Genomic DNA, 47,261 nt, shown 5'->3' with positions numbered 1-47,261 from the left:
CGGATTCAGGAAACCGTCCGAAGCCATCCTCGACCTGATCAACGAGGCATGATACGATCACACAACCAAATCAACCAGCAACACGGGTGTTGCAACCACCACTAGAATCCGCCCATCCGGCGCGTATGCCATGCCCCCCCCCGCTCTCTGTCTCTTTCGCAAACCTTGAGGCAGTTTTGCCGATTTCCCCGAGTCGATTCGTAAACCCTGAGGCAGTCGTCGAACGACAACACTACGGAAAAGAGACCATTAAGAGGTCTGAACAGGCCTGACGGATGCTCCGGCTGCCTCAGGGTTTGCCGATCGACCCGCGCAGCCGCCGATATCTGCCTCAACATTTGCGAAAAGCCGAATATGCGCCCGCTGTTATCAACCTCACAGCGGACCGCAGCCCTATTCGCCCCACCTGCACGTACACTGGAGACGATCATACCGGCGGCGAGGAGGCTTGCGAATGGACGACGACGAACTGCTCAAGCGACTGGAAGCGTTCGGCGGATTCGAGAACACAACCGACGATTCCGATACCGGCGTCGACGCTCCCACTGAAAGCGCCGACGACCAGACGGCCACCTTTGACGTGAACAGGTTCCTCGCCGGGTTGGACGCGATCTTCGATGCGCACGAAGCCGCCACCAAGGCCGGGCCGTATCTCGAACAGGCCGCCGTGGACGCGGAAAACGCCGGCGACGATGCCGGTCTGCTCACCGTGCTCAACGAGACGATGGGCTTCTACCGTTCGCAAGGCAAGCACAAGGAAAACCAGTGGATCATCCAGCGGGCGCTGGAACTCGCCGCGAAAATGGGGATCGAAGGCACCGACGCGTGGACGACCACGCTCATCAACGCGGCCACCGGCCAGCGCGCGGCCGGCAACTACGATCAGGCCGAGGACCTGTACCATATGGCGTTCGATTCCGCCACGCGCACCCTCTCTCCCACCGACCGTCGCTTCGCCGCGCTGCACAATAACCTGTCGATGGTCTACAGCGAAACGAACCGCAACGACAAGGCCGAAGCCGAGTTGCGCGAAGCGCTGCGCATCCTCGAAGAGTCCAGTCCGAACGCGGATGCCGATCTCGACATCGCGTCCACGAACACGAATCTCGCGCTTGTGCTGCTGGCAGAGAACAAGACTGACGAGGCCGACCGGCATGCGGCCCGCGCGCTGGAGATCTACCGCAACGGCCATCTCGAACACAGCGCGCATTACGCATCGGCACTGGCCGGATACGCGCAGGTACGGTTCGCGGCGGGCGATTTCGGACGTGCCGTGGACCTGTACCGGCAGGCGCTGGCCGTGATCGACGAATGTTACGGACGCAACACCGACTACTACCACGTCACCGAAGCGAACCTGCGCCAGGCCGAGGATGCGGCGCGTCAGGCCGGGGTCGAAGTTGACGAGGACTCTTCCGCTGTCATTTCGAGCGAGCGCAGCGAGTCGAGAAATCCATCCTCCCGGGACGCGCAGGATTCCGATACGGCAGGGTCATCGGATCGGAACGATTTCTCCACTCCGCTGCGTTCCGGTCGAAATGACAATGGAACGGCATCTCGCTCCGACCAGAACGTCTCCACCCGACCACGCATGTCCGGTCTTAAGCTGGCACGTGCGTACTGGCAGGAGGTCGGCAAGCCGATGATCGCCGCGAAATACCCGCAGTATCAGGGCCGCATCGCCGCCGGCCTGGTCGGGCACGGTTCGGAATGTTATGGCTTTGACGACGCGATCTCGCAGGATCACGATTTCGGCCCGCGCTTCTGCCTGTGGCTGACCGACGAGGATTACGCGGCGATCGGCGCGCAGCTGCAGGCCGATTACGACGCGTTGCCGCGCGAGTTCATGGGCTACACGCGGTCCGACGCCGCAACGACCACGCCGCGGGCCGCAAGCTCGGGCGCGGGCCGACGCGACGGCGTGTTCTCAATCGGCGATTTCTTCGAGTCGATCACCGGCTATCGCAAGGCTCCGGCCGAGGACCGTCCGCATGAATGGCTGATGCTGGACGAGTCCACGCTGGCCGCCGCGACGAACGGCGCGGTGTTCGCTGATCCGCTGGGTGCGTTTTCGGCCGTTCGGCAGGGATTCACGTTCATGCCGGATGATGTGCGATTGTCGCTGGTCTCGCGCCGATTGGGCATGATGGCGCAGGCCGGTCAGTATAACGTGCCACGCATGCTGGAGCGCGGCGACGGCGCGGCCGCATGGATGGCGATCAGCGAGTTCGTACAGGCGGCGGGTTCGCTCGTGTTCCTGTTGAACAACCCGGTAACGGTAGGATACGCACCGTATTACAAGTGGCGGTTCGCGGCGTTGCGCCGCCTGAGCGCACGCATGGCGACCAAGCTGCCCGATGTGTGCGGCCAGTTGGAGACGCTGCTGCGCCTGAGTTCCGCGGCCTGCTACGGCGGAGCGGGCTTCGGCGAAGGCGGCAAGGGCGCGGCCCCGGCTGTGGCGCAGGTCGAGCAGACCATCGAGCATATCTGCGCCGAGGTCGTGGCCGAGCTGAAGGCGGAGGGACTGACCCGCAGTGACAAAACGTTCCTCGAATGGCAGCGTCCCTACGTCGAGGAACATATTCAAAGCCCTGCAGCCTGTCTGCACAGCCTCTAACGCCTCTATTCCCGTCATTTCAACCGAGGCGTAGCTGCCTCCCCCTTGTCATTTCGAGCGAGGCGCAGCCGAGTCGAGAAATCTTCCAAAGCCACTGGCCCATCAGAAGATTTCTCCGCTCGCTGCGCTCGGTCGAAATGACAGCGTCATTGACCAACAGAGCTTTCCAGAACCAAACGGAGATCATCATGACCGATGCCACCTCGCCGCTGATCGAACGAATCGTCCGCCGCGAATGGGACCAGTTCCAGCGTACGAACAACGAGGGCGGGCGCGCCGCATGCCAAGGCAACTGGCCGGTGTTCAATCAGATGCGCACCAGCCAGTTCCTCACCTGGCCCGAGCCGCTGCTCGACAGCTACCTCAACGATCTGATCGAGGCCGATCGCACCGGCCGCAACCTCGTCACCGAGAAGTACGGTCGTATGATGGCCTCCACCGCACCGGCCGAATACCGTGCGAACATCGAACCGTACATTCCGCGGCTCTCCGTTGCGCGCATCGCCGAACAAGAGCGGATCATCGCCATTCAGGTCGAGTGGGCAAGGGATTTCCGCGAGCGCTGGCCGAAACTCGGCCGGGCGATGCGCGTGCTCACCACCGCGGAGGATACGCCGGAAGCCACCTCGTTCGAAACGTATCTGCGCGGCGAACTGGGCACGTATTCCGCGGCGACGCTTGGCCTGTATGGGCGGATGGTCGCCGATTATCGGGCCGCCGGCCGCAACCTCACCGAAGAGACGATTCTCGCCACCGTGCGGCTCGGCGGCTTCGACGATCTCGCTCAGGCCGAGGCCGTTCAATAACGTCAACGGTGTCATACGACCATGTGCATCACATTCTTCAGGCTCCGGCGTTGAGTGTTACTCGATCAGGCTGCTCATGTAACAGCAGTTTGACGATCGAGAGGCTGATTCTTGACTTCATCGAGGTCGGTTTGACGATCGAGAGGCTAACAACGCGTACAACACGCTGCCTGTTGATACATGATCGGCAGAAAACGGGGCTATCCGGCCATAATATGCAGCTGCACCAGCCTCTCGATCGTCAAACTGACCTCTGCACGGCCGAAAATCAGCCTCTCGATCGTCAAACCGCCGTCCGAATCCAAGTTTCAGCAAACGTTCACTGCTTGGTGCGCGACTTGTTGCCCTGTTTGCGGCTGTGCAGCATTTTGGCGAGAGACCAGATCACCGACACCGCCACCAGCACGCCACCGAAGCCGGCGAACATGATCGCGGCGGCGATGCGCGGGTCCAGCGCCCACGACTGCACGACCCATCCCAGCGGGAAATACGCTCCAAGCAGCACACTGACCACGCCCAGCGCCAGTACGCACACGCCCAGCGTGATCGTAGCCGAGCTTGGTCCGGTCTTGAGCACCACCGCAGAGGCGTCCGAGGCACCCGGAGCGGCCGGAGACACCGGACCGCCGAACACCGGCACGGACGGATGGCCGTCGGACGGCGATTGAGAAGGTCCTCCCACGCCCGAGCCGACGGTATCACCTGTCGCCCCGCCCATATCAGACGTTCCAGGCATCTCGCCCGATACCTTGGCCGCCTCGGCATCCCGCGATTCATGCTGCGCAGAGTCGCCGCCCGATCGGGCCGCAGTATACAGCGGAATCGATGACGCTCCGTTCACGGCTACACGACGATTCCACCCGTCAGCCCCGTCTTCCACTCCAATGGCTTCAGACTCGCTCGCAGAACTTGCACCATTCGCCGCGGAATCACCGGAGGCAGCAGTGGCAAATTCGCCGTCTCCGCGCGCATCATTCGCATTCGCCGCCGCACCTGATGCGACGCCGCCCACATAGGTCGCCCGAGTGGCCTCGATCGGTTCGATATCCGCGACATCGCTCAGATGCAGCGGATCATCCTCAGTCCGCGCCTTTTCACCCGGATCTGCCGTGCCGTCAGCGTCAATCGCGTCCATCACCGCAGTGCTCGACGTGTCGGCAACCGTGGTCAGCACCATCGTGGTCGCATTCGCCGTCTCGCCGGCACCGTCTCGCATGGCCGGCATCGCCGCGGTGGCCGCATCCCGGGAATCCCCGGAAACCCCGGAATCCCGGGAATCTCCCACCGGCAATACCGACGTGGCTGCATCATCCGTCGTCACCGGCAACGCGACCGTATCCGCTTGCCCCGCATCCACGGCAGCCGGCAGCACCGTCGTCTTCACGTCACCGGCGTCGCCCGCGTCAGCCGCACTGTTCGCAGCGTTCCCGTCCACGACCGGCAGCGGCGTGGTCAACGGCATCGTCTTGCCGTCCTGTTCGTCCGTCATCATTACTCCTTACGTAGCTGATCAGTCGTTCTCTCGGTTGTCGTCGGCGGCCGCGGACTTGCCGAACAGGTCGGCGTTGTCGCCCACGGTCTGCGCCGGGTAGCGCACGAACACGCGCCCGCTCAACAGGTATTGCACGTCGATGAACAGTTCCTCGCCGTCGTCCGGGTAGTAGTCGTAGTCGCGCAGCCAGGCCGGCGCGTCCGCTCCGTTCGCGTCGTTCAGCGCGGCGATCGCGGACCGGCCGTCGTTGCCGCGCGCGTCCCCGTCCATATACGACTGCTGCGAGAACGTGGAGTTGCCGAAGTTGATGCCATCACCCTGCGTGCCGATCAGCGCCGCATATCGCCCGCCGTACGAGTTGCCGCCGAACGTGGACATGTCGTCGTTGCCGAATGCGAACGGGCAACCGGTGGGCAGCGTGATGACGACCCTCGTCTGCGATGCGGCGAGATGGATGGTGCCGCTCGGGCAGTTCGTGCGCACGGTGGTGCCGTTGTGCAGTGTGACGAGCCGTTTCGGCCGGCGCGCGTAGTCGGTGAGATCGATGTGCGCGAGATCGTTGTCGTAGTTGGTGCCGGCGAAGACGACGCCGTCGCTCAGGTGCGTGAACTGTGCGCTGTCACGGTCGAGATTGTCGTTGCCGGAGTACTTGATCGTGCCGTCGTAGTCGGTATATCCGTGGACGTCGACGACCTCGTACGACCGGGAGATGTCGTTGTAGCGAGCGTCGATGTATGCATAGGCGAAGTTGACGGCGAGGATGCACGCGGCGGTGATGCCGGCGAGCCATGCGAGCGGCACGAGTCCGCCGGCGCGACGGCCGCGGATGCCGAGTACGAGGATGACCAGGCCGATGAGCACGCAGGTCGCGCCGATCCACAGGGTCGAGGACTTGATCAGCGAGGTGAGCGTGTAGCTGTTCGTCGTGTACAGCGCGATGGCCGCGAAGATGCAGGACAGTCCGAGGACCACCGTGACGATGACCGGGCCGGCCGGCTTGCGTCGTGCGATGACCGGGCGCGGCTTGGGTTGCGGCGCGCGGTATGGGGAGGTCATCGGCCGGGTCGGGCTGCCGGACGGCGGCATGGGTGCGGATGCGGCCGGCGAGGCGGACGATGCGGCATGAGCGGACGGAGACATGAACGGGTTGCCGAATGCGGATGACGAGCCGGATGCCGCAGTCGTGAACGGATTGGACTGCGGGATTGGCTGGCCTCCTGGCTGACTGCTTGGCTGCCCGTTCGGTTGACTGCCCGGCACCGCGGAGGTCGGCGACTGCGGATAGGCGTGGCCGTTCGGCGACGCCCATTGCGCCGGCTGCGATGGGGCGGACGACGATCCTGCAGGATATGCGCCGAATGGTGGTACGGCGCCGTTCGCGGATCGGTACGGGGGTACGTTCGACGCGCCTGGCTGGCCATACTGCTGCGGACCGTATGGCTGCGGACCGCCGAAACCGCCGCCGTACGGACGGCCGCCGCCGGGATTGCCGCCCGCATTGCCGCGCCCGCCGGCACCGTATCCGCGCTGGCGTCGCAGTTCGCGTTCGATGATCAGCCACAGCACCGCGGCGGCCGCGGCCGTCAGGAAGAGACCGGAACCGGGGAATCCCAAGCCGATCAGCGCGCACAGGATCACGCCGAGGCATGCCCAGTCCCAGTCGCCGGCGATCAGTCGCTCGCCCAAGATCTCGCCGGTGCGCCCGTCCGGCAGCAGGAACCATGCGAACGCGTAGAACGCCGCGCCGAATCCGCCGCACAGCACGGCCGCGATCATGATCGCACGCATCAGCACCGGGCTGATGTTGAAATACCGGGCCAGTCCGCCGCACACGCCGCCGACCCAGCGATCGTCGGATCGGGTGATGCCGCTGCGACGTATCCACGCAAAGAACTTCGCGGCGGTATTGCCCGTACGACCGGTGCCGGGACTGACGTACGGGTACGAGGCCGGATCGTACGGATTGGCGGGCGACGGGCCTGATTGCCACTGCTGACCGGCGTACGGGCCGGATTGCTGATTGTCATACGGCTGCTGGCCGGACCCGTTGCCGGAGTATGCGTGACCCGCGGCGCCGTACGTCGAGTTGCCGCCGGGCACGGCGCCCGGTGCGGCGTTTCCGCGTGCGCCAGGCTGCTGCTGATTGGCTCCGTCATTCTGCGGAGCATAGGGACCATACGAATTGCTCATGGTTCCATTACAGCAGTCCGCGCGCGCCGATGCTGTCCGGGAACACCCTGATTCTCCCCTGAACATTACGTGTACGACCCCGTACGTTCCCTGTCAGGCGGCACAATGGAAGCATGACCCAACCTGAGACTCCCCCGCGGATGCGGCCGCAGTCATCGTCGCGACCGGCCGCGGCGTCGGATCGTGCCGTGCATGATGGCGATCGGTACGCGCGAACCTATGCATCGCCAACGTATACGACGATGGCGCAACCTCAGTCTTCGCAGCAGCCGAACCACGACCGGCGCTTGCCGCTGATGCGGCCGAAGCGCGGGCGCATGCTGTGCGGCGTGTGCCGTGGCGTGGCGCTGCATCTGGGTGCGCCCGTATGGCTGGTGCGGCTCGTGTTTCTTGTCGCGACGTGTTTTTTCGGGGCCGGGGCCGCAGCGTATCTGTTTTTGTGGCTGTTCGTGCCGGTGGGTGATCCGGTGATCGCGGCGGCCGCCCGGGCGCAATCCGTTGCGCAGGCACCGCTGTCGCGCGGCAACGCCGTTCCCGGACCGACAGTTTTCACGGGTAGTTTCACAGACGGTTTCACGGGTAGTTTCACGGACGGCACCACAGGGAGTTTCACGGACGGCACCACGGCTGATTCGGATGATTCCACAGTCGGCCGCACACCGAACGAGCCATATAGCAGCTCCTCGCAAGCTGACGGAACCGCCGCCGAGTCCGGTGCCGCCGCGGCCTACGGCACCTCCGAAAGCCTCGCCGAAGCGCTGCGCCGCGCCCCCAAACCGGCCTTGGTCGCGCTCGTCGGCATGGCCAGCATCGCCGTCGCCGTGCTGCTCTCGCTCGGCGGCGTCGAATCGGGCCTGATTCTGCCGATCCTGCTCGCACTGGCCGGCATCGGCGTCGCATGGCTGCAATACAACGCGTCCAGCGGCCAGCTGTGGTCGATGTTGGGCAGTGTGGCGCTGCTGTTCGTCGCGTATGCGGTGTTCGTGATGAACGCTGCGATTCCCGGCTGGGGCGCGTCGCCGCGCCGGATCATTCTTGCCGGGTTCCTGCTGCTGGTTGCGGTCTGTTTCGCGATCGTGCCATGGATCAGTTCGCTGATCCGCGAGCTGGGCACCGAGCGTGCGTTGAAGGAGCGTGAGGAGGAGCGTGCCGATATGACCGCGCACCTGCATGACGGCGTGTTGCAAACGTTGGCGCTGATCCAGCTGCACAGCAAGGAACCTGCAACCGTATTCACATTGGCCCGCCAGCAGGAACGCGAACTGCGCGAATGGCTGTATCAGGAGCGCACCACCACCGACCGGTCGGTCAGCGCCGGCATCAAGGACATCGCCGCACGCGTCGAGGACGAGCATGGCAAGCCGATCGAAGTGGTCACCGTGGGCGACGCGCAGCCGAGCGCGCAGACCGACGCGCTGCTCGACGCGACCGCACAGGCGCTGGTCAACGCGGTCATGCACGGCGGCGAGCCGGTGTCCGTCTACTGCGAGGCCGGCGCGAGTCAGGTTGAGGTGTTCGTGCGCGATCACGGCGACGGATTCGACGTGAACGCGATTCCCGAGGGACGGCTTGGCATCCGCGAGTCGATCATCGGCCGCATCCGCCGGCGCGGTGGTACGGTGGAGATCGTGTCGAGGCCGGGCTGGGGCACCGAGGTACGCATGCACATGCCGATCGCGGCCGCGGAAAACGTCGCGTGACGCCGCATGATACGCACGACGGATGGTGGCCCGCAGTTCGGCGGGTTGACTGCGGAACCGCACGTGAACCGCACGATGCAGGACGACGTGAGATTAAGGAGAGTGTGATGGAGGACCTGAAGCAGGATGCCGCGCCGATTCGCGTGGCCGTGGTCGACGATCACGAGATGTTCCGTGCGGGCGTGATCGCGACGTTGCAGCCGTATTTCACGATCGTCGGTCAGGCGCCGGACGTGGAGGGTTCGGTGGCGATGATCGCGGCGACCAAGCCGGATGTGGTGCTGCTCGACGTGCATGTGCCGGGCGGCGAGGGCGGCGGCGGTGCGGAGATTCTCGCCAAGTCGCTCGCCTATTCGCCCCATTCGGCGTTTCTGGCGCTGTCGGTGTCCGATTCGCCGCAGGATGTCGGCTCGGTGATCCGCGCGGGAGCACGCGGGTATGTGACCAAGACGATCACCGGCGAGGATCTCATCAATTCGATTCGGCAGGTGCACGAGGGGTATGCCGTGTTCTCCCCGAAACTGGCGGGATTCGTGCTGTCCGCGTTCCAGGGTGTGCCGGTCGGCGGTTCTTCCGGCGCTGCCGGTGTTGCGAACGGCGGGCACGACGAGGAACTCGACCGGCTGTCGGCCCGCGAGCAGGAGGTGATGCGGCTCATCGCCCGCGGCTACACGTACAAGGAGGTCGCGGCCGAGCTGTTCATCTCGATCAAAACCGTCGAAACGCACGTCAGTTCGGTGCTGCGCAAGCTCCAGCTGTCCAACCGCACCGAACTCACCCGCTGGGCCGCCGACCGTCGCATCGTGTGATCCATGCCGCGACCGTTGTCGCCCTCCCTACACGACCACAACTGAGTCCACATCCGTCCATCCCGACTCAGCCCCGCTCTTTTGCGTGATATTCGTGATAGCAGCCGGCGAGTGCTAGCACAAACACCACGCTAAGAACCTGTCTGCGTGATATTTCCCTCACTAGCGGAGGGATGCTATCACGAATGTCACGCAAAACGACTGGTTTGCGTGACATTCGTGATAGCAACAGGCCGATGCCAGCGGAAATATCACGCTATGGAGGCCGATGCGTGACATTTTGGCTAGTATGGCCATCATCCGGAGGGACAACTACGGACTCATGTCCGGCCACACTAGCCGATCAATCACAACTCAGCCGCTTGCCACAGGCGCTTTCGTGCCTGGGCGGCGCTGAGGAACTGGATGCCGGTGAGACCGACGGCGGTGGCGGCGTCGGCGTTGCGGGCCTTGTCGTCCACGAACGCGGCGGTCGCCGGGTCCACGCCGAACCGCGCGATCGCACGGCGGTAGATCTCCGGGTCGGGCTTGTGGATGCGCTCCTCGGACGAGATGACCGTGTCGTGCAGCAGGGCGAGCCACGGGAATTTGCGGTGCGCGGCGTGCACGAACTTCGCGGTGAAGTTCGTCAGTCCCCACAGCCGCACGCCGGCCGCGTTCAGATCGTGCAGCAGCGTGGGCATACCGTCGACCATGTCGTACAGCGCGAGCTGCTGACGGCTGAAATAGTCGCGGAAGATCGTTGCGGACGACGGTCCAAGCATCGACGAATCATTCCGATGATGGGCCGCATAGTCGTCAATGATCCGGTCCTCGCTCCAGCCGAGATCGGACAGCACGTCGTAATGCCAGAACCCGTACTCGGTCGCGCGATCGAAGAACATGTCCAATACGCCGGACGGATACAGTGCGTCCAGCGCGAGCCGAGGACGCCAGTCCAGCAGCACGTCGCAGTAGTCGAAGATCACGTCGGTATAGGACGGACGCTCCCTCACTGCCGCGGTGCCCGATCTGCCCGGCGCAGTTGTCATCCCAGTCAATTCGCTCATACGACCAGCGTATGCAAAAAGGGTTCCGGCATTGCCGGAACCCTTCGTAAGGCGGACAGGGCGAGATTCGAACTCGCGGTGGGTTGCCCCACAACGGTTTTCAAGACCGTCTCTTTAGGCCGCTCAGACACCTGTCCTTGCGTGCGCTATGCGGCAAGGCCGCGAATACGCACGATGTTCAATTATACAGCGGGGGTGGTCAGTGGGATTGTGTGCTGACATATCATCGACTTATCGGCCACTTGGTTCTTTCAGCCGTTGGAAGATGAGCGCGCTTTAGCTTTGACGCTCCCTCAGTCAGCTTCGCTGACAGCCGTCCGCAATTACGGACAGCCTTACGGCTGACTTCTTGCTGGCTCGCCTGTCGGCTCGCACATTGCCTACAAACAGTTCCACTGTTTGCTTAACGGCAATGTCCTAGCCGAGGGGGCCGAGAACAGCGAAATCAGGCTTCCCACGGGACGAACAGTCCAGTGGACTGTTCGTAGCCGCGCACAGCGACAGCGGCCGTGCGCGACGCAGGATACAGCAAGCCTGATGAAATCAGGCTTCCCACTTGGTCGGCTCGATGACCTCCTTGCCGCCCATGTACGGACGCATGGCCTGCGGGATCTCGATGGAGCCGTCCTTCTGCTGGTGGTTCTCGAGGATCGCGACGAGCCAGCGGGTGGTGGCCAGCGTGCCGTTCAGCGTCGATACCGGGCGGGTCGAGCCGTCCTCGGTGCGTTCGCGGATGTTGAGGCGGCGGGCCTGGTACTCGGTGCAGTTCGAGGTGGAGGTCAGCTCACGGTAGCGGCCCTGGGTCGGAATCCACGCCTCGGTGTCGAACTTGCGGGCGGCGGAGGAGCCGAGATCGCCGGCGGCGGTGTCGATGATGCGGTACGGCACCTCGACCTTGGCCAGCATCTCCTCTTCCATGCTCAGCAGGTGCTGGTGCTCGGCGTAGGAGTCCTCCTGCTTGGTGTAGACGAACATCTCCACCTTGTCGAACTGGTGCACGCGGATGATGCCGGAGGTGTCCTTGCCGGCGGCACCGGCCTCGCGGCGGTAGCAGGACGACCAGCCGCAGTAGCGCAGCGGGCCGTTGGACAGGTCGAGGATCTCGTTCTCGTGCATGCCGGCGAGCGCCACTTCGGATGTGCCGACGAGGTACTGGTCGTCGGGCTCGCGCAGACGGTAGATCTCGTCGGCGTGCGCGTTGAGGAAGCCGGTGCCGGCCATGACCTCAGGACGCACGAGCGTCGGGGTGATGGCGAGCACGAAACCGTGCTTCTCGGCCTGATCGACGGCCATGGTGAGCATGGCGATCTGCATGCGGGCGACCGCGCCGCGCAGGAAGTAGAAGCGGGAGCCGCCGACCTTGACGCCGCGGCGCATGTCGATGCCGGCCACGCCGGTGCCGAGGGTCAGGTGGTCTTTCGGCTCGAAGCCTTCGGCCGCGAAGTCGCGGATCTGGCCGACCTTCTTGACGACCACGTAGTCGTCCTCGCCGCCTTCCGGAGCCTCCGGTTCGACGATGTTCGAGAGCTTCCACATGGCGGTGGTGTATTCCTCGGCTGCGGCGTCCGCGGTGGCCTTGTATTCGGCGACCTTGGCGGCGAGATCCTTGGTCTGCGCGATGAGCGCGGCCTTCTCGTCGGCCGGGGCGGCGGCGACCTTCTTGCCGATCTCCTTCTGCTGGGCGCGGGCTTCCTCGAACTCCTTGAGCGCGGTGCGACGCGTCTCGTCGGACTTGAGCACTTCGTCGACGAGTTCGACGGATTCGCCGCGCTTGCGCTGCGATTCCTTGACCACGTCGGCATGTTCACGAATGAATTGAATATCAAGCATAGGCTCAGCCTACCGCCGTAAGCCGACACGCGGGGCGGCTTGCATGCTTCACGTGGCCGTTGATACGGCCGACGGGACACCGCCGGTCGCCGATCCGTATCCGCCGTCGCGACCGCGCTATGCGGCGAACGTGCAGGAATCGTTGAGTTTCGCCGTGTCGCGGCCGAATTGTTCGCGGGTTGTGGAGAGAATGTAAGGTATGCCTACAGTCGTCATCGTTCTCGCAGTCATCATCGGCATCGCCGCCATCGCCGCGGCCGCACTGCTCGCGGTCCGGGCCTACCGCAGACGCCGGCTTGCCGAACGCATCGACCAGCGCAATGACGATCAGGTGCATTACGCGTTCATCGTCAACCCGTCCAAGCCGCAGGCGAAGGAACGCAAGCGGCACATCAAGCAGTTCTGCAAGGAGAAGGGGCTGAGGGAAGTCGAGTTCATCGAAACGCAGCTCGACAAGGACGGTCGCGCGTGCGCGAAGGAGGCGCTGGCGAACGGCGCGGACGTGGTCGTCGCGGTCGGCGGCGACGGCACGGTGCGCACGGTGGCGAGCGCGATGGCCGGCACCGGGCATGCGATGGGCATCATCCCGATCGGCACGGGCAACCTGTTCGCCCGCAATATGGGCATTCCGGTGGACGATATCGACGCGGCGCTGTCGGTGGCGACCTCGCACGGCTCGCGGCACGTCGACGTGGGCCGACTAACGCTGCTCGACGATCCGGACACCGATCACGGCCATGCGTTCCTGATCATCGCGGGCATCGGATTCGATGCGGTGATGATCGACGACACCGATCCCGAACTCAAGAAGAACATCAGCTGGCTCGCGTACTTCGTGTCCGGCGTGAAGAACCTGTTCATTCCGAAGTTCCGCGGCACGGTGACGATCCGCAGCGCGGACGGCAGTTCGCATACGATCCAGGGATTGCAGTTCCGCACGTTCATGGCCGGCAACTGCGGCCAGATTCCGATGTTCTCGCTGATGCCGGAGGCGCTGTACGACGACGGCATCCTCGATTTCGAGATCATCGACACGTCGGGCGGTATCTTGGGATGGGCGAATCTGTTCGGTGACGTGGTGCACCAGACGATCACCGGCAAGTCCGGTTCGAGTCCGCTGTCGGTCAGTTCCACGATCGATAACATCCAGGGCGTGAGCGCCGAGATCACGCTGGAGAAGCCGGTTCCGGCGCAGGTGGACGGCGACATGCTGCCCGAGACGCAGCACATCCGCTTCGATGTGGAGCGCAAGGCGCTGTGCGTGCGCGTGCCGGAGGTCGACCCGGACTTCTCCGCCACCGGCATCATCCCGCCGATTCGGGACTAGTTGACAGCTGGTAACAGCTGAGGGTGGTATCGCGCTTTCGCGCGATGCTGCGTTATTGGCGGCACTGACGTGCCGCGGTACCCCACCCGTCAGCTTCGCTGACACCCTCCCCTGAGAGGGGAGGGAAAGGGGCAAACCCCTCAGAGGAGTCTATACGGCCGATCGCCGCGTGACGGCGACACGTTTCCCTCCCCTTTTAGGGGAGGGTGCCCGGCGCAGGCCGGGCGGGTTGGGGTACGCGGCACGTAAGTGTCGCAAATAAACACAGCATCGCGCAAAGCGCGATCCCTTCTTTTCACCCCGCCAATATCCCAAATATGCGTGTGCCCCCGCTTTCCGAATCCGGAAAACGGGGGCACACGCATAAAGAAGGACGATCCGGCAGGCACAAGATAGGCGAACAGCCTGCCGGATCAGACGAAACTCACTCGATCGATCAGAGCAGATCGAGCAGCATCGGGTCGGCCAGTGCGATCACCGCGGCGCGAGCGTCGGCGGCGGTACGCGCGTTGACCGCGTAAGCGGCCATCTGCTGGCAGGTCGACATGTCGTGCAGACGCAGGGCGGCACGCACGGCGTTGACCTTCTTCGGGGCCATCGACAGCGACTGCACGCCAAGGCCGGCGAGCACGAGCGCCAGCAGCGGATCGCCGCCAGCCTCGCCGCACACGCCCACGTACTTGCCGGTGGCCTTGCCACCGTCGCACGCGGCCTTGATCATGTTGAGCACGGCCGGCTGCCACGGGGTGAGCAGGTTGGCCAGTTCGCCCTTGAGTCGGTCGGCGGCCATCGTGTACTGCGCGAGGTCGTTCGTGCCGAGCGAGGCGAAGTCCACGACGGACAGCACCTGCGCGGAGCGGATAGCGGCGGCGGGCACCTCGATCATCACGCCGACCTTCGGCAGGCCGAGCGCGCGCACCTTGTTGGCGAACCATTCGGCTTCCTCCACGGTGGCGACCATCGGGGCCATGACCCACAGGTCACCGTGGGTGGCCTCGTACGCGTTGGCGAGCGCCTGCAGCTGCGTGTCGAGCAGGTCCTCGCGACGCTGGCTCAGACGCAGACCGCGCACGCCGAGGGCCGGGTTCTCCTCCTCGCCGAGGTTGGCGAAGGCGAGCGGCTTGTCGGCACCCGCGTCGAGCGTACGCACGACGACACGACGGTCGCCGAACGCCTGCAGCACCTTGGTGTAGGTGTCGGTCTGCTCTTCGAGGGTCGGAGCGGTTTCGCGGCCGAGGAACAGGAACTCGGTGCGGAACAGGCCGGAGCCTTCGAGGTCGAACTTGGCGGCGGCCTCGGCGTCGGCCACCGTGCCGATGTTGGCGAGCAGCTTGACCTTGAAGCCGTCTCGGGTGCTGCCTTCGCCGCTGGAACCGGCGAGTGCGGCGGCGCGACGACGGGAGCGTTCGGCCAGCTGGTCGGCCTCCTCCTCGGTCGGGGAGACGATGACCTCGCCGACGCCGCCGTCGAGGGCGATCGTGTCGCCTTCGGCCACGGCGGCGGTCACGCCGGAGACCTTGACGGCCGCCGGAATGCCGAGCTGGGCCGCGAGGATGGCGGTGTGGCTGGTCGGGCCGCCTTCTTCGGTGATGACGCCGAGCACGGTCTCCGGGCTGAGCGTGGCGGTTTCGGCCGGGGCAAGGTCACGGGCGACGAGCACGACCGGGGTGGTGATGTCCGGCACGCCCGGCGCGGGCAGACCACGCAGCTCGCAGATCGTGCGGTTGCGCACGTCGTGCAGGTCGGTGACGCGTTCGGCCATGTAGCCGCCGAGCTTCTTGAGCATTTCGGCGTAGCCTTCGACCGCGTTGTACACGGCGTGGGTCACGCCGTCTCCGGCCTTGAGGCGCTTGGTGATGGCCTTGGCGAGGCCGCGGTCGCCGGCGAGCTGCGCGGTGGCTTCGAGCACGGCGCGGGACTTGTCGGACGTGGCCTTCTCGGCGCGGGCCTTGAGGCTGGCCACGACCGCTTCCATCGCGGCCTTGACGCGCTCGGCGTCGGCGGCCGGATCGGTGCAGGCGGGTTCGTGCTCGTCCACGCCCGGCGCCTCGCGCACGAGCGCCAGCGGGCCGGATGCGGTACCGGCGCACACGCCGATGCCGTGCAGAATCTTGTGTTCACTTGCCATATTGTGATGCTCCTAGATAAGAAGAAACGTCAGCCTATCGAATCGAATCGGACGGCTCACTCGGCGTCGAGATCGCGGGTCAGCATCTCGGCGAGCTCGTCCATCGCGGCTTCGGCTTCCGGGCCGTCCTCCTCGCAGGTCAGGGTGACGGTGTCACCGCCCTTGACACCGAGGGTCATGATTTCGAGGGCGCTGGCGGCATCCGCCTCTTCGCCGTCGAAGGACAGGGTGACGTCGATGCCCTTGTCGTCGACGGCCTGCGCGAACAGGGCGGCGGGACGGGCATGAAGACCGACGGAGGCTCCGATGACTGCGGTACGGGTGATCATGATGGTTTCCTTTCAGTTGTTTGGTTATATGGACAGTTTGATGCTCAGTGTTTGAGCTGGTTCGTGACTCGCGCCACGTGCAGCGTGAGGTACGCGATCTCGTCGTCGCTGATGTCGGCACCGAGTCGCAGTTCGAGCACGGAGGCGATCGTCATCGCGCAGTGCAACGCTTCCGGATAGGATTCGCGGATCGCGTTGACGATCGGCTCGGGTTCGCGCTCCAGCTGCTTGTGCTGGTGGATGCGGACGAACAGGTAGCGCAGGTGGGTGATGAACCGCCCCACGCTGACCGATCCCTGATCGAGCGTGATGCCGTAGCTCTGCTCGATGATGTCGAGCATCTGCTGGATCACGCCGGTCATCGTGTACGTGTACGACAGGTCGCCGGTCAGGAAGCCTGAGTTGACGAGGTGCAGCGCGAGCGCCGTCTCCTCGCCGTCGGGCAGCTGTATCGAGCCGAGCCGCTTGTTGATCGCGGCCAGCAGCGCACAGCCTTGCGCATATTCCTGCGGATACAGGTTGCGTACCTCGCCGAGCAACGGATAGACGACTTTGATGCCTTGCGTGACGCGCGAAATGGCACCGGCCACGTGATCGGCCAGTGCCATGACCAGCGTCGTGCTGGCGATGTCCTGTTCGCTCATTCCCGCGTCGCGCATGGCGTCGATCACGATACGGATGATCTCGGGCGGAATGTCCGACAGCATCTGCGCAAGGTGGTCGGGGTCACGGCCGTCGGCCGGAACGAACTTGCGGACGATCTTGGAGGAATCGACGGGGCGCCCCGGCCGGGCTTGGAATCCCAAGCCGCGGCCGGTGAGGATCACTTCGCTGCCATCGTCATCCTTGGCGAGGACGACGTTGTTGTTGAATACTCGAAGTATCTCCATGGCACCCCATCACTTGCAACCGGCAGGTCAGTGTTCGACCTCGATCACCGGATCGCCAGTCGTGACATCCTTGCCCGCGAGCGGGGTGACCGAAGCCATCTTCTTGGTATTGGTCACGGCGATGATGGTGGCGGTGGAGTAACCGGCGGCCTTGACCTTGTCGAAATCGACGGTGGCCAACAGGTCGCCAGCGTTCACGCGCTGACCCTTGGTGACGACCACGTCAAAGCCGTCGCCGTTCATCTGCACGGTGTCAATACCGATGTGAACCAGGACCTCGACGCCGTCATCGGTCTTGATGCCGTACGCATGGCCGGTCTTGGCCACAGTCTTCAGTGTACCCGACACCGGGGCCTTGATCTGGGATTCGCTCGGCACGACCGCGACGCCTTCGCCGAGGGCCTTGGACGCGAACACCGCGTCGCCGGTCTCCTCGAGGGTGATGACGTGGCCGGAGCACGGAGCGACGACTTCCTTGGTCGGCTCGGCCGGAACGGCCGGGGCCTCGGCAGCGGCGGTCGCGGCCGGAGCCGGGGCGGCAGCCTGAGCCTCGAGCTTACGGTCGGCCTCTTCCTGAGCGGCCTCAGCGAGAACTTCGGCCTTCTGCTCCGGGGTACGGTAGTCGAGGGTGATGATCAGGAACATGGAGACGCAGAACGCGACGGCGATGGACACAGCGTAGACCCACATCTGGTTGAAGACCGGGATGGTCAGCAGCGAGGTGAACGCGAACGCGGTGGTGGTCACGCCGTGCACGGTCTGGCCGGAGGCGACGACGGACGGGAACAGCCAGCCCATGACGGCGATCACGACACCGCCGACGCCACAGCCGATGAGCATGCGCTTGTAGACCAGCTTGTAACGCAGGTGGATGCCGTAGAGGGACGGCTCGGAAACGCCACCGAGGAGGCCTGCGGCAAGGGCGCCGATAGCGGTCTGGCGCATTTCGCGATCCTTGTCACGGATGGAGAGGAAGAGCACGCCGGCGGTGGCACCGAAGCAAGCGAAGTTCCACACGCCCATCGGGCCCTGGATGAAGTCGTAGCCCATCGAATTGATGTTCATGATCATCAGAGCGTTGAGCGGCCAGTGCAGGCCGAGCGGGACGAGGAACGGGTAGAGCAGCGGGATCGCGATGGCGAAGATGAACGGAGCGTGGCCGTTCATCCAAGCGAGGAGCACGCCGAGACCGTTGCCGGCCCACACACCGATCGGGCCGATGAGGAACGCGGTAAGAGCGCCGACGATGATCATGCAGAAGAACGGCAGGAAGACCAGCTGGATGCTGTCCGGGATGACCTTCTTGAGCCCGTGGTAGACGAGGGCGAGCACGGCAGCCATCAGCAGCGGGACAAACACGTTGCCGGAGTAGTCGGACAGCTGCATCGGCAGACCGAAGACGGTGGCGGTGCAGGACGAGGTGCCCAGCGTGGTGTTCTCGACGCACTTGACGGCGTCACCCCACGTCTTGGTGTCGGACAGGGACGCGAACTGCGGGGTCATGAGCATGCCCATGATCGCGCCGCCGAGCCACGGGTCGACCTTGAGCTTCTTGGCGGCGTTGTAGGCGACCATGATCGGCAGGAAGTAGAACACGCCCTTCCAGATGGCCTGAATGAACACGAGGCCGGTGGTAGCGGTGTCGTTCGGAATGACCTTCAGCGAAATGAACAGGTTGACGAGCGCGATGATGATGGACGCGCCGAGCAGGACGCCCAAGATCGGGCGGAACGAGTCGGCCAGGTACTCGAAGAACGAGTCAAGCCAAGCGACCTTGCCGCGAATGCCCTTCTTACGTTCCGCTGCCTTGAGTTCGGCATTGGACATCTGGCCGTTGCCGGAGCTGACCTTCGCTCCGATGTTCGCCATTTCCGGCAGGTGCATGATATCGTCGTACACCGAGGCGACCTGACCTCCGATGACGACCTGCAGACGATCACCGCTCTGCGGCACCACACCGAGCACGCCCTTGAGCCCGTCCAGACCTTTCTGATCGGCCTTGCTCGCGTCGACGAGTTCAAAACGCAGACGGGTCGCGCAGTGGGTCAGGCTCTTGATGTTGCCTGGACCACCAACGAGCTTGATGATCTGCGATTCAGTGGAATCGGCCATCTTCTTTCCTTCCTTGGATTTTTTTCTGGTATGCTCTCCGCCCTCGCAGAGCCGCCAGCAACAAAAAAGACCCGAGACACGCACCGCACGCATGGATATGCGTATGGCACATGCCTCAGGTCTTGCGTCTTGTGTGACTTGCAACCCTGCAAAAGTAGAAGTTCATGAGTCAATATATAACCGACGTTAACTCAAACGCAAACTTCGGTGTGTCTTATTGACCGAGTTGTCAATAATACCCGCACCGTCAACGAGCGCGCGCAACTGAGCACAAAATATGACAGAAATTAACACTCCGGTTGCCTGCACGATGGATGCAAAGGTTTGCATGGACGTGAGGCCGTGGCACAATAGGGCTTATGGTAGCAACAAATGCGGGTCTTCCCGCCACCCCAGCTGATCTGATCAACGTCGACGAAGTCATCGGCAAGTACTACGACCTCGTCCCCGATCCGTCCGTCCCCGAGCAGCGCGTCGTCTTCGGCACCTCCGGCCACCGCGGATCGTCCCTGAAGACCTCGTTCAACGAGGCCCACATCGTCGCCATCTCCCAGGCCATCGCCGAATACCGCAAGAAGGCCGGCGTCACCGGCCCGCTGTACCTCGGAGCCGACACGCACGCGCTGTCCGAGCCGGCCAAGAAGACCGCCATCGAGGTGCTCGTCGCCAACGGCGTGCACGTGCGCATCGACTCGCGCGGCGACTTCGTGCCGACCCCGGTCGTCTCCCAGGCGATCCTGACGCACAACCGCGCGGCCGACGGCACCCAGCGCTTCACCGGCGACGGCCTCGCCGACGGCATCGTCGTCACCCCGAGCCACAACCCGCCCACCGACGGCGGCTTCAAGTACGACCCGGTCACCGGCGGCCCGGCCCCGGCCGACGTGACGAACGCGATCGCCGCGCGCGCCAACGAGCTGCTCGGCGACTACAAGAACGTCAAGCGCGTGCCGTACGAGGAGGCCATCAAGTCCGAGTACGTCGAGGGCTTCGACTTCCGCGACCACTACGTCTCCGACCTCGGCAACGTGATCGACTTCGACGCGATCCGCAACTCCGGCGTGCGCCTGGGCATCGACCCGCTCGGCGGCGCGTCCGTGAACTACTGGCCGCTCATCAACGAGAAGTACGGCCTGAACATCGGCGTCGTGCGCCCCGAGGTCGACCCGACGTGGCGCTTCATGACCATCGACCACGACGGCAAGATCCGCATGGACCCGAGCTCGCCGTACGCTATGAAGGGCCTCGTGGATGAGCTCAACGCCGGCGCGTGGAGCAAGTACGACCTCGTCGGCGGCACCGACCCGGACGCCGACCGTCACGGCATCGTCTGCCCTGACTGGGGCGTGATGAACCCGAACCACTACATCGCCGTGTGCGTCGAATACCTGTTCGGCGGCAACCGTCCGGGCTGGCCGGAAGGCGCGGCCGTCGGCAAGACGCTCGTCTCCTCGTCCCTGATCGACCGCGTGGCCGCGTCGATCGGCGCGAAGGTGCTCGAGGTGCCGGTCGGCTTCAAGTGGTTCGTCGACCCGCTGTTCACCGGCGAGGTCGCGTTCGGCGGCGAGGAGAGCTCCGGCATGAGCTTCCTGCGCAAGGACGGCCGCATCTGGACCACCGACAAGGACGGCCTGATCCCCGACCTGCTGGCCGCCGAGATCACCGCCAAGACCGGCAAGAACCCGGCCCAGCTGCACCAGGATCAGGTCGCTCGCTTCGGCGAGTCTTGGTACAAGCGCGTCGACACGCCGACCACGTTCGAGCAGAAGCAGAAGTTCGCCAAGCTCACCGGCGACGACGTGACCGCCACGCAGCTCGCGGGCGAGGACATCACCGCCAAGCTGACCGAGGCGCCGGGCAACCACGCCAAGATCGGCGGCCTGAAGGTCACCACCAAGGACAACTGGTTCGCGGCTCGTCCGTCCGGCACCGAGAACATCTACAAGGTGTACGCCGAGTCGTTCGAGTCGCCGGAGGCGCTCGACAAGGTGCTCAAGGAAGCCGAAGAGGTCGTCGACAAGGCGCTGGCCTGAGCGTTCGACTGAGCTGAGATTTCCAGAGCATATCTGATTCGGAAGGCTGGTTGTGCGGCACGAATGATTTCGTGCTGCACAACCAGCCTTTTTGTTCGGTGCGATGCATGATCGTCGCCGTGATGCGGCATCACGCTTTGCGTGATGCCGTGTTGCTGGCGGCTTCGCCGCGGGTGCCCCAACCCGCCCGGCCTTCGCCGGATGCTCGTCCTGCGGTTACGGACGGACTTCATCCGCGCTGTCGTTGGCGGCTTCGCCGCGGTACCCCACCCCGGCGCTGCGCGCCACCCTCCCCTAAGAGGGGAGGGAAATGTGTCGACCTCTCCCTCCCCTTTTCAGGGGAGGGTTGCAGCGAAGCTGACGGGTGGGATACCGCGCAGACGCCAGTCTGTGCACCAGCACCGCATCGTGCGCAGCACGATTCCTTTTTTGTTGGCGGCGCTTTCGCGCCGCAGTACCCCAACCCGTCCAGCCCTCGCCGGGCACCCTCCCCTAAGAGGGGGAAAGGCTAACTTCTCAGGAGGGGAGGAGATCTTCATGTCGACGAAGACTCTGATCGGCCGTTCTTTCCCTCCCCTGTTAGGGGAGGGTGGCGCGCAGCGCCGGGTTGGGGTACTGCGGCGAAGCCGCCAATAATGCGGCATCGTGCTCAGCACGATACCTTTTGTTAGCGGCGCTTCGCGCCGCGAGTAACGCGGCATCGCGCGCAGCACGATGCCGCTCCTCTTCCACAGTCCGGACGACTTATAGTCACAATGACTATATCTAGGTATAGCGTAGCGGTCAGCAATCGTTCAGAGCGACCGATGGCACCAAGCCAGCCGGTCCATGTCAAGAAGAGGAAGAATCATGAACGATCTTATGAACGGCATCAAGAACGCCGTCGATCCGCAGCGCGTCGTGCGCGAACTACTCGACTTCAAACCGGGCGAATTCACCCTGATCGGCGCGATGCTGCTCGCGCAGATCATCTCGTTCGTCTTCACCGGCTCCTACACCGCCGCCGACTGGATCGGACTGATCTCCGGCATCTGCATCGTCTTCAACCTCATCCTCGTCGACCGCGGCCGCCTGACCAACTATCTGTGGGGCTTCCTCGGCTGCGCGACGTGGCTGTGGGTCGCCGTCATGAACCACCTCGTCGGCGACATCTTCTCCCAGATCTTCTACGTCGTCATGCAGTTCGTCGGCGTGTACGTCTGGCAGCGTCAGCTCGACCGCCAGCGCAATGCCGACGCCCCCACGAGCGGCAAAAGCGAATCCGTCGGTTCGGCCGAGGTCAAGGCCCGCAACATCACGTGGTGGCAGGGTCTGCTTGCGATCGTATTCACCGTCGCCGTGTATCTGATCGTCGTGTTCACGTCGCACGCGACCGGCGGCGTGCAGATCTGGCTTGACGGTACGCTGCTGCCGCTCGGCATCATCGGCCAGGTGCTGATGACGTACGGCTATCGTTCGCAGTGGATCGCGTGGCTGCTGCTCGACGTCATCAAGGTCGTCATCTGGTGGAACCAGCTCGCCGCCGGCGGCCCGGGCGCGATGTCGATGTTCGTGCTGCAGGTCGTCATGCTCGTCAACGGCTTCTACGGCACGTGGGTGTGGTTCCACAAGGACAGCGTTGCCGCCACGGCTTCCGCACAGTCCGTCCAGCCGGTCGTCGCGAAGGCCTGACCCGCGATGCCCAGCTGCAATCTCACCACCGCGCCGCTCGCCGGCTCGCGTTTCGCGGTCGTCGTCAGCCGGTTCAGCCCGCTGCACGCCGGCCTCGAACAGCGCATCTACTCGCTCGCATCGAACTACGACGGCGTGATCCTCGTGCTCGCATCGCGCCCCGACCCGGCCGACGGCATCGGTCTCGACTCGCTGACCGGCATGAGCGCGCGCAACCGCTTGCGCTACCTGCGCGAGGCGTTCAACGACGATCCGGCCATCAGCCCGAAGAAACTCATCTGGGACAACGACCAATCCAACGACCAATCCAACAGTCAGACCGCCGGGCTATCCGCGGACATCGCCGCGGACGCGCCGGCATGGATCAAGCAGCTCAAGGACGTCGCACGATCGGCCGTCGCGCCGGCGTCGCTCGCCGCCCGCCCCACGTTCACGATCGTCACCGACATCACCGCCGTCGACCGCACCTTGCGCAACGCATGGCCGGCCGCAGACCGACAGTCCGGCGCGGACGCCACGCAGCAGCCGGCGGCCACGCCGATCAGTAGCGACGGCAGCGATCAGTCCGACATCATCGAGCGAACCGCAGCCGATCCTGCCGACTCCACACCCAACCCAACCGCCGCGGAACACGACCGTTGGCTGATCGGCGACTTCATCCCCGGCTCCGACGAACTGCAGCGCGCGATCTGCGCCGCGCCGCACGATCGCAAGTACTGGTCGGCCATCAACCACACGTTCCGCCGTGAGTTCACGACCGTCGTGCTCGTCGTCGGCAGCGCGTCGGTCGGCAAGACCACGATGGTCACGCGACTGTCGAAGCTGTTCGACGCACCGATCGCCGTCGAATACGCGCGCGAGTTCGAGGAGGCGCGCAACGTGGACGACGACGAGCTGACCGCGTTCGACTACCAGCGGCTCGTCCTGAGCAAATTCGCGCAGAACGAGCAGGCGCTTGCCTCGGACGCGAACCATGGCATCGTCTTCCTCGACACCGACGCGATGGTGACCAAAACCTACGTGGAGCGGTACCTGCCGCCCGAGGAGGCCGCGCGGCTCGACTCGACGTTCGACATGGTGATTCGGCAGGAGCGGCCCGATCTGGTGCTCGTGATCCCGCCCGTCACCGAGTACGTGGACGACGGGTTCCGCGCGATGCAGTGGGCGTCGGACCGGTACAAGTTCCATGAGACGCTGATGAAGGTGCTGGGCGAGTCGCCGTACGCGGACCGGGTCGTCATGCTGGACGACCGCACGTTCGCCGAGCGCGACGCGCATGCGATCCGCGTGATCGGCGAGCGCACCGGCTTCGCGCCGCGGGCGATGCTCGGGTAATCGTCACCTGACTTGCGTGGTATTCGGGCTATTAGCGGCCCATGCTGGCTCAAACATCACGGCGGCGACGATGCTGGCGTGATGTTTTTGCCAGTATCCCTCCCTTGCTATCTCGAACATCACGCGAGTGGCCCCGTTTGCGTGATGTTCGGGATAGCGCTCACCTCTTGCTAGCAGAATTGTCACGCAATGAGGACTCGGCCGCGCTGCAGTGAGATGACTTCCGTGATATTTCCGCTAATATCCATCCCCTGCTATCCCAAATGTCACGGAAATCAAGCCCCTTGCGTGATGTTTCGGATAGCAGCAGACCATTCCTATCCGAAATATCACGGAAGAGAGGGCGCCGGCGTGATGTTTCGGATAGCGCCTATCCCGTACTAGCAGAATTGTCACGCAAACGGGTCGGCTCGCGTGACAATTCCGCTAGTAGTCGGGCGGTACTATCCCAAATGTCACGCAAGGGCTTGATTTGCGTGATGTTCCGGATAGTACCGATCCGTTGCTATCCGGAACATCACGGGAACAAAGGCGCCGGCGTGATGTTTCGGATAGCAACGGCACTGCGGTAGCCAACAGATCACGGAAACGACCCCTTGCGTTAGGGTGATCGTATGACTATCACTGTTTCCACTGACGGGTCAGCGCTGGGCAACCCGAATGCTGAGCCGTTAAGCGAACAGTCCGGTGGACTGTTCGTAGGCGAAGTGAGCGGGCGCGCTACAGGCGCCCGCGAAGGGGCCGTTCGGGTTGGCCAGAAAGCGAGCGCAGTATGACTATCACTGTTTCCACTGACGGGTCAGCGCTGGGCAACCCGAACGGCCCTATGGGTTGGGCGTGGGCCGATCATGAGGCGCACGCGGGCGGACGGCACGGCCACGAGCACGGCGGCGACTGCGATGCGGGCGGCGCGACGAACGGCACGAACCAGATCGGCGAGTTGTGCGCGGTGCTCGAGGCGCTACGCGCGCACCCCGGCTCCGAACCGCTGGTGATTGAGACGGATTCGCAGTATGCGATCAACTGTTCGACCAAGTGGGTGCACGGCTGGAAGAAGAACGGCTGGAAGAATGCGCAGAAGAAGCCGGTGAAGAACGCGGCGCTGATCAAGGCGATCGACGCGGAACTGTCTCGGCGGGCCGGATCGGTGAAGTTCGTGTGGGTCAAGGGTCACGCGGGCAACGCCGGCAACGAGAAGGTCGACGAGCTTGCGCGAACGTATGCAGGAGACTGCCGCTCGGGGGTGCGTGACGGCTACCTGCCGAAGGAAGGATGGGAGTCGCTGCTGGCGTCCGAGTACGCGAAAGGCACGAATGTGCCGGCCGACGCGCGAATGCTGATGGACGGGCTGATTTCCGCGAAGGACTACCATTTGGGCCGCGGCGAGGATTCGGGAGACGGCGGCGATGCGGCCGGACTCGGCGGACAGTTCGGGTCGGAAGATTTCTCCGCTCCGCTTCGCTCCGGTCGGAATGACAATGAACGAAGCGCTGACGACTTCGGGCGAGATAACAGTGAACGGGCCGGATTCAGTCGAGATAACGGCGCTGAATCCGCCATCGGAGCCTTCTCCACCATCCCAGACGAGATCGGCTCCCCCACTGTCATTTCGAGCGAGCGCAGCTCCTCCTCTACTGTCATTTCGAGCGAGCGCAGCGAGTCGAGAAATCTTCCCGACTCATCGACGCCATCGTTGTCATCCGCACCGTCGGCTGAGCCATCTTCGCAACAGCCGTCCGCGGCACAGACCGCATCGTCCCAGTCGTCGGAATGTCAGTCAGTACAATCATTGATATCGCTGATGACGCAACCCACGCAGCCATCCTCGCAACCGCAGTCATCCGCAGCACCGTCGTCACAGCCCGTCGCGCAGTCGTCACTGCCGCAGCAGTCACGCCCGTCGGGGCTTGCGGTGTCCGGCACGCTAAGGTTCACTCCCCCGCCGTCGTCCAGCCCGACGTACGACGGCCAGCCGCGCATGATCAGCGGCTACGTCATGATCGACGGCTACGTGAACGGCGACGGCACGATCACGATCGACAGCGCGCCGTTTTTGGTGCGGCAGTAGGCCGCGCCGGACATGATCTACCGGACGAACCGCCTGTCAACCAAACGGCGACCGATCGTCGACCAACAGTCAGCCAACGGCCGGCCAACGGTCAGTCATCCGCCCGACGCACGTGGCCGGCACCCGCGGATGTAACAAGCATCACACCAAAAACGGGACACAAGGTCACAACAAGGAACACATCGGATACACTAGAGAATTGGGCCGAACGCCGCGCACGAAAGCGGCGCGAGGCGAATTTCCCGTCGAAGGAGAGTAGATATGGATAAGGCACAACAGGATGCGCTGAAGAAGGCGGCCGGCATCGAAGCCGCCAAGCTGATCACCGACGGCATGATCGCGGGCCTCGGCACCGGCTCGACCGTGCGGTTCCTCGTGGACGAGCTCGGCCGCCGCGTCAAGGAGGAGGGCCTCAAGTTCACGGGCGTCACCACCTCCCGCCGCACGCAGGAGCAGGCCGAGGGCTACGGCATCAAGATCGTCGACATCGACGACGTTGACCACATCGACATCACCATCGACGGCGCGGACGAGGTCGACAAGAACTTCAACGGCATCAAGGGCGGCGGCGCGGCCCTGCTGTGGGAGAAGATCGTGGCGACCAACTCCGACAAGATCGTGTGGATCGTGGACGAGTCCAAGGTTGTGGACACCATCGGCAAGTTCCCGCTGCCGGTTGAGGTGATCCCGTTCGGCGCCGGCCACGTCATCAAGAAGTTCGAGGCCAAGGGCTACAAGCCGACGCTGCGTCTCGACGCCGAGGGCAAGCCGGTGCGCACCGACGAGAACAACTACGTGGTCGACCTGCACCTCGAGCGCATCGATCACCCGCAGGATCTGGCCGAGGACCTCATCACCACGGTCGGCGTGGTGGAGCACGGCCTGTTCCTCAACATGGTCGACAAGGTCATCGTGGGCGACCCGAACGGCCCGCGCGTGATGACCAACTCCAACAAGTGAGCTGATGATCGGTTGGTTCTTGCCGTTCCAGCCTTGAGCGCAAGCCGATCGGCCCGCAGACGGCCGTAACTGAGTCCCTGCTTCATCAGCGGGATTCGGTTACGGCCGTTTTTATATCATGCCGCCGGATTCCAGCGCGACCAATCTCGGGAATATGCCCTATCATCTGGAAATAGTTGCGCTAAGACGATGCCAGTGTAACGATTCTCGGAAAACGACCCACTCGTCCGGAAATAGTTGCGCTAGCAATGACTCAGTGCAACCATTCCCGGACGAAGCCGCTTATATCCGGAAATAGTTGCGATGAGACGATGCCAGCGCGACGATTCTCGGAACGGTGGGATGATTTCCGGAAATAGTTGCGCGGAACAAAGCAACCACAGGCCGCATTGTCCCATAGCTGATTCAGAGCTACAGCCCGAACCGCCGCGACGAACGGGACCGGACGGAGGCGGCGCAGGTATGAGAAAGCCCCTTGCGGAACAATCCGTAAGGGGCTTTTCTGTTGCTCACCGAGTGAGCGAGAAGACTACTTGCGCTGGTGGCGAGTCTTACGCAGCAGTTTGCGGTGCTTCTTCTTGCTCATCCGCTTGCGGCGCTTCTTGATGACCGAACCCATCTCAGCCTCCGTTCCTAAAAGGTCGTAAAGTTTGCAACTTGCCCAATAGTACACGCATTCTGGGACGAATGGTACCGGCGTTCCGCGACGGGCGTTTCCGCACGGCATCGGACCGCGGCACGCAGGCCAAGGAATCTTCCCCTCAGCCGCGGCTACCCGCTGTCCCGAAATGCGACTGCCTGGACTTACAGCGGGAAGTTCTGGTAGAACCGCTCCACCGCGGCCTTCGCGCCGGTCACCTGGAAGACGACCGTGTCGTTCTGCCACACGGCGATCGCCTTGTTCTCGTCGTTCGCGTCGGTCTTGGCGGTGTAGCTGCCCTTCTCCTCGCCGGACACCTTCACCTTGCCCGAACCGAGTTCCGTGCCCTTGAGCGCGCCGGCCAGCGCCGTGTACTGGGTCTTCGCCGCGTCGGACGCCGCCCACTGCGCGACGATCAGCGTCACGTCCTTGGCGGTGTCGCCGGTCGAATACGTAAGCGTGTACTCCTCCAGCGGCGACGTGCTGTTCCACGTCGTGCTCGCGTCGGCCTTGGTGCGCGCGTAGTTGAGCACCGTGTCGGGCATCGCCTTGAGCAGTTCGCTGGCACCGTCCGGCAGCGCGGTCGCCTCGATGCTCGGCGTGGTCGGCTCCGACTCCTCCTTCTTGCCGTCGGTCGACGACGTATCGGAGCCGCCGGTTGTAGTCGAGGAGTTACCGCCGGCCTGCTGCGACGCGTTGTTCTTGCTCAGCGCCCAGCCCGGCCAGATGAACGCGGACAGCAGCGCCAGCACGATCACGAGCGCTGCGGCCACCACGACGGCGATCAGTTTGCCATGAGACGGCGATACGGAAGACGATGGTTGAGTGTTCGACATGGCTTAGATTCTCTCACAGCCGCATGACTCGGGGCAGACGGCCACGACCGCAACAAAGCTCTTTGACTGTTGTTGAGTTACGGTCGTTCCCCGTGGCCGAAACGGCCGCAACTCAACAACAATCGACGGGTCGGTCAGCACGCCGCACTCCCCGATGTCGCAAAAACCCGATACCGTCAAAGCATGGCGAAAACTGCGGTGCAATATCTGTGTTCCGAATGTGGCTGGAGCGGGTCGAAATGGTACGGCCGCTGCCCCGAGTGCGGCCAGTGGGGCACCATCGAGGAGTTTCACGAGGCGCGGGTACGGGGCGCAGCGGGCAGCGGCGCGGGCGGCGCTCGCAGTGCCGGGGCCGGCAATCGCACCGCCGCGCCGGGCCGCACCGCACGAACCACGCCCGGCGCGGTGCCGGCGCAGTCCGCCGCGCGACCGATCACGCAGATCGATACCGACGCAGTCACCCGTATTCCCACCGGATTCAGCGAGTTCGACCGCGTGCTCGGCGGCGGCATCGTGCCCGGATCGGTCGTGCTGATCGCGGGCGAGCCGGGCATCGGCAAGTCGACGCTGCTGTTGGAGACGGCCGGCAACATCGCACGGGGCGTGCGAAGTGCGCAGGATTCACTTACGCTGGCATCATCGGCACAGTCAGCCAGACAATCAGCCAGCAAGACCGCCGGCCAGTCAGCCGAACAGCCAGCCACCAAATCCGTCCTCTATATCTCCGGCGAGGAATCCCTCGCGCAGGTGCGGTTGCGGGCCACGCGCATCAACGCGGTCGAACCGAACCTGCTGCTCGCCTCGACCACCGATCTGGCGACCGCGCTGGGCCTGATCGAGCAGGAACGGCCGGCGCTGGCGATCGTCGATTCGGCGCAGACCATCGTCTCGCAGGACGTCGATGGCATCTCGGGCGGCTCCACGCAGGTGCGCGAGGTCGCGAGCGCGCTGATCGACACCGCGAAAAGCCTTGACGTGCCGGTGTTTCTGGTCGGCCACGTGACCAAGGACGGCTCGATCGCCGGCCCGCGTACGCTCGAACATCTCGTGGACGTGGTGTGCCAGTTCGAGGGCGATTCGCAGACCGCGCTGCGCATGTTGCGCGCGGTGAAAAACCGCTTCGGACCGACCGACGAGGTGGGCTGTTTCGACATGAGCGGCGAGGGCATCGAGGAGGTGACCGACCCGTCCGGCCTGTTTCTGTCGACGTCCGGCGCGGGTGTGGGCGCGGATGGCAAGCCCGAGCCGCCGGTGGAGGGCACGTGCGTGACATTCACGTTGGATGGCCATCGCAGTCTGCCGATCGAGGTGCAGTCGCTGGTGACGAGTTCGGTGCTGCCGACGCCGCGCCGCGCGGTCAACGGCGTGGATTCCAACCGGATCGCGATGCTCACGGCCGTGCTGTACCGGCACGGGAAAGTGAATCTGCTGGCGAACGACCTGTATGTATCAACGATCGCGGGCGGACTGGCGAAGGAACCGGCGTGCGATCTGGCGATCGTGGCCGCGCTGGCGAGCGCCGCGAAGTCGCGCCCGATTCCTCGCACGACGTGCGCGATCGGCGAGATTTCACTGACCGGACAGGTACGTCCGGTGCCGCGACTTGAATACCGTCTGCGCGAAGCCGCCCGGCTTGGATTCACGACGGCAGTATGTCCGACGCCGCGCAAGCCGGTGAACGTGCCTGGCTTACGGATCGTGGAGACATCCACGCTGGCTGACGCGCTCGCCGCGCTCGGATTGAGCCGCTGACGTGATATGAGATACGACATGAACATGCTTTCTCGCACCCTTCACGCCCTATCTTGCAGTTGTAGGGCATTCATTGCGTCATTGGCGATGAGCCGTACTGATACAGCACTGCAAAATGGCCATTTTCCAATGGTCGAACAGGATCGTTTCGCGAACAATCCTGCATAGAGACCCTACAACTGCAAGATACGCCTCAACGAGCAGACCCCCGCACGCCACGCACGTTGAAACGGCACTGGACCGGCTACAACCGCACAACCTTTGATGGAGGAACAAGCAATATGACCGAATTGGATTTCGCTCGATGGGCGGTCATGTATTCGCAACACACGAACCGTTCGTTGGCGGGCGCTCGGATTGCATTACCCGCCGAGGATGACGACGATATGCGCACATTTGCCGAAGCGGCCACACAGTGGGGCATGATCGTTGATGCCGTATCACGTCATTGCGAGCGCAGCGAAACAAACCGCACTTGTCATTCCGAGCAAAACAAAACGGCCCCCACTCTTCACTCCAGGCGAAGCGAGACAGTCCCTACCCGTCATTTCGAGCGTAGCGAAGCGGAGTCGAGCAATCTTGCCGAAGGCACTGAAAGATCTCTCGACTCCGGCTTCGCCTCCGCTCGAGATGACAAGACGAAAGCCGATTCCGTTCAAGAGGGCAATCGTGTTATCTCATTAGCTGACGAGGTGACGGATGCACGGAAGTTGTCGGGCAAGGATGCGATCGATTATGCCGAGCGGCATATGACGGTGTTGCGCACGCTGATGACGCAGTTGCGCGAAACCGTTGATTTTACAGGCGTTCGCATCGCGGTGTGCCTCGTGTTGGAGCCGAAGACCGCAGTGCTGTTGCGTCAGCTCAAGGCGGCCGGCGCGACGGTGGGCGTGTTCGCGGACCCGTCCGAAACCGACCAGCGCGTCGCCGATCAGCTCGCACGCGAGGGCATCGCCGTCGAAGCAAACGTATGCTGGACGCCCGAGGAAACACAGGCCGGCGCACTGCGTCTGTTGGATACGATCCGACCGCAGATCATCATCGACGACGGCGCGAGCTTCGCCCGTCTCGCCGCCGCCGAACGCCCGGAACTGCTGCGCGACCTGATCGGCGTGGCCGAGGAGACGACCAGCGGCGTGCGCGCGTTCCAGGCCATGCAGGACGCGGGCGCGCTCACGTTCCCGGTGATCGCGGTCAATGACAGCGTACTCAAAACCGGTTTCGACAACGAGCACGGCACGGGCGAAACCTGCGTGACGACCATGCAGGAGCTGCTCGGCGCGCACTGCTTCAGCGGCGCGCATGTCGCCGTGATTGGCTACGGGCCGGTCGGGCGCGGGTTCGCGCGACGCGTGCGCGCACTGGGTGCGCACGTCGTCATCTGCGATACCGATCCGGTCGCCGCGCTCAAGGCCGTGTTCGATGGCTTCGCCGCGCAGGATATCGATGATGCGGTCGCCAATGCCGGCATTGTCGTGTCCGCGACCGGCGTACGGCATACGATCGCAGTCGAACACATGCGGCTCATGCACAGCGGCACGGTACTGTCGGTGATCGGCGGCATCGCCAACGAGATCGCGCTGGACGACATCCCGGGCTTCCGGCATGACAACGCTCGCACGATCAGCAAGATCACCGTGCCGGACGGTCCGACGCTCACGCTGCTCGCCGAGGGCGACGGCGTCAACTACACGGCCGGCGGCGGCAATCCGATCGAGATCATGGATCTGAGTTTCGCCGTGCAGGCGAGCGCCGTCGCGCGACTGCTTGCATCACGCGCGAGCGTCGGCGATCAGCTCGCTCCCGGTCTGCATCGTCTCGACGCGGCATCCGACCGCCGCATCGCGCAGGTCGCCCTGAGCACGCGCGGTTTTGCCGCGAGCCACGCGGTTGCGGATAACGGCTACGACTGGCAGCTCACGCGATTTGCGGATGCGCAGTAAACGGCATCGCACCATCGTCGTGTGATGCCATGTGTTATGACGACCTAACGCCGTAAACGCTCCCTCAGTCAGCTTCGCTGACAGCTCCCTCAACCGAGGGAGCCGAGGCTCCGCCTGTCTCCTGATGTCATGCACTTACAGACGGCAGACCGATTGCTCTCTGGCTTACCTGCCGGTCCGCACCTTGCCTACAAACAGCCCTGCTGTTTGCGTAACGGCAATGTCCTAACCGAGGGAGCCGAGGCTCCGCTTGCTTCTTGGGAGCGGCGGACGGTTTCCATCTCGACGGCGTTGCGTCGCAGGGTGGCCGGTATAACTGAACCATGACCACAACCGACGATTTCGACCCGCTGTATGCGGCCGCGCACCCGGCCCCACTCAACGAGGTCACGCTGTACAGTGCGCCGCTGATCATCCCCGTCACCGGACCGGTGATCATGGACGGCGCGATCGCCGTGGCCGGCAGCCGCGTGGTGCATGTCGGCACGCGCCGCTGGGTGCTTGACACGCTCAAGCAGGACATGGCTGCGAACGCTCGCATCGACGAGCATCATTGGCACGGCATCATCACGCCGGGCCTGATCAACGCGCACACGCACCTGCAGTACACGAACATGGCCGAGGTCGGCCGCGGCACGTACACGAGTTTCCGCGACTGGGAGCTTGGCTTCAATCCAGTGTACGAGCGGCTGTGCGAGGAGGGCGATTGGAAGGCGTCGGCCGAGCAGGGCGCGCGCATGATGGTCGAGGCGGGCACCACCGCCGCGGCCGACATCGTGACCGACCCGGAGGCGGCGGGCGCGCTCGCCTCGCAGGGCATGCACGGCGTGGCGTACTGGGAGGTGATGGACTGGCGCAACGACGACTGGCGCAAGGTCGGCGTGCGCGAGCTCGTACGGCACTTGGGACGCATGCGCGCCGAGGACCTGCCGAGCGTGGGTATCAGCCCGCACGCGCCGTACACGCTGGAAACCGCGCCGTTCGTGGATTTGCCGGACATCGCACGTCAGCTTGACATGCGTCTGCACATCCACTTGGCGGAGACGCCGATGGAGGCCGGCACCAACTCCGGTTCCAGCTCGCACAGCTGCGAAACCACGCTGTCGACGTATTCGGCGGCCGCGTGGCGCGACGAGGACTGGTCGAGCTACCAGCAGCTCAAGGACGCCGGCATGGGCGCATCCGCGATCCAGTTCCTCGATCAGCTCGGCTCGCTCGGCCCGGACGTGCACATCGCGCACGGCGTGTGGGCGAACACGGAGGACCGCCGTATCCTGCGCCAGCGCGGCGTGGGCGTCGCATTGTGCCCGCGCTCGAACCGGATCACCGTGACCGGCCGCGACGCGCCGATCCGCGAGTATCTGGAGGAAGGCAACCTGCTGGCGGTCGGTACGGATTCGCTGTCGAGTTCGCCGAGTCTGGATGTGCTCGACGATGTGGCAATGCTGTACGATCTGGCCCGCGAGCAGGGCTACGCCGGCGCCGACCTGACGCATCGGCTGATTCGGATGATGACGCTCGGCGGCGCGCAGGAACTCGGCATGCACGTCGGCGCGGGACGCATCGGGCAGATCAACGCGGGCGCGATGGCCGATCTCGCGTTCTTCGACGTGCCGGTCTACGTGGCCACACCGCGCGGCATCGAAGACACGCTCGAGGAGCTGGTGCGCCACGGTGCGGGCACGAACCGCGCGACCGTCATCTCCGGCCGCGTCGTCTACAACAACGGCGCGTTTTGATTCGACTTGCGCCCGTGGAATCGACCGTGGGCCGATACCGTATTGTGGCGGTCTTCGACCGCGGTACCCCAACCCGTCAGCTTCGCTGCCGCCCTCCCCTCACAGGGGAGGGAAAAGAGAGAAGGAATCATCATCATGAGTGTTGCATTGGAGAATATGAGCGCATACGCACGTTCCGTCGTGGAGCGGCTCGGGCTTGAGGCGCATCCCGAAGGCGGCTGGTACACGCGCGACTGGCAGGCCCCGGCGACCGACCCCGCGTCCGGCCGACCGCTCGCGTCGCTGATCTATTTCCTGTTGCCGGAGGGCGACGCGAGCGCCTGGCACAAGGTCGACGCCGACGAGATCTGGCTGTGGCACGGTCCGGCGACCGTCACGCTGGAACTCGGCGGCAGCGGCGATCAGCCGGCCGACGATCCGGCCGAAATCCAGCCGATCGTGCTCGGACAGGGCATTACGGATGGTACGATCGCAGATCATGCGGCGACCGATCCGGATGCATCGCCGATTGCCGCAACGGCCACCGCCGCGACCGCCGACGATACGACGGCATCGCAAACCGCGTCACCGGTCATCGCCGCCGATCAGCCGGTTGGCCACGCGATCGTTCCCGCCGGCGTGTGGCAGCGAACCGTCCCGGGTCGCGGCGACGCGCTCGTCTCCTGCGTCGTATCCCCCGGCTTCACCTTCGACGGTTTCACGCTGCAGTAGGCAGCACCAACGCATCGCAACGGCTCCGCCACGTGGCCGGCCGGAACGCACCGCCCGTCGCCACCGCTCGCCACCACCTCATGCCCGCAATGACGGGATTCTCTCGACGATCCGCATCATCGAGAGAATCCCGTCACGCCAATCAGCCCGCCATAACCGGCTATAGATAACGGCGATAGGCACGCGAGCGCGGCGGTAGCGGGAATACTTTAGAATTGGCGCTGATGCGCCAAAACCGCCGTGCGCATATTCGCATATCCGCAAGAAACCGGCCGGCAGCCGGTCAGCAACGGCAGGCAGTCACGGCGCACATCTGTTACTAAGGAGAGGAAACCATGTTCAACAAGAACGGCATCATTCGCGCGGCCGTCGCGACCGTCAGCGTCATCGCGCTCGCGTTCTCCGCGGCCTGCGGCACGTCCAGCAGCAACGACAACGCGAACACCAATTCCAACGCCGGTAGCTCCGACATCACGCAGCAGACCATCACCCCCGGCACGCTCACCATCGCGACCGGCGACCCGGCGTACGAGCCGTGGGTCATGAACGACAAGCCGGAGTCCGGCGAGGGCTTCGAGGCCGCACTGGCCTACGCCGTGGCAGACAAGCTCGGCTTCAAGAAGGACAACGTGAAGTGGATTCGCACCACGTTCGACTCGGCCATCGCCCCGGGCGCCAAGGACTGGGATCTCAACATCCAGCAGTTCGGCATCACCGACGAGCGCAAGCAGGCCGTCGACTTCTCGTCCGGCTACTACAAGGACACGCAGTCGGTCGTCGTGAAGAAGGACGGCAAGTTCGCGTCCGCCAAGTCGCTCGCCGATCTCAAGGACGCCGTGATCGGCGTGATGGTCGGCACGCAGGCGTACACGATCGTCAAAGACAAGATCAAGGACGACATCCAGACCTTCAACGACGACGCCTCGCTCGCGCAGGCGCTTGAGGCCGGTCAGATCGACGCGCTCGTGACCAACACGGTCGAGAGCGTGTACATGGTCCAGTCGGAGCAGGTCAAGGATGCCAAGGTGCTCGGCCGCATCGCCGGTTCCGAAGACAAGGACGGCCTGGGCATCGTGCTGCCGAAGGATTCCAAGCTCACATCGGCCGTCACCAAGGCCGTGGACGATCTGAACGCTGACGGCACGCTCAAGCAGCTGCAGGACAAGTGGCTGGCCGAGTACACCACCGACCTGACCGAACTGAAGTAGGACGAACCGGTTCGCCCACTGCAATAGAATCGCTGTTATGGTCGATTCGCAAACTTCGCAAGACCTCGCCACCGACGCGGCCGCAACGCCGCCGGTGAGCGAGGTCGAACTTTCTCGCCGTGCCTACCGACGCCAGCAGCAGCTCAAGTCGGTCGTCACGAGCCTCGTCAGCACGATCGTGCTGGCCGCCATCGTTGTCATCGGACTGCAATTGTCGCCCGGCTGGCCGCGCGTCAAGCAGACGTTCTTCTCCGCCGAATACTTCGCGAAATCGTTTCCCGAGGTGCTCGACGGCCTGTGGCTCAACATCAAGGTGCTTGTCGTCGCGGTGATCGGCGTCGCGATCTTCGCCACGCTGATCGCGCTCGTGCGTACAAGCAAAAGCCCGGTCATGTTCCCGCTGCGAGCGTTGGCAGCGATCTACACGACCGTCATGCGCGGCATCCCGATGATCGTCATCCTGTATCTGATCGGCTTCGGCATCCCTGGTCTGCAGCTGACCAAGCAGCGCATCGACCCGTCGCTGCTCGGCACGATCGCCGTGATCATGGGCTACAGCGCGTACGTCGCCGAGGTGCTGCGCGCCGGCTTCAACGACGTGCACCCCTCGCAGCGTGCGTCCGCGCGGTCGCTGGGCCTGACGGCCGGGCAGACGACGTGGCTGGTGGTCGTGCCGCAGGCGTTGCGCAAGGTCGCGCCCGCGCTGATGAACGACTTCATCTCGATGCAGAAGGACGTCGGCCTGATCTCCGTGCTGGGCGCGGTGGACGCGGTGCGTGCGGCGCAGATCGAGGTGGCAAGCTCGTACAACTTCACGCCGTACGTGGTGGCGAGCCTGCTGTTCATCCTGATGAGCGTGCCGTTCATCCTGCTCAACGACTGGTATTCGGAGCGGTTGCGCAAACGTGAGCAGAGCGGAGGCACGGTATGAGCGGTATGAATGGCATGAACAGCAACAGCGAACGTATGCAGACGGCTGGCAGCACGACTGCTCCCGGCGGCACGGGCACCACTGCCGCCCCGGCCATCGCCGAGCCGAGTGGACTGGTCACATCCACCCCCCTGCCGGTGCTGCGGCTTGACAACATTCGCAAATCGTACGGTTCCACGCAGGTGCTGCGCGGTATCTCGTTCGACATCCAACCGCACGAGGTCGTCGCGTTGCTCGGCCCGTCCGGTTCCGGCAAGTCCACGCTCATGAAGTGCGTGAACCTGCTCGAACAGGTCGACGACGGCCAGATCTGGCTGGGCGACACCGACATCACCGACCCGCGGGCGAATCAGGACAAGATCCGCGCGCGCATCGGCGTGGTGTTTCAGCAGTTCAACCTGTTCCCGCACATGTCGGTGCTCAAGAACGTCACGCTGGCGGCGATCAAGGTGCATCACTGGGATCGCGGGCGTGCCGAGGCGCGAGCGCTCGAGCTGCTCGACCGCATCGGCATGCGGGCGAAGGCGAATTCGTATCCTGATCAGTTGTCGGGCGGTCAGCAGCAGCGCGTGGCGATCGCGCGTGCGTTGATGACCGATCCGGAACTGCTGCTGCTCGACGAGATCACGTCGGCACTGGACCCGATGCTCGTGGGCGAGGTGCTGAGCATGGTCGCCGAGCTGAAATCGCAGGGCACGACGATTCTGATGGCCACGCACGAGATGAGTTTCGCGCATGACGCGGCCGATCGCGTGGTGCTGCTGCGGCGCGGCGTGATCGCGGAGAACGGTACGCCTCGCGAGGTGATGGACGAATCCGAGGACCCGGAGACGCGCGAGTTCTTCGCTCACTTCCGGCACTGAGTGACCGCGGGGGCCGTTGCGCGGGTTCGCGCGGGGTTATTTCCCGATCTCATATGCGTTGTGCCCCGCTGGGAACCATCCCAGCGGGGCACATTCATGACGGCTTCATGGTTGAACCCCGATTACGGCCATGTGCGGGGCTGACCATAGAAATCATGTGCAGTCCGCCCCCGCATAAGCGGTTCCCAGCGAGGCACATCCATGACGGCTTCTGGGCATCGCCCCGCGCAGAACCCTGCCAGCGGGGCAACTCCCGGACATTTCAACGATGCGCCCCGCCAGCATCTGTTTGCGGGGGCGATTCCATGACGGCATATACGATTGTCCCCGCTGGAATGACACCCAGCGAGGCCAATCAGGATTCCGTCATGGTTATGCCCCGCTGGGAGGCTGCCTAGCGGGGCATAACCATGACAGCTTAGGGGATTTGCCCCGCACAGGACCACGCCAACGGGGCGATTCCCGGACATTTCAGCGATGCGCCCCGCCAGCATCCGTTTTGCGGGGCAACTCCCGGACGGCTTCGGCTCAATGCCGCGCCGCCGGTCACGCGGTCAGGCGCTTGGTCTCCTCGACGTTGCGGCCAAGCTCGGCCACGAGCGCGTCGGCGGAATCGAACTTGACCTGCGGACGCAGGAATCCGGCGAACTCGACGCGCACGCGGTGACCGTACAGTTCCAGCCAGTCACCGGTGATGGCATACGCCTCGACCACGCGCTCGTGCAGTCCGGTCGTCTCGCTGAACGTCGGCTTCGTGCCGATCGAGATCGCGGCCGGCCAGCGCCACGGCGATCCATCCGCGATACGGGCCTTGTCGTCGGAGGCGACGCGGTCGACATCATCGGCGGCCGTATCGGCCGGCCCCATATCGACCAGCCAGCCCGCGTACACGCCGTCGACCGGCAGGTAGCCGCGCACCGTCGCCTCATCCAGATTCGCGGTCGGGAAGCCGATCGTGCGGCCGCGCTCCTCGCCATGCACCACGGTGCCTTCGATCGAATGACGGTGCCCGAGAATTTCGTTCGCCGCGACGATGCGGCCCTGGCTGAGCAGGTAGCGCACGTTCGTGGAGCTCCATGTGCGATGCAGCTTGGCCTGATGCTTCTTGCTCCACGCGCGCAGCTCGGCCTTGCTCATCGCCGCGAACGGGTCAGCCGGCTCACCCCATTCGGTCGGCATCTGCGGTTCGGCATCGGCCGGAATACGCACGTGCCCCGGGCCGCGATCATCCACCACGTCCAGTTCGAAGACTCCAGTGGCGGCGGACAGTGTGGAAATCGCTTTCACATCGCCGGCACGATCCTTGCCCATCGCCGCATCCTGGCCGAGCACGAGCGTGCGCATGCCGAGCTTGCCGACCATCTGCCCAAGGAAGAAACGATATGATTTCGCGGCGAACGCGAGCGTATAGCGCACGATCAGCACATGATCGACGCCGAGTTCGCGCATGAAACGCAGCCGCTCATCCACGATGGTAAGCGCTTGCGTATCGCGCACGTCGTCGCCCGGTTCGGTGCCGTTGTGCGCGGCCGCGTAGCCGTGCACCAGGCCGGGGCGCGGGTCGAACAGCACCACGACCGAGAACGCGTCAAACCGCTTCGCCAGCTCGACCGTGCGGCCGATCACCGCCTGATGGCCGCGGTGCATGCCGTCGAACACGCCGACCGTCACGACGGATTTCCTGTCGTTGCTTAAGGTCGGCCAGTCGACCAGTCCGGTCGGGTCGGGGGTGAGTCGGGTGATGTTCATATGATCCTCGTTCCAGTGTGTCTTGCGCGGTTTCCATCGCAGCGGCACGCGCGTTGCCCGCGACATGCGGTGCGCGTGCGGACGTTCCTATGACAGTGTACTCGACCGCATTCTGGTGCGCCCAGACATGCACGGAGGGATTTCATCCTGCGCGCAAACCGACGGTTTTATGTCCATCAGCATCATCTTGCGTGATATTCGAGATAGCAACGCCCCCTACTAGCAGAAACATCACGCAAGAGACACCTTTTGCGTGACATCGAGGATAGCAACGGGCCAGTAGTAGCCAGAATGTCACGCTAATGATGGTGGAACGGAGCAGGAGCAAGCATGTCACACGATCAGTCATCGACTCGGGTAGAAGATGGCAATGCTGGGTCCAGGATCGATCAGTCGGCGTGGAAGACGACGAGGGGCTTGGCCTCGCCGCGTTTGGCACGATCGATGATGGCGGCCACGTCGCCGGCGCGCTGGTCGCCGGAAGCGTCGGGCACGAAGGCCGCGGTCGGTTCGTGGATGTCGTAGGGGACGCGGCGGCCGAAGCGCAGGTTGACCGCATCCTCGGCGGTGATTGCGAGCGTTGGCATCGCGGTACGTACCGATTCGACCATCGTCATCGCGTACGAGGCCAGCAGCTTGTCCCCGGTCACGTCGAGCACCGCGCGATTGCGAGTCACCGTTTCGCCGGCACGGTTCGTGAACGTGCGCGATTCGGTGTGTGCGGTGACTACGTTTGCTGCGGTCACGTCAAACCGGCCGACGCGCGTGCGCCGCAGCCGGGTCAGGTAGCCGCCGCAGCCGAGCAGCTCGCCCAGATCTCGGCCGAGCGCGCGGATGTACGTGCCGGCCGAGCAGCTCACCCGCACGTCGAGGTCGATCGCCGGCACCAGCTCATGGCCGATGGCGGAATCGGAGCGTACGGCCGATGCCGAACCGGTGGATCGTTCATCAAAGAACGCAGACCGGGTCTCCCCCGCACGTTCGATCGGCGATCCGGACAAGGCTTCGCCCACAACATCCGCACCAGCCGCCGACGCCACGTCGCGATCGTCGATCAGCGGGCCGTTGGTGCGCTCGGCATCGGTGAAGCCGACGCGCATGTCGATCACGTCGAACGCGTGGATCGTGACCGGGCGCGCCTTCAGCTCGACGTCCTTGCCGTCACGGGCGAGATCGTAGGCGCGCTGGCCGTTGATCTTGATTGCGGAGAACGTGTTCGGCACCTGTTCGATCGGACCGGTGAGATGCGAGGCGATGGCGCGCTCGATCAGGTCGCGCGTGATGGTTGCGGGGAAGGAAAGATCTCTCGACTCCGCTGCGCTCCGCTCGAGATGACAAGGGGTGTCCGTGCTTCGCTCGAGATGACGGGAAGCATCCGCGTTACGCTCGAGGTGGCAAGAGGTATCCGCACTACGCTCGAGATGACGGGAATCACCTGCATCGATCAGCTCGCCGTCGGCGTCGTCGGTGGTGGTGCGGCGGCCGAGCCGGATCGTCGCCTCGTAGGTCTTGTCGTGGTCGACGATGTAGTTGAGCAGCCGCGTCGCGTTGCCGAATCCGATGACGAGCACGCCGGTGGCCATCGGGTCGAGCGTGCCAGCATGACCGACTTTTTTCGTGTGCAGCGCGGCGCGGACGGCCGCGACCAGATCATGACTGGTCACGCCCTGCGGCTTGTCGATGACAAGCAGTCCGGACGGCTGTGACTGGTGCTGCGGTTGCGCGGGCATAGGTTACCTCGATCGATGATGAATAGTGCGGATGATGTTCGATGCCGAGACGTGTACTCCAGATGTCATTCGAGCGAGGCATAAACACATATCCCATTTTGTCATTTCGAGCGAGGCGAAGCCGAGTCGAGAAATCTTTCTGGGCGGCATGACGACAAAAAGATTTCTCCATTCGCTTCGCTCGGTCGAAACGACAAGGAAAGACCCTAGCGCTCAGTCGAAATGACAGAAGAGACCCGATGCCCAGCGAAATAACAGGATACAGAATTTGGCGCTTTGTCGGGATTTACGGTGATGGGATTTGACGCTCCCTCAGTCAGCTTCGCTGACAGCGTCCTGCAATTGAGGACGGCGAGCGGCCGCGCTCTGCTGGCTCGCTGTCGCTCGCACCTCGCCTACAAACGCCGCCGGCGTTTGCTATACGGCTCGGCCTAGCCGAGGGAGCCGAGTCCCTCGGCGTCAGGATGCGTTCCGGTACTTCTTGTTCCTAGCCCCTGTCAGGGAAACCAGGGAGATCAGGCGTTCGTATCGGCGTCGCCGTCTTCTACGGTCACCTCGTCGTTGTCGTACTCGTCATCCTCGAAATCGTCGTCATCAACATCATCCGACTCGTCGCGCTCCTCGGGATGCTTGTACGGATCGGCGTCGCCGGCGTACTGCGCGCTCTCGCGGGCGCGGGCCAGCTCCTCGTCACGCTTGCGGGCGATCGCGAGGATGTCCTCGATCTCGGTGGCCTCGCCGGGCACCTCGTCGAAGATGAACTGCAGCTGCGGGGTCAAGCGCAGACCGGCCTTCGCGCCGACGAGCGAGCGCAGACGGCCCTTGGCCTGTTCGAGCGCCTGCTTGGCGCGCTTGCGTTCGCCGTCCTCGTGGCCTTCGTGGCCGAGCTGGGTCCAGTAGATCTTGGCGATCTGCAGATCGTTGGTGACGCGCACTTCGGTGATGGTCACGTTCGCGAGGCGCTTGTCGTGCAGCTGAGCCTCCATGTTGGACGCGATGACGCGCTGGATGAGCGCGGCGATGCGGGCCGCGCGGGGGTTCGTTCCGGGCATGGGAAGTCCTTTCATACTGTTTTGGCCCCCTCTGCGCAAGGGGGCTGTCGGGAAACGTAGTGCGGCCGGGGGAACGCACCGTACGAATATCCGCACGAATCCAAATCCGTATGAGATGCGGACCTCGTACGAATCGGGTGTACGCTCCCCCAGTCAGTCTGCGACTGACAGCCCCCTCAGCCGAGGGGGCCAAGTTGAATTAAGCGAAGACAGGCAAGACTACTTGCGTTCGATCTCGCGCATCTCGAAGGTCTCGATGATGTCGCCGATCTCGATGTCGTTGAAGGTGCCGAGGTTGATACCGGCCTCGTAGCCTTCCGCGACCGACTGCACGTCGTCCTTGAAACGACGCAGCGAGGAGATCTCCAGATCGTTGACCGTGGCGACGCCGTTGCGCAGGATACGGCACTTCGTACCGCGCTTGACCTCGCCGTCCTGCACCATGACGCCGGCGATGTTGCCGAACTTGGAGGAGCGGAAGATCTCGCGGATCTCGGAGTGGGAGGTGACGACCTCCTCGTATTCCGGCTTGAGCATGCCCTTGAGCGCGGCCTCGATGTCTTCGATCGCCTTGTAGATGACCGAGTAGTACTTGATCTCCACGCCCTCGCGCTCGGCAAGGTCCGCGACCTGACGGTTCGGGCGGACGTTGAAGCCGATGATGACGGCCTTGTCGACCGTGGCGAGGTTGACGTCGTTCTGCGTGATCGCGCCGACGCCGCGGTGGATGACCTGGATGCCGACCTCGTCGGACACCTCGATCTTCATCAGGGAATCTTCCAGCGCCTCGACGGAACCGGACGAGTCGCCCTTGATGACGATGTTGAGCATGTCGACCTCGGACTTGGCGAACTGCTCCTTGAGGGATTCGAGCGAGACGACCTTGCGGCGCTTGGCGAGCTGCGCGGCGCGTTCGGTGGCCTGGCGCTTCTCGGCGATCTGGCGCGCGGTGCGGTCGTCCGGGGCGACGAGGAACAGGTCGCCTGCGGTCGGCACGGAGGTCAGACCCAGCACCTGCACCGGCGTGGACGGGCCGGCTTCCTTCATGTGGTTGCCGTTCTCATCGAGCATCGCGCGGACGCGGCCGTACGAGGTGCCGGCCACGATCGCATCGCCGATGTGCAGGGTGCCCTGCTGGACGAGCACGGTCGCCACGGCACCGCGGCCCTTGTCGAGTCGCGCTTCGATGGTGGCACCGCGGGCGTCCATATCCGGGTTCGCACGCAGGTCGAGATCGGCGTCGGCGGTGAGCAGGACGGCTTCGAGGAGCTTGTCCACGTTGATGTTCTGCTTCGCGGAGATATCGACGAACATGGTGTCGCCGCCGTACTCCTCAGCCACGAGACCGAACTCGGTGAGCTGGCCGCGCACCTTCTCCGGGTTCGCGCCCGGCTTATCGATCTTGTTGACGGCCACGACGATCGGCACGTGGGCCGCCTGCGCGTGGTTGATGGCCTCGACGGTCTGCGGCATGACGCCGTCATCCGCGGCCACGACGATGATCGCGACGTCGGTGATTTCGGCACCGCGGGCACGCATGGCGGTGAACGCCTCGTGGCCCGGGGTATCGAGGAACGTGATCTTGCGCTTCTCGCCGTCAAGGTCGACGGTCACCTGGTACGCACCGATACGCTGCGTGATGCCGCCGGCCTCGCGTGCGACGACGTTGGTCTGGCGGATCGTGTCGAGCAGCTTGGTCTTACCGTGATCGACATGGCCCATGACGGTGACGACCGGCGGACGGGGCTTGAGGTTCTCGTCCTCCTGCAGCTCCTCTTCGTCCAGATCGATGTCGAACTGCTGGAGCAGCTCCTTGTCTTCCTCTTCGGCGGAGACGATCTTGATGTTCCAGCCGATCTCCTCGCCGAGGATCTGGAAGGTGGACTCGTCGAGCGACTGCGTGGCCGTGGCCATTTCGCCGAGGTGGAAGAGCACGGTGACGAGGGCCGCCGGATTGACGTTGATCTTCTCCGCTAGATCGGCGAGGGACGCGCCCTGACGCAGACGGACGGTCTGGCCGTTGCCGGTCGGGATGCGAACGCCGCCGATGACCGGGGCCTTCATCTCCTGGAATTCCTGACGCTTCGCAAGACGGTTCTTACGCGCCTTCGAGGACTTGCCGCCCTGACGGCCGAACGCGCCGGCAGCGCCGCCACGACCGCCACGGCCGCCGCGTGCGGGACCGTTGCTCGGAGCGCTGTTCTGACCGGCACCTGCACCGGCACCGAAACGGTTGCCGCCGCCCTGACCCGGACGAGCGCCCTGCGCGCCGCCCTGACCCGGACGGTTGTGACCCCACTGGCCCGGACGCGGTGCGCCCTGACCGCCCTGACCCGGACGACCATTGCGGAAGCCACCGCGGCCGCCGCCCTGACCCGGACGGCCACCACGGCCACGGCCGCCGCCCTCGCCGTTGTTCACGGTCGGGCGAGCCATCGGGTGCGGACGCGGGATGTCGCCCGGCGTCGGGGTGCGCATGCCCTGCTTGCGGCTGAACGGATTGTTGCCCGGACGCGGGCCCGGAGTCGGCGCTGCGGACGCGGACTGGCCGCCGTTCTGGCCCGGCTGGCCGGCCGGACGCGGCGCGTGCGGCAGCGGAGCACCCGGACGGGCGCCATTGCGCTCGCCACGCGGCTGATGGTTGCGCTCGTTGCGCGGCTGGCCGTTGCGGTTGTCGCGGCGATCATCACGGCGACCGTCACGACGACGATCGTCACGACGACCATCGCGGTCGTCGCGCTGCGGACGCGGCATGTGCTGGGCCGGCTTCGGGATGCCCGGGACCGGAGCGAACGGCTTCGGCGCGGCCGGGGTCGGCGCAGCGGACTCGGCCGGAGCGTGCGGAGCCGGCGTGTGCGCGGACGGCTGACCCGGGGTGTGCGGATGCGGGGTCGGCGCGGCCGGACGCGGTGCCGCCGGAGCCTTGTGTTCGGATGCGTTAGTAGATGCTGCGGGCTTGCGGGCAGGCTCCCCAGCCTTGCCACCGCCCTTGGTGTTCCCCTGGAATGCCGCCTTCAGACGGCGAACGACCGGCGCTTCGACGGTCGACGATGCGGATTTGACGAACTCGCCCATATCCTTCAGTTTTGCAAGGACGTCCTTGCTTTCCACGCCAAGTTCCTTGGCCAGATCATACACGCGTGCTTTCGCCACTAAATTTTCTCCTATCCAAACCGCGCGTATGATGACGCGGTCACTGTTGGTTTATCGAGAGCCTACATTGAGTGTCCGTGCGACGTTTCATCATTCGACGTCTCATCGTGCGACCATGATCGTGCTACCTCGTGTTTCGTCATCAAGGCATGACCGCGCGGCGCGACCATGCTCGGATTCCGAGACAAGCATACTCGTGCCATTGGATGTGTGCGCCTTGCGCAACACGCCCGAAGTTTGCGCACATCGATCCTGTCATTTCGAGCGAGCGCAGCGAGTCGAGAAATCTTATGCCATCAATGACTGGGAAAGATTTCTCCGCTCGCTGCGCTCGGTCGAAATGACATCATCAGCGCTGAAAGCCGAAGGAAGATATCACTCCCCCGCTTCGGCCTGCTTCTTCGCGTGGGCCTCGGCGGACTCGATGCCGATCTTCCAGCCGGTCAGCTTCGCCGCGAGTCGCGCGTTCTGGCCTTCCTTGCCGATCGCCAGCGACAGCTGATCGTCGTGGATGAACGCGATCGCTGTCTTGTTCTTCTCGCTGATCACCTGCACGCCGGTGCACACGGCCGGCGACAGCGCGGACGCGACGAACTTCGCCGGGTCGGCCGACCAGTCGACGATATCGATCTTCTCCGGCCCAAGGTTCTCCATCACCGCACGCACACGCGCGCCGCCGGGGCCGATCAGCGCACCCTTCGGGTTGACGCCCTCGGTGTTGGCGCGCACCGCGATCTTGGTGCGGGCACCGGCCTCACGCGCGATCGCCATGATCGACACCGCGCCGGACACCAGTTCCGGCACCTCGCGCTCGAACAGCTGGCGCACCAGCTCCGGATGCGAGCGGGACACCACGATCTCCGGGCCCTTGAGACCGCGGGCCACGTTCACCACGTACACGCGCAGACGCTCGCCGTGGCGGTAACGCTCGCCCGGCACCTGCTCGCGGCGGGGCAGGATCGCCTCGACGTCGCCGATCGCGATGTGCACGTTGGTCGGGTCCTTGACATCCTGCTGCACGATGCCGGTGACGAGCTTGCCCTTCTGGCCGGAGAACGCACCGAAGATGCGGTCGTCCTCGGCCTTGCGGAACAGCTGCGTGATGACCTGACGCGCGGTCGCGGCGGCCAGACGGCCGAAGTTGCGCGGGGTGTCGTCGTACTCCTCGCCCAGCGTCGGGGCCGGATGCGGGTTGTCTTCGGTGGGTTCGCCGGGGATTTCGTCCTGCGCCCACACGGTGAAGGTGCCGGCGCGGGCGTCAAGTTCCACACGGGCGTGCTTTGCGGCGTGCGGCGTCTTCAGGTACGCGAGACGAAGGGCTTCGGCCAGTGCCTCGTCCAGCGCCTCGGTGTCAATGCCTTGTCCAGCGGCAAGCTGATGGATTCCTGCCAGGTCCAGTTCCATGTCAAGACCTCCTATGAAGTTATATTCCGAGCGCTAGGGCCCTTACGGTCACAGTCAACTATTAGTGTAGGTTCTTATGCAGACACGTCGGAATCGTTTTTTGCCGGGCCTTGCCGGCCGTTACGGCCGTATCAACGCCGGTCCGAAGCGTATGGCCACGGCGTGTCTCTCCGTACTCGCATCGGCCGGAATGCTGATCTCGCT

33 protein-coding genes and 1 tRNA gene (1 of these 34 only partly in view) are annotated in these 47,261 nt (G+C 64.3%); 18 read left to right on the top strand and 16 right to left on the bottom strand.

The features are described 5' to 3' along the window. Positions 1–454 precede the first annotated feature (454 nt). Both AC1A0G_RS06525 and AC1A0G_RS06520 read left to right on the top strand, forming a co-directional pair. Entirely contained in the window at positions 455–2,617 is a 2,163-nt protein-coding gene (locus AC1A0G_RS06525) for a DUF4037 domain-containing protein (RefSeq protein WP_476528394.1), read from the top strand. Between the two features lie 188 nt (positions 2,618–2,805). After that, the gene (locus AC1A0G_RS06520; RefSeq protein WP_476528393.1) at positions 2,806–3,423 is read left to right on the top strand and encodes a DUF4125 family protein; all 618 of its coding nucleotides are present in this window, start codon (positions 2,806–2,808) and stop codon (positions 3,421–3,423) included. A gap of 319 nt (positions 3,424–3,742) precedes the next feature. On the opposite strand, the gene AC1A0G_RS06515 is transcribed toward AC1A0G_RS06520, so the two are convergent. Then, on the bottom strand, positions 3,743–4,912 hold the full coding sequence (locus AC1A0G_RS06515) for a hypothetical protein (protein ID WP_476528392.1): 1,170 nt from the start codon (positions 4,910–4,912) through the stop codon (positions 3,743–3,745). A gap of 21 nt (positions 4,913–4,933) precedes the next feature. Next, entirely contained in the window at positions 4,934–7,105 is a 2,172-nt protein-coding gene (locus AC1A0G_RS06510) for a PspC domain-containing protein (RefSeq protein WP_476528391.1), read from the bottom strand. A 242-nt stretch (positions 7,106–7,347) separates the two neighbouring features. Between AC1A0G_RS06510 and AC1A0G_RS06505 the strand changes: the two genes are divergently transcribed. Continuing rightward, on the top strand, positions 7,348–8,805 hold the full coding sequence (locus tag AC1A0G_RS06505) for an ATP-binding protein (RefSeq protein ID WP_476528390.1): 1,458 nt from the start codon (positions 7,348–7,350) through the stop codon (positions 8,803–8,805). Positions 8,806–8,912: 107 nt separating this feature from the next. After that, positions 8,913–9,614, top strand: coding sequence for a LuxR C-terminal-related transcriptional regulator (locus AC1A0G_RS06500; protein WP_476528389.1), 702 nt, complete (start codon positions 8,913–8,915; stop codon positions 9,612–9,614). A 347-nt stretch (positions 9,615–9,961) separates the two neighbouring features. On the opposite strand, the gene AC1A0G_RS06495 is transcribed toward AC1A0G_RS06500, so the two are convergent. The 3 genes from AC1A0G_RS06495 to serS form a co-directional block, all read right to left on the bottom strand. Beyond that, positions 9,962–10,663 carry an HAD family hydrolase gene (locus AC1A0G_RS06495; protein ID WP_476528388.1) on the bottom strand — a complete coding sequence of 234 codons (702 nt, stop codon included), beginning with the start codon at positions 10,661–10,663 and terminating at the stop codon, positions 9,962–9,964. Between the two features lie 52 nt (positions 10,664–10,715). Continuing rightward, a tRNA-Ser gene (locus tag AC1A0G_RS06490) sits at positions 10,716–10,800 on the bottom strand. Between the two features lie 406 nt (positions 10,801–11,206). Further along, positions 11,207–12,493: a serine--tRNA ligase gene (gene serS, locus AC1A0G_RS06485; protein ID WP_476528387.1), complete on the bottom strand. Its 1,287-nt coding sequence runs from the start codon at positions 12,491–12,493 to the stop codon at positions 11,207–11,209. Positions 12,494–12,692: 199 nt separating this feature from the next. Here serS and AC1A0G_RS06480 point away from each other — a divergent pair, with 199 nt between their 5' ends. Next, the gene (locus AC1A0G_RS06480; protein ID WP_476528386.1) at positions 12,693–13,820 is read left to right on the top strand and encodes a diacylglycerol/lipid kinase family protein; all 1,128 of its coding nucleotides are present in this window, start codon (positions 12,693–12,695) and stop codon (positions 13,818–13,820) included. Between the two features lie 436 nt (positions 13,821–14,256). Here the strand turns inward: AC1A0G_RS06480 and ptsP are convergent, their stop codons facing one another. Genes ptsP through AC1A0G_RS06460 form a run of 4 tightly spaced genes read right to left on the bottom strand, consistent with a single transcriptional unit; the run spans position 14,257 to position 19,279 of the window. Next, positions 14,257–15,948 carry a phosphoenolpyruvate--protein phosphotransferase gene (ptsP, locus tag AC1A0G_RS06475; RefSeq protein ID WP_476528385.1) on the bottom strand — a complete coding sequence of 564 codons (1,692 nt, stop codon included), beginning with the start codon at positions 15,946–15,948 and terminating at the stop codon, positions 14,257–14,259. Between the two features lie 56 nt (positions 15,949–16,004). Further along, on the bottom strand, positions 16,005–16,277 hold the full coding sequence (locus tag AC1A0G_RS06470; protein WP_163231186.1) for an HPr family phosphocarrier protein: 273 nt from the start codon (positions 16,275–16,277) through the stop codon (positions 16,005–16,007). Positions 16,278–16,321: 44 nt separating this feature from the next. Beyond that, positions 16,322–17,167 carry a PRD domain-containing protein gene (locus AC1A0G_RS06465; protein ID WP_476528384.1) on the bottom strand — a complete coding sequence of 282 codons (846 nt, stop codon included), beginning with the start codon at positions 17,165–17,167 and terminating at the stop codon, positions 16,322–16,324. A gap of 27 nt (positions 17,168–17,194) precedes the next feature. Continuing rightward, positions 17,195–19,279, bottom strand: a complete 2,085-nt coding sequence (locus tag AC1A0G_RS06460; RefSeq protein WP_476528383.1) for a glucose PTS transporter subunit IIA — start codon at positions 19,277–19,279, stop codon at positions 17,195–17,197. Between the two features lie 359 nt (positions 19,280–19,638). Here AC1A0G_RS06460 and pgm point away from each other — a divergent pair, with 359 nt between their 5' ends. The 5 genes from pgm to rpiA all read left to right on the top strand — a co-directional run bounded on the left by pgm (position 19,639) and on the right by rpiA (position 27,346). After that, positions 19,639–21,312, top strand: coding sequence for a phosphoglucomutase (alpha-D-glucose-1,6-bisphosphate-dependent) (gene pgm / locus AC1A0G_RS06455; protein ID WP_476528382.1), 1,674 nt, complete (start codon positions 19,639–19,641; stop codon positions 21,310–21,312). 849 nt (positions 21,313–22,161) lie between these two features. Continuing rightward, entirely contained in the window at positions 22,162–22,983 is an 822-nt protein-coding gene (pnuC, locus tag AC1A0G_RS06450; RefSeq protein ID WP_476528381.1) for a nicotinamide riboside transporter PnuC, read from the top strand. Between the two features lie 6 nt (positions 22,984–22,989). Beyond that, positions 22,990–24,318, top strand: a complete 1,329-nt coding sequence (locus AC1A0G_RS06445; RefSeq protein ID WP_476528380.1) for an AAA family ATPase — start codon at positions 22,990–22,992, stop codon at positions 24,316–24,318. A 772-nt stretch (positions 24,319–25,090) separates the two neighbouring features. Next, a complete protein-coding gene (locus AC1A0G_RS06440; RefSeq protein ID WP_476528379.1) occupies positions 25,091–26,386 on the top strand; it encodes a ribonuclease H family protein in 1,296 nt (431 codons plus the stop codon). Positions 26,387–26,647: 261 nt separating this feature from the next. Further along, a complete protein-coding gene (gene rpiA / locus AC1A0G_RS06435; protein ID WP_476528378.1) occupies positions 26,648–27,346 on the top strand; it encodes a ribose-5-phosphate isomerase RpiA in 699 nt (232 codons plus the stop codon). 529 nt (positions 27,347–27,875) lie between these two features. On the opposite strand, the gene AC1A0G_RS06430 is transcribed toward rpiA, so the two are convergent. Together AC1A0G_RS06430 and AC1A0G_RS06425 are read right to left on the bottom strand one after the other, a co-directional pair. Beyond that, entirely contained in the window at positions 27,876–27,965 is a 90-nt protein-coding gene (locus tag AC1A0G_RS06430) for a 30S ribosomal protein bS22 (protein WP_004268639.1), read from the bottom strand. Between the two features lie 185 nt (positions 27,966–28,150). Beyond that, on the bottom strand, positions 28,151–28,822 hold the full coding sequence (locus AC1A0G_RS06425; protein WP_476528377.1) for a hypothetical protein: 672 nt from the start codon (positions 28,820–28,822) through the stop codon (positions 28,151–28,153). Between the two features lie 183 nt (positions 28,823–29,005). Between AC1A0G_RS06425 and AC1A0G_RS06420 the strand changes: the two genes are divergently transcribed. The 7 genes from AC1A0G_RS06420 (at position 29,006) to AC1A0G_RS06390 (ending at position 37,969) form a co-directional block, all read left to right on the top strand. Then, positions 29,006–30,574: a DNA repair protein RadA gene (locus AC1A0G_RS06420; protein ID WP_476528376.1), complete on the top strand. Its 1,569-nt coding sequence runs from the start codon at positions 29,006–29,008 to the stop codon at positions 30,572–30,574. Between the two features lie 281 nt (positions 30,575–30,855). Next, entirely contained in the window at positions 30,856–32,517 is a 1,662-nt protein-coding gene (locus AC1A0G_RS06415) for an adenosylhomocysteinase (RefSeq protein ID WP_476528375.1), read from the top strand. Between the two features lie 323 nt (positions 32,518–32,840). After that, positions 32,841–34,256, top strand: coding sequence for an amidohydrolase family protein (locus tag AC1A0G_RS06410; protein ID WP_476528374.1), 1,416 nt, complete (start codon positions 32,841–32,843; stop codon positions 34,254–34,256). A gap of 135 nt (positions 34,257–34,391) precedes the next feature. Then, the gene (locus AC1A0G_RS06405) at positions 34,392–34,967 is read left to right on the top strand and encodes a cupin domain-containing protein (protein ID WP_476528373.1); all 576 of its coding nucleotides are present in this window, start codon (positions 34,392–34,394) and stop codon (positions 34,965–34,967) included. A gap of 335 nt (positions 34,968–35,302) precedes the next feature. Next, positions 35,303–36,175 (top strand): ABC transporter substrate-binding protein, encoded by an 873-nt coding sequence (locus AC1A0G_RS06400; RefSeq protein ID WP_476528372.1) that lies wholly within the window; start codon positions 35,303–35,305, stop codon positions 36,173–36,175. 37 nt (positions 36,176–36,212) lie between these two features. Continuing rightward, positions 36,213–37,106 carry an amino acid ABC transporter permease gene (locus AC1A0G_RS06395; RefSeq protein ID WP_476528371.1) on the top strand — a complete coding sequence of 298 codons (894 nt, stop codon included), beginning with the start codon at positions 36,213–36,215 and terminating at the stop codon, positions 37,104–37,106. Then, positions 37,103–37,969: an amino acid ABC transporter ATP-binding protein gene (locus AC1A0G_RS06390; protein WP_476528370.1), complete on the top strand. Its 867-nt coding sequence runs from the start codon at positions 37,103–37,105 to the stop codon at positions 37,967–37,969. Before AC1A0G_RS06395 ends, AC1A0G_RS06390 begins: the two co-directional genes overlap by 4 nt. A 546-nt stretch (positions 37,970–38,515) precedes the next feature. On the opposite strand, the gene ribF is transcribed toward AC1A0G_RS06390, so the two are convergent. The 5 genes from ribF to nusA all read right to left on the bottom strand — a co-directional run bounded on the left by ribF (position 38,516) and on the right by nusA (position 47,057). Beyond that, positions 38,516–39,718 (bottom strand): bifunctional riboflavin kinase/FMN adenylyltransferase, encoded by a 1,203-nt coding sequence (ribF, locus tag AC1A0G_RS06385; RefSeq protein WP_476528369.1) that lies wholly within the window; start codon positions 39,716–39,718, stop codon positions 38,516–38,518. A 389-nt stretch (positions 39,719–40,107) separates the two neighbouring features. After that, positions 40,108–41,448, bottom strand: coding sequence for a tRNA pseudouridine synthase B (locus AC1A0G_RS06380; RefSeq protein ID WP_476528368.1), 1,341 nt, complete (start codon positions 41,446–41,448; stop codon positions 40,108–40,110). Between the two features lie 515 nt (positions 41,449–41,963). Continuing rightward, positions 41,964–42,500: a 30S ribosome-binding factor RbfA gene (gene rbfA / locus AC1A0G_RS06375; protein WP_476528367.1), complete on the bottom strand. Its 537-nt coding sequence runs from the start codon at positions 42,498–42,500 to the stop codon at positions 41,964–41,966. Positions 42,501–42,719: 219 nt separating this feature from the next. Then, on the bottom strand, positions 42,720–45,653 hold the full coding sequence (gene infB / locus AC1A0G_RS06370; protein ID WP_476528366.1) for a translation initiation factor IF-2: 2,934 nt from the start codon (positions 45,651–45,653) through the stop codon (positions 42,720–42,722). Between the two features lie 375 nt (positions 45,654–46,028). Then, a complete protein-coding gene (gene nusA / locus AC1A0G_RS06365; protein ID WP_476528365.1) occupies positions 46,029–47,057 on the bottom strand; it encodes a transcription termination factor NusA in 1,029 nt (342 codons plus the stop codon). A 76-nt stretch (positions 47,058–47,133) separates the two neighbouring features. Here nusA and AC1A0G_RS06360 point away from each other — a divergent pair, with 76 nt between their 5' ends. After that, positions 47,134–47,261: the beginning of a hypothetical protein gene (locus AC1A0G_RS06360; protein ID WP_476528364.1), read on the top strand. Its footprint extends 1,201 nt past the window's final position; the window shows 128 of its 1,329 coding nt (coding positions 1–128); its start codon is at positions 47,134–47,136; its stop codon lies off the right edge, out of view.

The sequence above is a fragment of the Bifidobacterium sp. LH_230 genome (assembly GCF_056357555.1).
The sequence above is the reverse complement of the archived record's forward strand: the minus strand, read 5'-3'. Positions and strand labels throughout refer to the sequence as shown.

Coding starts and splice junctions, on each gene's coding strand:
- AC1A0G_RS06495 (WP_476528388.1), bottom strand. CDS start 10,663: ATGAGCGAATTGACTGGGATGACAACTGCGCCGGGCAGATCGGGCACC.
- AC1A0G_RS06430 (WP_004268639.1), bottom strand. CDS start 27,965: ATGGGTTCGGTCATCAAGAAGCGCCGCAAGCGGATGAGCAAGAAGAAG.
- AC1A0G_RS06460 (WP_476528383.1), bottom strand. CDS start 19,279: ATGGCCGATTCCACTGAATCGCAGATCATCAAGCTCGTTGGTGGTCCA.
- AC1A0G_RS06425 (WP_476528377.1), bottom strand. CDS start 28,822: ATGTCGAACACTCAACCATCGTCTTCCGTATCGCCGTCTCATGGCAAA.
- AC1A0G_RS06410 (WP_476528374.1), top strand. CDS start 32,841: ATGACCACAACCGACGATTTCGACCCGCTGTATGCGGCCGCGCACCCG.
- AC1A0G_RS06500 (WP_476528389.1), top strand. CDS start 8,913: ATGGAGGACCTGAAGCAGGATGCCGCGCCGATTCGCGTGGCCGTGGTC.
- ribF (WP_476528369.1), bottom strand. CDS start 39,718: ATGAACATCACCCGACTCACCCCCGACCCGACCGGACTGGTCGACTGG.
- AC1A0G_RS06515 (WP_476528392.1), bottom strand. CDS start 4,912: ATGACGGACGAACAGGACGGCAAGACGATGCCGTTGACCACGCCGCTG.
- AC1A0G_RS06415 (WP_476528375.1), top strand. CDS start 30,856: ATGACCGAATTGGATTTCGCTCGATGGGCGGTCATGTATTCGCAACAC.
- AC1A0G_RS06380 (WP_476528368.1), bottom strand. CDS start 41,448: ATGCCCGCGCAACCGCAGCACCAGTCACAGCCGTCCGGACTGCTTGTC.
- AC1A0G_RS06440 (WP_476528379.1), top strand. CDS start 25,091: ATGACTATCACTGTTTCCACTGACGGGTCAGCGCTGGGCAACCCGAAC.
- AC1A0G_RS06520 (WP_476528393.1), top strand. CDS start 2,806: ATGACCGATGCCACCTCGCCGCTGATCGAACGAATCGTCCGCCGCGAA.
- AC1A0G_RS06510 (WP_476528391.1), bottom strand. CDS start 7,105: ATGAGCAATTCGTATGGTCCCTATGCTCCGCAGAATGACGGAGCCAAT.
- AC1A0G_RS06445 (WP_476528380.1), top strand. CDS start 22,990: ATGCCCAGCTGCAATCTCACCACCGCGCCGCTCGCCGGCTCGCGTTTC.
- AC1A0G_RS06390 (WP_476528370.1), top strand. CDS start 37,103: ATGAGCGGTATGAATGGCATGAACAGCAACAGCGAACGTATGCAGACG.
- AC1A0G_RS06395 (WP_476528371.1), top strand. CDS start 36,213: ATGGTCGATTCGCAAACTTCGCAAGACCTCGCCACCGACGCGGCCGCA.
- pgm (WP_476528382.1), top strand. CDS start 19,639: ATGGTAGCAACAAATGCGGGTCTTCCCGCCACCCCAGCTGATCTGATC.
- AC1A0G_RS06470 (WP_163231186.1), bottom strand. CDS start 16,277: ATGATCACCCGTACCGCAGTCATCGGAGCCTCCGTCGGTCTTCATGCC.
- ptsP (WP_476528385.1), bottom strand. CDS start 15,948: ATGGCAAGTGAACACAAGATTCTGCACGGCATCGGCGTGTGCGCCGGT.
- rpiA (WP_476528378.1), top strand. CDS start 26,648: ATGGATAAGGCACAACAGGATGCGCTGAAGAAGGCGGCCGGCATCGAA.
- AC1A0G_RS06420 (WP_476528376.1), top strand. CDS start 29,006: ATGGCGAAAACTGCGGTGCAATATCTGTGTTCCGAATGTGGCTGGAGC.
- pnuC (WP_476528381.1), top strand. CDS start 22,162: ATGAACGATCTTATGAACGGCATCAAGAACGCCGTCGATCCGCAGCGC.
- serS (WP_476528387.1), bottom strand. CDS start 12,493: ATGCTTGATATTCAATTCATTCGTGAACATGCCGACGTGGTCAAGGAA.
- AC1A0G_RS06505 (WP_476528390.1), top strand. CDS start 7,348: ATGGCGCAACCTCAGTCTTCGCAGCAGCCGAACCACGACCGGCGCTTG.
- AC1A0G_RS06525 (WP_476528394.1), top strand. CDS start 455: ATGGACGACGACGAACTGCTCAAGCGACTGGAAGCGTTCGGCGGATTC.
- AC1A0G_RS06480 (WP_476528386.1), top strand. CDS start 12,693: ATGCCTACAGTCGTCATCGTTCTCGCAGTCATCATCGGCATCGCCGCC.
- AC1A0G_RS06405 (WP_476528373.1), top strand. CDS start 34,392: ATGAGTGTTGCATTGGAGAATATGAGCGCATACGCACGTTCCGTCGTG.
- AC1A0G_RS06400 (WP_476528372.1), top strand. CDS start 35,303: ATGTTCAACAAGAACGGCATCATTCGCGCGGCCGTCGCGACCGTCAGC.
- rbfA (WP_476528367.1), bottom strand. CDS start 42,500: ATGCCCGGAACGAACCCCCGCGCGGCCCGCATCGCCGCGCTCATCCAG.
- AC1A0G_RS06465 (WP_476528384.1), bottom strand. CDS start 17,167: ATGGAGATACTTCGAGTATTCAACAACAACGTCGTCCTCGCCAAGGAT.
- nusA (WP_476528365.1), bottom strand. CDS start 47,057: ATGGAACTGGACCTGGCAGGAATCCATCAGCTTGCCGCTGGACAAGGC.